This is a genomic window from Paenibacillus sp. ALE2 (genome assembly GCF_054113385.1).
In genome coordinates this window covers 4712672-4770342 of the sequence record NZ_CM134213.1, presented here as the reverse complement: position 1 = coordinate 4770342, position 57671 = coordinate 4712672, and the positions used below count along the sequence as shown (strand labels likewise).

General features: G+C 44.2%; 56 protein-coding genes (2 of these 56 running past the window's edge). 38 read left to right on the top strand and 18 right to left on the bottom strand.

The genetic code is table 11. From position 1 onward, the window contains the following. Positions 1-2858 carry the end of an amino acid adenylation domain-containing protein gene (locus tag ACXHJ1_RS20570; RefSeq protein WP_457905147.1) on the top strand. 8323 nt of this gene lie to the left of the window's left edge, so the window shows 2858 of its 11181 coding nt (coding positions 8324-11181); the start codon falls outside the window, past its left edge; the stop codon is at positions 2856-2858. Between the two features lie 22 nt (positions 2859-2880). On the opposite strand, the gene ACXHJ1_RS20565 is transcribed toward ACXHJ1_RS20570, so the two are convergent. Continuing rightward, the gene (locus tag ACXHJ1_RS20565) at positions 2881-3021 is read right to left on the bottom strand and encodes a hypothetical protein (protein ID WP_016818937.1); all 141 of its coding nucleotides are present in this window, start codon (positions 3019-3021) and stop codon (positions 2881-2883) included. A gap of 102 nt (positions 3022-3123) precedes the next feature. Between ACXHJ1_RS20565 and ACXHJ1_RS20560 the strand changes: the two genes are divergently transcribed. After that, positions 3124-5025, top strand: coding sequence for a serine hydrolase domain-containing protein (locus ACXHJ1_RS20560; protein ID WP_457905146.1), 1902 nt, complete (start codon positions 3124-3126; stop codon positions 5023-5025). 101 nt (positions 5026-5126) lie between these two features. Continuing rightward, a complete protein-coding gene (locus ACXHJ1_RS20555; protein ID WP_457905145.1) occupies positions 5127-8162 on the top strand; it encodes a chitinase N-terminal domain-containing protein in 3036 nt (1011 codons plus the stop codon). Between the two features lie 231 nt (positions 8163-8393). On the opposite strand, the gene ACXHJ1_RS20550 is transcribed toward ACXHJ1_RS20555, so the two are convergent. After that, the gene (locus tag ACXHJ1_RS20550) at positions 8394-8741 is read right to left on the bottom strand and encodes a hypothetical protein (RefSeq protein WP_016818941.1); all 348 of its coding nucleotides are present in this window, start codon (positions 8739-8741) and stop codon (positions 8394-8396) included. Between the two features lie 370 nt (positions 8742-9111). Here ACXHJ1_RS20550 and greA point away from each other — a divergent pair, with 370 nt between their 5' ends. Continuing rightward, positions 9112-9591: a transcription elongation factor GreA gene (gene greA, locus ACXHJ1_RS20545; protein WP_016818942.1), complete on the top strand. Its 480-nt coding sequence runs from the start codon at positions 9112-9114 to the stop codon at positions 9589-9591. A 130-nt stretch (positions 9592-9721) separates the two neighbouring features. On the opposite strand, the gene ACXHJ1_RS20540 is transcribed toward greA, so the two are convergent. Next, a complete protein-coding gene (locus ACXHJ1_RS20540; protein WP_016818943.1) occupies positions 9722-10261 on the bottom strand; it encodes a transcription repressor NadR in 540 nt (179 codons plus the stop codon). Then, complete coding sequence (locus ACXHJ1_RS20535) at positions 10258-11412, bottom strand: IscS subfamily cysteine desulfurase (protein WP_107735017.1); 1155 nt, start codon at positions 11410-11412, stop codon at positions 10258-10260. The genes ACXHJ1_RS20540 and ACXHJ1_RS20535 overlap by 4 nt, the downstream gene beginning before the upstream one ends. 167 nt (positions 11413-11579) lie before the next feature. Between ACXHJ1_RS20535 and nadA the strand changes: the two genes are divergently transcribed. From nadA to ACXHJ1_RS20510, 5 genes are all read left to right on the top strand, one after another. Continuing rightward, entirely contained in the window at positions 11580-12686 is a 1107-nt protein-coding gene (gene nadA, locus ACXHJ1_RS20530; protein WP_107735018.1) for a quinolinate synthase NadA, read from the top strand. A gap of 121 nt (positions 12687-12807) precedes the next feature. Next, positions 12808-13128 (top strand): hypothetical protein, encoded by a 321-nt coding sequence (locus tag ACXHJ1_RS20525; protein ID WP_017428493.1) that lies wholly within the window; start codon positions 12808-12810, stop codon positions 13126-13128. Next, a complete protein-coding gene (yidC, locus tag ACXHJ1_RS20520) occupies positions 13094-13927 on the top strand; it encodes a membrane protein insertase YidC (RefSeq protein WP_016818947.1) in 834 nt (277 codons plus the stop codon). The genes ACXHJ1_RS20525 and yidC overlap by 35 nt, the downstream gene beginning before the upstream one ends. 190 nt (positions 13928-14117) lie before the next feature. Further along, positions 14118-14894 (top strand): GNAT family N-acetyltransferase, encoded by a 777-nt coding sequence (locus tag ACXHJ1_RS20515; RefSeq protein ID WP_457905144.1) that lies wholly within the window; start codon positions 14118-14120, stop codon positions 14892-14894. A 108-nt stretch (positions 14895-15002) separates the two neighbouring features. Next, the gene (locus tag ACXHJ1_RS20510; RefSeq protein ID WP_016818950.1) at positions 15003-15674 is read left to right on the top strand and encodes a phosphatase PAP2 family protein; all 672 of its coding nucleotides are present in this window, start codon (positions 15003-15005) and stop codon (positions 15672-15674) included. A 38-nt stretch (positions 15675-15712) separates the two neighbouring features. Here ACXHJ1_RS20510 and ACXHJ1_RS20505 read toward each other — a convergent pair whose 3' ends face one another. Next, a complete protein-coding gene (locus ACXHJ1_RS20505; RefSeq protein ID WP_016818951.1) occupies positions 15713-16363 on the bottom strand; it encodes an undecaprenyl-diphosphatase in 651 nt (216 codons plus the stop codon). Between the two features lie 147 nt (positions 16364-16510). On the opposite strand from ACXHJ1_RS20505, the gene ACXHJ1_RS20500 reads away from it, so the two are divergent. Together ACXHJ1_RS20500 and ACXHJ1_RS20495 are read left to right on the top strand one after the other, a co-directional pair. Continuing rightward, positions 16511-17224 (top strand): response regulator transcription factor, encoded by a 714-nt coding sequence (locus ACXHJ1_RS20500; protein ID WP_017428496.1) that lies wholly within the window; start codon positions 16511-16513, stop codon positions 17222-17224. Beyond that, entirely contained in the window at positions 17221-18597 is a 1377-nt protein-coding gene (locus ACXHJ1_RS20495; protein ID WP_457905143.1) for a sensor histidine kinase, read from the top strand. Before ACXHJ1_RS20500 ends, ACXHJ1_RS20495 begins: the two co-directional genes overlap by 4 nt. 82 nt (positions 18598-18679) lie before the next feature. Here ACXHJ1_RS20495 and ACXHJ1_RS20490 read toward each other — a convergent pair whose 3' ends face one another. Next, complete coding sequence (locus ACXHJ1_RS20490) at positions 18680-19153, bottom strand: C40 family peptidase (RefSeq protein ID WP_457905142.1); 474 nt, start codon at positions 19151-19153, stop codon at positions 18680-18682. A gap of 353 nt (positions 19154-19506) precedes the next feature. Here ACXHJ1_RS20490 and ACXHJ1_RS20485 point away from each other — a divergent pair, with 353 nt between their 5' ends. Next, complete coding sequence (locus tag ACXHJ1_RS20485; RefSeq protein WP_017428498.1) at positions 19507-20541, top strand: glycosyltransferase; 1035 nt, start codon at positions 19507-19509, stop codon at positions 20539-20541. 5 nt (positions 20542-20546) lie between these two features. After that, positions 20547-21272 carry a succinylglutamate desuccinylase/aspartoacylase family protein gene (locus tag ACXHJ1_RS20480; RefSeq protein ID WP_457905141.1) on the top strand — a complete coding sequence of 242 codons (726 nt, stop codon included), beginning with the start codon at positions 20547-20549 and terminating at the stop codon, positions 21270-21272. A gap of 111 nt (positions 21273-21383) precedes the next feature. Here ACXHJ1_RS20480 and ACXHJ1_RS20475 read toward each other — a convergent pair whose 3' ends face one another. Together ACXHJ1_RS20475 and ACXHJ1_RS20470 are read right to left on the bottom strand one after the other, a co-directional pair. After that, on the bottom strand, positions 21384-22742 hold the full coding sequence (locus ACXHJ1_RS20475; protein WP_025364784.1) for a sugar phosphate nucleotidyltransferase: 1359 nt from the start codon (positions 22740-22742) through the stop codon (positions 21384-21386). 69 nt (positions 22743-22811) lie between these two features. Further along, complete coding sequence (locus ACXHJ1_RS20470) at positions 22812-23648, bottom strand: DUF6492 family protein (protein WP_031463458.1); 837 nt, start codon at positions 23646-23648, stop codon at positions 22812-22814. A gap of 209 nt (positions 23649-23857) precedes the next feature. Here ACXHJ1_RS20470 and ACXHJ1_RS20465 point away from each other — a divergent pair, with 209 nt between their 5' ends. From ACXHJ1_RS20465 to ACXHJ1_RS20455, 3 genes are all read left to right on the top strand, one after another. Beyond that, the gene (locus ACXHJ1_RS20465) at positions 23858-24721 is read left to right on the top strand and encodes a YheC/YheD family protein (protein ID WP_457905140.1); all 864 of its coding nucleotides are present in this window, start codon (positions 23858-23860) and stop codon (positions 24719-24721) included. Positions 24722-24914: 193 nt separating this feature from the next. After that, on the top strand, positions 24915-25940 hold the full coding sequence (locus tag ACXHJ1_RS20460; protein ID WP_457905139.1) for a cupin domain-containing protein: 1026 nt from the start codon (positions 24915-24917) through the stop codon (positions 25938-25940). A gap of 244 nt (positions 25941-26184) precedes the next feature. Then, complete coding sequence (locus ACXHJ1_RS20455) at positions 26185-26964, top strand: ABC transporter ATP-binding protein (RefSeq protein ID WP_457905138.1); 780 nt, start codon at positions 26185-26187, stop codon at positions 26962-26964. A 16-nt stretch (positions 26965-26980) separates the two neighbouring features. Here ACXHJ1_RS20455 and ACXHJ1_RS20450 read toward each other — a convergent pair whose 3' ends face one another. Then, on the bottom strand, positions 26981-27907 hold the full coding sequence (locus ACXHJ1_RS20450; RefSeq protein ID WP_025364789.1) for an AEC family transporter: 927 nt from the start codon (positions 27905-27907) through the stop codon (positions 26981-26983). A gap of 207 nt (positions 27908-28114) precedes the next feature. Further along, entirely contained in the window at positions 28115-29008 is an 894-nt protein-coding gene (trhO, locus tag ACXHJ1_RS20445; protein WP_017428505.1) for an oxygen-dependent tRNA uridine(34) hydroxylase TrhO, read from the bottom strand. 210 nt (positions 29009-29218) lie between these two features. Between trhO and ACXHJ1_RS20440 the strand changes: the two genes are divergently transcribed. From ACXHJ1_RS20440 to ACXHJ1_RS20425, 4 genes are all read left to right on the top strand, one after another. Then, positions 29219-30508: a glycoside hydrolase family 27 protein gene (locus tag ACXHJ1_RS20440; protein WP_090891209.1), complete on the top strand. Its 1290-nt coding sequence runs from the start codon at positions 29219-29221 to the stop codon at positions 30506-30508. A gap of 238 nt (positions 30509-30746) precedes the next feature. After that, positions 30747-31790: a carbohydrate kinase family protein gene (locus ACXHJ1_RS20435; protein WP_031463462.1), complete on the top strand. Its 1044-nt coding sequence runs from the start codon at positions 30747-30749 to the stop codon at positions 31788-31790. A gap of 98 nt (positions 31791-31888) precedes the next feature. After that, the gene (locus ACXHJ1_RS20430; RefSeq protein WP_017428508.1) at positions 31889-32584 is read left to right on the top strand and encodes a P-loop NTPase family protein; all 696 of its coding nucleotides are present in this window, start codon (positions 31889-31891) and stop codon (positions 32582-32584) included. A 323-nt stretch (positions 32585-32907) separates the two neighbouring features. Next, complete coding sequence (locus tag ACXHJ1_RS20425) at positions 32908-34653, top strand: proline--tRNA ligase (RefSeq protein WP_457905137.1); 1746 nt, start codon at positions 32908-32910, stop codon at positions 34651-34653. Here ACXHJ1_RS20425 and ACXHJ1_RS20420 read toward each other — a convergent pair. Continuing rightward, complete coding sequence (locus ACXHJ1_RS20420) at positions 34650-35414, bottom strand: spermidine synthase (RefSeq protein WP_031463465.1); 765 nt, start codon at positions 35412-35414, stop codon at positions 34650-34652. The two genes, ACXHJ1_RS20425 and ACXHJ1_RS20420, sit on opposite strands and share 4 nt — an antisense overlap. Positions 35415-35603: 189 nt before the next feature. Between ACXHJ1_RS20420 and ACXHJ1_RS20415 the strand changes: the two genes are divergently transcribed. From ACXHJ1_RS20415 to ACXHJ1_RS20400, 4 genes are all read left to right on the top strand, one after another. Then, positions 35604-36323, top strand: a complete 720-nt coding sequence (locus tag ACXHJ1_RS20415; RefSeq protein WP_457905136.1) for a YebC/PmpR family DNA-binding transcriptional regulator — start codon at positions 35604-35606, stop codon at positions 36321-36323. Between the two features lie 169 nt (positions 36324-36492). Next, positions 36493-37077, top strand: coding sequence for a TetR/AcrR family transcriptional regulator (locus ACXHJ1_RS20410; protein ID WP_025364796.1), 585 nt, complete (start codon positions 36493-36495; stop codon positions 37075-37077). 163 nt (positions 37078-37240) lie between these two features. Beyond that, positions 37241-37669: a nuclear transport factor 2 family protein gene (locus ACXHJ1_RS20405; RefSeq protein WP_025364797.1), complete on the top strand. Its 429-nt coding sequence runs from the start codon at positions 37241-37243 to the stop codon at positions 37667-37669. A gap of 74 nt (positions 37670-37743) precedes the next feature. Further along, positions 37744-38604 (top strand): NmrA family NAD(P)-binding protein, encoded by an 861-nt coding sequence (locus ACXHJ1_RS20400; protein WP_457905135.1) that lies wholly within the window; start codon positions 37744-37746, stop codon positions 38602-38604. A gap of 13 nt (positions 38605-38617) precedes the next feature. Here the strand turns inward: ACXHJ1_RS20400 and ACXHJ1_RS20395 are convergent, their stop codons facing one another. The 3 genes from ACXHJ1_RS20395 to ACXHJ1_RS20385 all read right to left on the bottom strand — a co-directional run bounded on the left by ACXHJ1_RS20395 (position 38618) and on the right by ACXHJ1_RS20385 (position 40729). Next, positions 38618-39808 (bottom strand): oxalate decarboxylase family bicupin, encoded by a 1191-nt coding sequence (locus ACXHJ1_RS20395; protein WP_029514310.1) that lies wholly within the window; start codon positions 39806-39808, stop codon positions 38618-38620. 89 nt (positions 39809-39897) lie between these two features. Further along, on the bottom strand, positions 39898-40377 hold the full coding sequence (ybaK, locus tag ACXHJ1_RS20390) for a Cys-tRNA(Pro) deacylase (RefSeq protein ID WP_016818974.1): 480 nt from the start codon (positions 40375-40377) through the stop codon (positions 39898-39900). 16 nt (positions 40378-40393) lie between these two features. Beyond that, on the bottom strand, positions 40394-40729 hold the full coding sequence (locus tag ACXHJ1_RS20385) for a ribosomal protein L7/L12 (RefSeq protein ID WP_090891228.1): 336 nt from the start codon (positions 40727-40729) through the stop codon (positions 40394-40396). Between the two features lie 319 nt (positions 40730-41048). Between ACXHJ1_RS20385 and ACXHJ1_RS20380 the strand changes: the two genes are divergently transcribed. The 9 genes from ACXHJ1_RS20380 (at position 41049) to ACXHJ1_RS20340 (ending at position 51266) form a co-directional block, all read left to right on the top strand. After that, the gene (locus ACXHJ1_RS20380) at positions 41049-41957 is read left to right on the top strand and encodes an ROK family protein (protein WP_031463469.1); all 909 of its coding nucleotides are present in this window, start codon (positions 41049-41051) and stop codon (positions 41955-41957) included. A 259-nt stretch (positions 41958-42216) separates the two neighbouring features. Further along, complete coding sequence (locus ACXHJ1_RS20375; protein ID WP_016818977.1) at positions 42217-43632, top strand: glycoside hydrolase family 1 protein; 1416 nt, start codon at positions 42217-42219, stop codon at positions 43630-43632. A 156-nt stretch (positions 43633-43788) separates the two neighbouring features. Then, the gene (locus ACXHJ1_RS20370; protein WP_019687167.1) at positions 43789-44376 is read left to right on the top strand and encodes a sugar O-acetyltransferase; all 588 of its coding nucleotides are present in this window, start codon (positions 43789-43791) and stop codon (positions 44374-44376) included. A 166-nt stretch (positions 44377-44542) separates the two neighbouring features. After that, a complete protein-coding gene (yfcE, locus tag ACXHJ1_RS20365) occupies positions 44543-45094 on the top strand; it encodes a phosphodiesterase (protein WP_107735026.1) in 552 nt (183 codons plus the stop codon). 116 nt (positions 45095-45210) lie between these two features. Beyond that, positions 45211-46242, top strand: coding sequence for an agmatine deiminase family protein (locus ACXHJ1_RS20360; RefSeq protein WP_025364805.1), 1032 nt, complete (start codon positions 45211-45213; stop codon positions 46240-46242). Positions 46243-46271: 29 nt separating this feature from the next. Beyond that, positions 46272-47147 (top strand): N-carbamoylputrescine amidase, encoded by an 876-nt coding sequence (gene aguB, locus ACXHJ1_RS20355; RefSeq protein WP_025364806.1) that lies wholly within the window; start codon positions 46272-46274, stop codon positions 47145-47147. 141 nt (positions 47148-47288) lie between these two features. After that, positions 47289-47819: a hypothetical protein gene (locus ACXHJ1_RS20350; protein ID WP_019687171.1), complete on the top strand. Its 531-nt coding sequence runs from the start codon at positions 47289-47291 to the stop codon at positions 47817-47819. A gap of 288 nt (positions 47820-48107) precedes the next feature. After that, positions 48108-50129 (top strand): oxidoreductase, encoded by a 2022-nt coding sequence (locus ACXHJ1_RS20345; RefSeq protein WP_031463474.1) that lies wholly within the window; start codon positions 48108-48110, stop codon positions 50127-50129. Positions 50130-50345: 216 nt separating this feature from the next. Continuing rightward, positions 50346-51266: an aminoglycoside phosphotransferase family protein gene (locus ACXHJ1_RS20340; RefSeq protein ID WP_457905134.1), complete on the top strand. Its 921-nt coding sequence runs from the start codon at positions 50346-50348 to the stop codon at positions 51264-51266. 47 nt (positions 51267-51313) lie between these two features. Here the strand turns inward: ACXHJ1_RS20340 and ACXHJ1_RS20335 are convergent, their stop codons facing one another. Further along, positions 51314-51748 (bottom strand): hypothetical protein, encoded by a 435-nt coding sequence (locus tag ACXHJ1_RS20335; protein ID WP_340864668.1) that lies wholly within the window; start codon positions 51746-51748, stop codon positions 51314-51316. A 175-nt stretch (positions 51749-51923) separates the two neighbouring features. On the opposite strand from ACXHJ1_RS20335, the gene ACXHJ1_RS20330 reads away from it, so the two are divergent. From ACXHJ1_RS20330 to ACXHJ1_RS20315, 4 genes are all read left to right on the top strand, one after another. Then, positions 51924-52373, top strand: a complete 450-nt coding sequence (locus tag ACXHJ1_RS20330) for an immunity 63 family protein (RefSeq protein ID WP_016818990.1) — start codon at positions 51924-51926, stop codon at positions 52371-52373. Positions 52374-52504: 131 nt separating this feature from the next. Beyond that, on the top strand, positions 52505-53488 hold the full coding sequence (locus ACXHJ1_RS20325; RefSeq protein WP_457905133.1) for an ABC transporter substrate-binding protein: 984 nt from the start codon (positions 52505-52507) through the stop codon (positions 53486-53488). A gap of 33 nt (positions 53489-53521) precedes the next feature. Beyond that, positions 53522-54547, top strand: a complete 1026-nt coding sequence (locus tag ACXHJ1_RS20320) for a FecCD family ABC transporter permease (RefSeq protein ID WP_102997305.1) — start codon at positions 53522-53524, stop codon at positions 54545-54547. Next, entirely contained in the window at positions 54544-55551 is a 1008-nt protein-coding gene (locus ACXHJ1_RS20315; protein WP_457905132.1) for a FecCD family ABC transporter permease, read from the top strand. Before ACXHJ1_RS20320 ends, ACXHJ1_RS20315 begins: the two co-directional genes overlap by 4 nt. 74 nt (positions 55552-55625) lie before the next feature. Here ACXHJ1_RS20315 and ACXHJ1_RS20310 read toward each other — a convergent pair whose 3' ends face one another. Continuing rightward, complete coding sequence (locus ACXHJ1_RS20310) at positions 55626-56201, bottom strand: NAD(P)H oxidoreductase (protein ID WP_044786541.1); 576 nt, start codon at positions 56199-56201, stop codon at positions 55626-55628. Positions 56202-56432: 231 nt separating this feature from the next. On the opposite strand from ACXHJ1_RS20310, the gene ACXHJ1_RS20305 reads away from it, so the two are divergent. Continuing rightward, a complete protein-coding gene (locus ACXHJ1_RS20305; protein WP_016818995.1) occupies positions 56433-56816 on the top strand; it encodes a winged helix-turn-helix transcriptional regulator in 384 nt (127 codons plus the stop codon). 73 nt (positions 56817-56889) lie between these two features. Here the strand turns inward: ACXHJ1_RS20305 and ACXHJ1_RS20300 are convergent, their stop codons facing one another. Then, complete coding sequence (locus ACXHJ1_RS20300; RefSeq protein ID WP_090891185.1) at positions 56890-57318, bottom strand: VOC family protein; 429 nt, start codon at positions 57316-57318, stop codon at positions 56890-56892. Positions 57319-57516: 198 nt separating this feature from the next. Continuing rightward, a protein-coding gene (locus ACXHJ1_RS20295; RefSeq protein ID WP_457905131.1) for a hypothetical protein crosses the window boundary here: on the bottom strand, positions 57517-57671 show its final stretch. 1258 nt of this gene lie beyond the right edge of the window; only the last 155 of its 1413 coding nucleotides appear in the window; its start codon lies beyond the right edge, outside the window; it ends in the stop codon at positions 57517-57519.

Below are 57671 nucleotides of genomic sequence, written 5' to 3'. Positions count from 1 at the left end.
CTGACCAGAAACAGGATTTAATTAACCATATTATGGTGTTTGAAAATTATCCGGTGGATGAGCAGGTCGAGGAGATGGAAATTGATGGGCAGGAACTTTCCCCGATTTCCAACGTGGTAGCTCTTGAGCAGACCAACTATGATCTGAATGTAGTTGTAATGCCGGGAGAATGCGTGAAGATTCGTTTTATGTATAATGCGTTAAATTATGATCAAACAGACATTGAGCGTCTGCATGGACATTTTGTGAATCTGTTGGAGCAAACTTTGCTTAACCCAAATGTACGCGTAGAAGAGCTAGAACTGGTTACAGCGGCGGAAAAACAGCAAATTACTAGAGAGTTTAATGACACTGCCTCTGCCTATCCAGACAATGAGACGATTCATAAATTGTTTGAGGAGCAGGCAGAGCGCACACCGGATCATATTGCCGTAGCTTTGGGTCATCAAACATTGACCTATCGGGAGCTCAATGAGACAGCCAATCGATTAGCGCGTACACTGCGGGATGCAGGGGTCAAACCTGATGAACCTGTTGGCATTTTGACGGAGCGCTCGTTGGATATGATTACGGGAACACTTGCCATTTTGAAGGCTGGAGGCGCGTATGTGCCGATAGATTCTCAATATCCAGAGGATCGTATCCGTTATATGCTAGAGGACTCGGGAGCCAAGCTACTGTTGGCTCAGCAGGATTTATTGGATCGGTGCTATTTTGACGGACAGATTGTCAATCTGAATGATGATAAGTCGTACAGTGCAGATGCTTCCAATCCGGGTATAGATGGAGCGAGTAATCATGCCGCTTATGTCATTTATACCTCAGGCTCAACAGGTAAGCCTAAGGGTGTCGTAGTTGAGCACCGAAGTGTTGTGCGTCTCGTCCGCAATACGGATTATGTCCCATTTGATGAATCAACTCGAATGCTGCAGACATGTGCGTTTGTATTTGATGTATCTACATTTGAAATTTGGGGTGCACTGCTGAACGGCGGTCAGCTTGTTCTCTTGCATAAGGATGATCTTTTGGACGCAGCCAAGATGAAAGAGACGATACAGGATCATCACGTCAACATGATGTGGCTGACCACACCATTATTTAATCAGCTTTCGCAGCAGGATAGTAAACTTTTTGGTGATGTGAAGTATTTGTTGGTTGGTGGTGATGTTTTGTCTGCACCCCATATTAACCGGGTCCTGCGCGATAATCCGCATATGAACATCATTAATGGCTATGGACCAACGGAAAATACAACCTTTTCGACGACATATCACATTACGGAAGAACAGCTGGATTCTGTGCCAATCGGACGTCCCATTTGCAATTCGACGGCGTATGTTGTGGACTCATCATTTAACTTGCAACCGGTCGGAGCCTGGGGTGAGCTGGTTGTTGGTGGAGACGGAGTTGCGCGTGGTTATTTGAATCGTCCTGAACTGACGGCTGAGAGATTTCTTGCTAATCCGTGGGTGGACGGAGATCGCCTGTACTGTACTGGGGACCTTGTTCGCTGGCGTGAAGACGGCATACTGGAATACGCTGGACGGATTGATCAACAGGTTAAAATTCGCGGTTACCGGATTGAGCTGGGCGAGGTGGAGACGAGACTGGCAAGTGTACCTTCTGTACGGGATAGCGTTGTTATCGCTTTGCGGGATGGAGCAGGTCAGCAGCAATTATGTGCTTACTTCACTGCCGATGAACAGCTGACCATCCGTGAGCTTCGAACTGTGATGTCGGCCAGTCTGCCGAGCTATATGATTCCGTCCGCTTTTGTACAGCTGGATCGGTTTCCGCTAACGACTAACGGCAAAATTGACCGTAAAGCTTTACCTGTGCCGGACAAAGCATTGCACACGGGGATAGAATATGTCGCACCACGAACCGATGTGGAGCAGTTGCTGGCAGCTATTTGGCAGGAGGTGCTTGAAATCCCGCAAGTGGGAATCCACGATGACTTTTTCACGTTGGGTGGACATTCCTTGAAAGTACTAGAGCTTATACGCAAAGTTCGTCTTGCTACAGATATTGAGCTGCCCATCCGTAGTGTTCTGGAGTTCCCAACCATAGAAGAGCAGGCGCTCACATTATTGAAAGCCGATCTGAACTACAAGGTCGATAGTCCAATCATTCGGTTGAATGAACACGGTCCGGTTTCCATCTTCTGCTTTCCTCCTATGCTTGGATACGGACTGTCGTTCGCAGAGCTTGCAAAACAACTGGACCAAGATGCAGTTGTGTATGGATTAGAGTTCGTAGATGATGTTACGGATGAGCAGGCAATGTTGGCACGATATGTTGATTTAATCATCAGCACGCAGGCGCAAGGTCCGTATGTGCTGCTTGGTTATTCTATAGGTGGGAATCTGGCGCATAAGGTTGCCGGCACACTGGAGCACCAAGGTCATACTGTATCCGATATTTTAATGCTCGATTCGGTCAAAAGGGCAGAAGCTCTGCCTTTCACAGATGAAGAAACAGAGCAGGAAATTCATGCCATGCTGGAACAGGTTCCCGAATCCTATCGTGAGCTGTTGAATGAAACGTACCAGCGTAAAATGATCGCTTATGCGGTGTATGGCAACCAGCTTGTGAACACAGAAAATGTTCAGGCGAATATTCATGGCTTTGTTGCCGCTGGATCGGAAACGGTGAAGGGCACAGGAGATAATAAACTTTTATGGAAAGATGCTACACAAGGAAGCTATGAAGAGCATAGCTTGATTGGTAATCATTATGAACTGCTGGAACCCGGATTTATCGAAGAAAATGTAAAATGTATCCGTGCCACAATACACAAGATAACCCGGAACATGGGGAAAGACGTGACACAAGGATTGGCCCATCATAATTCTTGAAAACTTACAGTCGATGATTTAACTAACTGGAATTACTAATTTTATCTGTAATGTATGAATCCTGATCGAACAGGTAAGAAGCCTTCTGCTTACGCGATTCGATCAGGATTCGCTTTATCATGCGCACTCCCGCGAGGGAAGTGCGATGATTCCATAGCGCCATGCTGATGGCTCCCATACGGAGTGTAAATATCTGCTCCGCTATGCAATCACCGCACGGTTTAAATCATGAAATCAACTTCATAGGTAAGGAGGGTACTTCAATATGAAGAATAGAGGTATTGGCTACCTATCCGCATTCTTAACAACGTTGTTTCTTTGGAATCTGCTCATTAATTCAGCATGGGCAGCAGATAGTATAACACCTAATTCAGTGGAAAAAGCAGTGGACGATATCATGAGTACAGAATTGGAAAAATTGCATATTCCGGGAGCGGCCGTCGTTGTGACCCAGGAAGACCAAATTCTTTTTAGTAAAGGATATGGATATGCAGACCTGGAGCGGAAAATGGTATTCGACCCGGCAAAGACCATTGTTCGTGTTGGCTCGCTAACCAAATCATTTAGTGCAAGTGCCACAATGCAACTGGTCGAGCAAAACAAGCTTGATTTGAATGAAGACGTGAACAGCTATCTCCACAGCTATAAAGCTTCGCAATACCAAAATATCCCTTTCAATCTGCATCAGCTTCTGACACATACTGCGGGATTAGATGAAGCGATATACGACATTAACAGCTCAACTCGCGCAGGCGTTTTACCTACAGAGCAGTATCTCAGCACGTATTTTCAAAATCAGCCACCTATCCGCAAACCTGGAATTCAGTATGAATACAGTAATGTCGCCTTCGGTCTGATCGGTAATATCGTGGAGCAAGTAACCGCTCAGGGACTGAATGATTACTTTCGTACACATCTTTTCCAGCCGATGAATATGCCCAGCGCGACACTGGAGTTGCCATTAAATCATCCAGAACTGGCGCAATCGTATCAGTGGAAGCATGGAGCTTATGTGAAACAACCCTTATCGTATATCAATCTGCCGGGAGCAGGAGCGTTGAACGTCACACCCAACGAATTTTCCCACTATCTGATCACTCATTTAAACCAAGGAGAGTATGAGGGCAAAGCGGTACTCCAGCCACAAACGGTAAAAGTGATGCATGCACAGCAATTTGCAGCGGATGCCCGTCTGGATGGCTTGGGCTACGGATTTTTCCGTGGTCAACTGAAGACGGGAGTACCCATGTTGTGGGCTACTGGAGAAATTGATGATTTTATTTCCGAAATGGTACTGATTCCATCCCAAAAGATCGGTATTTTTGTGACCATCAATTCAGCTGACACAGACACCCTGCTTCATGGAAAAGTCATCAATACGATAGCTCAAATGCTGCCCGCAAAGCCACAGGCCGCTTCTCAGTCACTGGCTCGTTCTGTCACGCAAGTGAAGCTTTCGCCAGAGATCGAGGGCGTATATCAGGTGGATACTACTCCTGTTCATGGGTGGGGAAAATGGATTCGGATACTGGGAAGCATTAAATACACCGTTCATATTCAAGATGATCATACGCTAATTGTTAAAGGAAAATACCCGGATCAGAATGAAGCAACAGACAAAGTTTTTCAAGCAGCAGGTGATGGGCTGTTTGTGGAAAAGGGGGGCCAGCTTAAAATTTTGCTGTATCAGGAAAAGGGTACGTGGATGATGATTGCCCCGGATAGTAAGACCATGAAGCAGACGACACTTTGGCACCGTACCTGGACGCTACTCGTCAGCTATGCAGCCGCATCCTTATTTTTCGTCACAACCCTACTGATATGGATCATAAGATATGTGATCAGAGTTATCCGCAAAACGAATAATCACATTTCGTCCAACCTGGCATACATCGCGTTACTAAATACGATTTTTCTCGGGGTACAGGTCGTCTATGGTAACAACCAGATGGTGTATGGCTATTCCGCCTGGTATATCTGGGGAATTTGTACGCTGCCGCTCATTTCAGCACTCATTGCCGTGTGGGTATTGATCGTGAATGGCACCAAGCTGATTACAGGGGAAAAAAGAACCCGGGCTGCCGGGAAAATTGTATTTGCGATACTCACTTTGCTGCATACAGCCTACCTTTTTTATTGGAATTTCCTCCCTTTTCATTATTCCTAAAGATTTACAAAACAACGCATGTCCGCACATAAATGAATGCTAACATTTATATTTAGTGCCCCTCTGAGAGGGGCCTTAAACCAATTAACAGGAGGAATAGAATGGGAATCTTTCGTCGTTTTACATCCCGCAGCTTCAAATACGCAACAGCTATGGTTTTCACTTTATCGTTGTACGCCGGTGTTGTGGGCGGCATGCAACCGGCACGCGCAGAAGGTCCGGCAGACCCGGCCCCTTTCATTGCAGCCAAAGTGGTCAACGAAAACGTTGGTAAAAAAGTGTTGTTCGATAATACACATGGACAGACAGCCGGCGCAGCAGATTGGGTGATTGATGGTGGATTTTCAGATTTTGGCCAAGCCCTTGCAAACAATGGCTACGACGTTCATGAGCTTCGCCAATCTACACCTATTACTTATAATGATTTAAAGAATTATGATGTATTTGTGACAGCGGAGCCGAATATTCCTTTTAAACAAAGCGAACAGGCCGCAATGGAACAGTATGTTAAAGCAGGCAATAGCATTTTTTTCATTGGTGATCATTATAACGCCGACCGCAACAAGAATCGCTGGGACGGATCGGAAAGTATCAATGGGTACCGTCGTGGTGCATGGGAAGACCCTGCAAAGGGAATGAGTGAGGAAGAAAAAAGCTCGGCAGCGATGCAGGGCGTGGTTAGCTCAGATTGGCTGGGTAAGCAGTTTGGTATACGCTTTCGCTACAATGCATTAGGCGATATCACGGCTAATCAGATTGTTGAACCTGCCCAGGCGTTCGGCATTACAGCAGGAGTGAGTAATGTGGCAATGCACGCAGGATCAACATTGGCGATTATTGACCCGACCAAAGCCAAGGGGATCGTATATCTGCCTAAAACCAATCAGGCTTGGGGGAATGCAGTAGATCAGGGCGTTTATAACGGAGGTGGTATAGCGGAAGGACCTTATGCAGCTGTAGCAAAAGTAGGTCTAGGCAAAGCTGCTTTCATTGGGGATTCATCTCCTGTTGAAGATGCAACGCCGAAATATCTGCGTGAAGAGACAGGAACCAAGAAGACAACGTATGATGGTTTTAAGGAGCAGGATGACGCTGTGTTACTGGTCAATATCGTCGATTGGTTGTCCAAGAAGGAGGAGTATACCAGCCTGTCGGATGTAAAAAACTTACAGCTAGATCAGCCGACGGCATTGCTGTCTTTTGAAGCTCCTCAGGCTTCTACGGAACCGCAAGCCGAGCCTTGGTCTGCTCCTGCAGCCGGCTACAAATGGTGGGATCAGCGAACGTTCAAGGCCGGCTCCTATGGCGGACCTACAGCCAGTGCGCAGCCTGTGTACAGCATCGTTCGGCAGGAGCAACTGCCGAATGCACAGCCTTTTCAAATTCGCATAGTTGCCGACCAACTGGCTCCCAATAGTACGATTAGCGGATTCAGCGCAGGTATTTATGTAGCGGGCGGCAACCAAGTAGCCCAGATTCAAAATCCAGATGGAAGCTGGCCGACCTCTTACGGTTATAGCGGAACATTTAGTCTGGAATCCGACAGCAAGGGGCATGCCTATAGGGACCTGACGGTGCGGATCAAGCCGGGTACCAGTGGTGCAGCTAATCTTAGGCTGAGACAAAACGGCAGCAACCTGCTGACCCAATCCGTCGTGCTGGCAGATGTCCCAGCCCAGCCGTTGCCTGAGGATGGCAATACAATTCCGGCTCGAATCAGTGTCGCAGAAGCACGGAATCTTTCGGCTGGCAAAGTTGTGACCTTAGAGGGTGTTGTGACGACAGAACCTGGGGCTTTTGGCGGTCAAGCCTTTTACATGCAGGATGAAAGTGGCGGCATTTATGTATATCAAAACCAAAGCGGCTTTCACCAAGGTGATCGAGTAAAGATTACAGCAAGTTTGGCACTGTACAATGGTGAAGTCGAGTTGACTGATGCAGTGGCTATTGAAAAAACGGGAGAAGGACAACTTCCGCAAGCTGTGCAAGTCACCGAGCTCAGCGATGCGAATCAAGGACAGCTGGTTGAGCTTCCTACTGCCATTATTCGTAATATAATAGATGCAACTCCTGTAGGTTCGTTTGAATTTGATGCAGTAGCGGGTGAGGTTAGCCATCATGTGCGAGTTGATGCACGTACAGGCTTAACACGGACATCTTTTCCGTATCAAGAAGGACAGCAAGTGAAGCTGAAGGGAATTTCGGCGGTTTTCAAAGGAAATTATCAGTTAAAGCCGCGCGGGCTAGATGATTTTTCAGCTCAGACAGGCGCAGCTTTGCAGGAAGTAGAGCTTTCACTGGATCAAACAACATTTAACGTTGGGGATACAGCAGCCACACATCTCAAGGGTACGCTCACAGATGGCAGCCAAGCTGATTTAAGTAATGCCTCTGTTCAGTATATCAGCAGCCATGAATCCGTTGCACTGGATACGTATGGAGAGCTTCGGGCCCTAAAAGAGGGGAGCGCCGAGATTACAGCGAGCGTCACCTTGGACGGTAAAACGGTCGTATCCAATCCAGTAACCGTTAGAGTCGAGAAAAACACTGTAGGTGAAGTGCCGGGTAAACCGGTGCTGTCTCATGATAACGGTCAGGACACCGGACTGAAGGATGGAGACTACAACATCACCATGAATCTGTGGTGGGGCACGAATGGTGATGAACTCAAGTTGTATGAAAATGACAAGCTGATTGCAACCCAATCGTTGCAAGCGGCTTCCCCTGAAGCACAGCATGCAGTCATTTCTGTTACAGGCAAGAGCAATGGAACCTACACGTATACTGCTGAGCTGATCAACGCTTCCGGTAAAACGGTCAGCGACCCGTTAACTGTCGAAGTGATCGATGCTACTCCTGGCATACCGGTGTTGTCTCATAACAATTGGGATGGTGACGGTAACTATACCCTGACAATGAACATGTGGTGGGGTACGAATGCAACCCAATACAACCTGTATGAAAATGGAGAGCTGATCGACACGCAGGATCTGTCGAGCCAAAGTCCGCAGGCCCAAAGTGCTGTGACCAACATCCAAAATCAAAAGCCGGGTACATATGAGTATCGGGCCGAGTTAGTCAATGCTGCAGGAGAGGTTTCCAGTCAAACCATAAGTGTAGAAGTGAAGGAACGTTAATTCGAAATAATGAGCCGTTAAAAAGGAAGAGCATCTATTGACCTCGCGAGAGTCTATAGATGCTCTTTTTTGCGGGAATTAGCATTTTAGGATTGGGTTGGCGAAGCGGAAAGTCCCTCTATATCTGAGGAGCCATAGAAGATCATGGCAACTAGAATCACAATAATGATAAACTCTGCAAAAGATTCTCCATCAAACTCACTCACCACAACTATCTCCTTTCGCCACCTGTTAATTATTTATTTTCTGCGAAAAGGCTTGTATCACCTGATCCAACGTCATATTGCCGTTATCATTTAAAAATTTCACCATATTATCGACATTAGTAGGGGCAGATGCTAATGTTTTGTATTTTCCTGTGAGACCTAAAAATAATGTTGCTTGTCTGTATAAAGTCACGGAATCGACGTTTAGTTTTCCTGTTAGTAGGAGGGCTGCGACTAGGACCTCTACATTTTTTCCTTGAAGTGCTGAAAAGATAGCCGAATTACTGTTTAATCCATTTTTCTTTTGACCGTTAGGGGGGGATTTGGATTTGCGATTCCCGTTCCCATTGCCATTCTTTCCTAAGGAAGCCATTGAATCCTTCCTCCCGCCATACACTGCTCCTGCCTGATTTGCATGAAATTTGGGACAAGGGCAGTGGCACTGCACGTGCTCATTAAAATACGTTATGATCATACGATATGCGAACAAGAAAGCTTTGGTTACCATATGGATCACAGTGGTCGAAGGTAGCTGATTGCTATTTCCTGAATTTCTTTTCGCATGTTGGTCCAATTTAGAGTAAACTACAATAAAGCAAGCTAAATGAGCATTTTGCATCAATTCCAGGAGCTTTATCCAATTAGCAATAGATGGACCCTAACGGTTTAGCTCGTATATATTGTACCTTCGAGTATTGAACTTGAATTATGCAAAGTGCTGAAATAGGAGTTGAAATAAGACCATGTCGAATGAAGAAGTATTGTTAACTAAAGAGGGATTAGCCAAGCTGGAGGAAGAGCTCAAGGAACTGAAGACAGTAAAACGCAAGGAGCTAGCCGAACGCCTCAAGTTGGCCATCAGCTATGGAGATCTGAAGGAAAATAGTGAATATCACTCAGCCAAGGACGATCAGGCGTTTATGGAAACACGAATCATGGTCTTGGAAAAAATGTTGACCAAAGCTCGGATAGTGGATGAAAGTAATCTGGATCTTAAAACGGTCAGTATCGGTTCTACTGTTATTCTGAATGACATCGAATTCTCGGAGAAGGTGGAATACAAAGTTGTAAGTCCTGCGGAGGCAGATGTTCTGGACAACAAAATTTCCTATGAGAGTCCTTTAGGTAAGGCACTTTTGGGGAAAGAAGTGGGCAGTATCATTCATGTCGATGCACCTATGGCTGTAATCAAATATGAGTTACTAGAAATTAAGCTCGCTTAGTCCATTCCCGATTCCCTTTATAAGGGGGCCGGGATTTTTCATTTCTTGCTATTTACATACCATCCCTGCGGAGTGCATTTGCACTCCACAAACTGGAAAGGATTTTTATTGCTTTGCTATCGTATTAAGATTAATCTGTCATTAGGAAGCCGGCTTGCTCCAATGCAGCACAGGCATCATTAATTTTATCTTCATCCGACGCATGCAAGGTATGCAGGTGGATGCCTCCGGTCAGCTGGGACAAATAAGTGGCTTGGGTGGAGCTGATCTTACGTATAAAATCGTCCACTTCTTTGCGAGTTCCGACCCGTATTGGAGCAGTCAGATCTCCATATACTGGATGTTCAACTATAACATCCTGCACACTGACACCGTAGTCTACAATTAGCTTTAATTCTTCTTCTGTTTGTTCAGGTCGGTGATTACACACAATAATACGAGAGGCTAAGGGAGCGGCTTGAGCCGCAGGTTCCATATAAATGTATCCTTGACTCGTTGCAAGTATAGGCTCTTGGCTTGCTTTTAACAGGGAAATATCTTGTACAATTACTTGTCTGGAAACGGAGGACCTGCGTGCCAGCTCGCTCCCGGTCAGCGGTGACTCGCTTTTGAGCCACAATAGCAGCTGTTCGCGGCGATCCGTACCTGACCGTTTTAAAGATTCAGTCAACGGGATAAGCTCCTTTCTTGTCGATGCGTCAGGTCTGTCAAAATATCTACCAGTACATTCAATTCCTCGATGGTGGTTGTCCTGCCGAAAGAAATACGGATAAATTGTAAGGCTTCACGTTCAGATGCTCCAAGTGCCTGTAAGGCAGGTGAAGGATCGTGATGTCCGGCGGCACATGCGCTTCCGGTAGATATACAGACACCGCTGCGATTACATTCCAGCATAACATATTGTCCCTCGTAACCGTGAAAAAAACATCCTACAATATGATGAAGCACTGCTTTTTTTTCGCTTTCCTCTACCACCCAACGTAATGGAATGGATCTTTCCTGAATTTTCGTAATAAAGTATCTTCGCAGGGTAGCATATCGCTCCTGATGCATCTCCATCTGTTCCGTCATCATTTCTGCCGCTGCGACAAAGGCTGCAATCCCAGGAACATTAACTGTACCAGGACGAAATCCGTTTTCATGCAGTGTATCAGGATACACCGGACGCCATGGGGTTCCGGGTTTAAGATATGCAGCACCGACACCTTTGGGGCCATATACTTTATGGCTTGATATAGAGAGTGCATCCACTCCCATGGCTTCTACATCTATGTGAACATTCCCAAATGTTTGTACCGCATCACTGTGCAACATAATACCACGTTCGTGGAGCAGGGGAGACAAGGCAGCAAGATCCTGAATCAGCCCTGTCTCTGAATTGGCGTGTTGTATTGATACAAGCCCGGTGTTGTCTCTAAGATGGGGTACAAGAACTTCACGGGTTATTCGTCCTTCCTGATCCGGTTGTATAATAGTTAGCTCATAGCCCTGATGTTCTAGCAAAGTAGCAAGATTGTACATCGAGTGATGTTCCAAAGCGCTCATAATCCAATGCTTTTTGTCTGGCGGCAGCCCGTTCAGGATTGATTGCACGACCACCATATTGGATTCTGTGCCCCCTGATGTAAAATAGATGCCTTCCTTTTGCCCGCCAATCATTTTTGCCATTCGTTGCCTGCTGTAATCTAGTGTGTAGGCTGCTTGACCGCCCGCATCATGGAGGCTGCTGGCATTTCCGAACATTTCCTTATTCATTACGCTATATATATGCAAAGCTTCGTCACACATGGGTGTGGAAGCGGCATAGTCCAGGTAAATCACAGCAAATCCTCCCCGCTTAAAAATAATTCCATTCCAAAAACTCTTGAGATTATTGTAGGCATGTGTAAATATAGGTGTCAAGACACATGTAAATATGTTTTGTACACATAGCGGTTATCTATTCGTGAGCGAGGGACAGTCAGCCGCAACGATATGGAGGGAATCTAATGTCTATGCTAGACGTTTTACAAGGAAATCGTGGACTTATGCCAGAGCATTATAAAACACTGACGGTTGCTGACATGGAGCAACGCGTAGCCGAGCTGAAACAAAAATGGGGCTCAAAGCTGCTCATTCCGGGCCATCACTATCAGAAAGACGAGGTTATCCAATTTGCTGATATAACAGGAGATTCTCTACAGCTTGCTCAAATGGCGGCACAAAATCAGGAAGCGGAGTTTATTGTGTTTTGCGGGGTTCATTTTATGGCGGAGACAGCGGATATGCTGACTACCGACCGGCAAACCGTTGTTCTGCCGGATATGCGCGCAGGCTGCTCAATGGCAGATATGGCGAATATGGAGCAGACGGAACGAGCGTGGAAGCATTTGCAGGAGTTGGTTGGTGATACGATCATTCCGTTAACATATGTAAATTCCACAGCAGAGATTAAAGCCTTTGTAGGACGGCATGGCGGGGCTACCGTGACTTCTTCGAATGCCAAGCAGGTGCTAGACTGGGCACTGAAACAAAAGGAACGTATTTTATTTTTGCCGGATCAACATTTGGGACGCAATACCGCCCATGATCTTGGAATTCCGCTAGATGAAATGGCCGTATGGAATCCTATGACCGATCAGTTGGAGACTGAACGAAACCCGGCAACCATAAAAATCATTTTATGGAAAGGGCATTGTTCAGTTCATGAAAAATTTACGGTAGATCATATTCGCAACGTCCGTGAACGCGATAAGAATATCCGAGTCATCGTTCATCCCGAATGCTCTTATGAGGTTGTACAACTCGCAGATTGTGCTGGCTCCACCAAATTCATCATCGATACGATCCGTGCGGCAGAGCCGGGAACCCGTTGGGCCGTTGGCACAGAGATGAATCTCGTGCAACGAATTAGACAACAGCACCCTGAACAGCAGATTGAATCGCTCAATCCCGATATGTGTCCTTGTCTGACCATGAACCGGATCGATCTTCCGCATTTGCTGTGGGCAATGGAACAGATTGATCGGGGAGAGCCTGTAGGTGTAATTCGGGTGGATGCTCAGATCAGACAGGACGCTGTACAGGCACTGAATCGTATGCTTGCTATACGTTAAGTTTTACCGTTACGTAGAGCGTACTTTCTTGTGTAATCCGATCTCTATCTCTATTTAAAGATTAGTCGATTGTCCGGTTTCGTGCTATAATTGTAGCAACATACCGAAGGAGGTGAATCCCTTGTTTGAGCTTCAGGACCTACTCCCCTATTTGCTTACGATCGGCTTGCTGTGCACAGTGACATATACGTATCTTGCTCATTTGCATGGCAGCGTAGCTGAATGCTGGGTCGAAGGCGGCCCCGTTCGCTCGCATGCTTCTCCGCTGATGCCGATGTCTGCCCGCGGACAGGACATGCCTGTCCGGCTAGCACGTCACATTCGGCGGAAGGAAGCGCCAGATGAAGATGCTTCCGATTGTTCCCCCTTGTTGAAAAATGGCACAGCCAATCAACGAGGAGGAACATATGAAACGATTCAAGGGATTCACTTTTTGGGGTAAACAAGAACGGATATTGGGTTTAATCGTAGCGTTGGCGGTGGTCATGCTGCTGTCTGGTTGTGGTGCGAATGCTGCGGAGATTAATGCACAGACACCTGGTTTTTTTAATCATTACGTGGTATTCCCACTTTCTTGGCTCATTCAGCATTTGGCGGAATGGTTCGGTGGAAGTTTTGGGCTGGCGATCATGACTTTGACATTCATTGTCCGTCTGGCCTTATTGCCGCTAATGATGCGTCAAACGCGTGCCCAGCAGGGTATGAAGCGCAAGATGAGCGCTATGCAGCCCGACTTGGACCGAATTAAAAAGAAGTATGAGAATAAAAAAGATACCACCAGCCAGCAGAGTATGCAGCAGGAAATGATGGCGCTGTACAAAGAGCATCAATTCAATCCGCTCAATATCGGTTGTCTGCCTATTCTCATTCAGCTCCCGATTTTAAGCGGTATGTATACTGCCATCCGACTCACGCCGGAGTTGGCGTCACATTCCTTCTTATGGTTCCGGCTCGGACAGCCGGATTGGATTCTGGCAATTGTCGTCGCAGTTGTATACTTGGCACAGGCTAAGCTTTCTCAGCAACAGATGACGGCTGACCAGCGCAAGCAATTTGCTATTATGGGTTATCTTTCACCGATTATGATGGCGGTCTTTTCCTTCAACGCTCCTGCGGCCATGCCTTTATATTGGACCGTAAGCGGCACCTTTTTGCTGCTTCAATCGCTGTGGTTCCGCAAACGCTATCCAATTGAAGAAGCAGAGAATAAGATTAAACTTGGTGAAGTCACGCCAACCTAATAAGAAGATGCTATTTGTTTGACATAGAATTGTGTTAGCAGTGTCTCACATGCAATGACAGATGCCATTCGAGCCAATAAGGCTTGAGTGGTGTCTTTTTTTGTGCTGTTTTTTTCACTATATTTCGCTTGCGGTTTTGTAATCATTATGAAATCCTTATATCAATATTCATAAAGTTAGGAGAGACTAAATGGAAAATTCAACAACAACCATTGAATGGTATGAAAATCAAATAAGGGAAGACGGCTGTTTTTGCATGAGAAGCATGCAAAAAGCACCGGGATATGTACAAAAACTAAATTGGACAGAAAAAGAATTCACTCAAAGTTTGACTTACATACAATTGAGAAAAGACAATAAACCAGCGGGATTTATAGAGTATGCATCGGGTGAACAAGCATGGAGAGCTGTTCATGCGGATGGATATCTAGTAATTCATTGTATCTGGATTGCTGTAACCGGCTTGGGATTAGGCTCACAGCTTATTCAACGCTGCATTCAAGATGCTATTACGTTGGGGAAGAAGGGAGTGGCAGTCGTTACAAATATAGATACCTCCTGGGCGCCAGGTCCCGAAATTTTTCTGAAAAACGGATTTCGGCATGTGGAGGATGCTCCATATTCTTTTCAGTTGTATGTTTATAAGTTTAATCAAGAGCATTCAGATCCTTATTTTCCTAATAATTGGGTTCAACGTCTGGATCGTTTTAGTGAAGGCTTAACCATTTTACGAACTCATCAATGCCCTTATCTGGAAATAGCCACGCACAATGCGATTGAAGTAGCTGAGACTGTGGGGATACAACCCGAGATTATTGATATACGAGATCGTTCACAACTCATGGAACTGTCTCCGACACCGTATGGCGTATTTCACGTGATCTGTAATGGGGAATTGATTTCATATCACAGGATGACTCCTCGTTCTTTTGCCAAAAAGCTAACCATGCTTTATTCTAAAAGCTAATCTTTTTATGAAATGATACAAGAAAAGTGGGTAAAGTAAATACATGGAGGATGCGAAAGCTACATTTTGTTTGATCACGGGATGAATTTCATGGAGGACCTCTAAAAAATGAAGCAAATATATACAAAGCTACCGATTTCCGTGGCTCTACTTACATGTATAGTATGTGCCCTTGGTTTTGGCTTAATCGCATTATGGGTTAGCGACCAGCAAGTACGGCATTTTGACCACAAGATCATTACGGCTATTGGACAACTGGAATCGCCTTTCATGACACGTCTTATGAAATGTTTCACTATTATCGGCAGCGGGCTTCCAGTGGTAATCATCATTTTAATTGCCATGTTCGTGCTCTATAGTGTATTGGGACACCGACGAGAATTGCTTTTTTTAGCGGTTGCTGTGCTGGGATCAGTGCTGTTGAATACGGTACTAAAAATGCTATTTCGGCGTGCGAGGCCTGAAATCAACCGTATTATCGAAGCGAATGGATATAGCTTTCCAAGCGGACATTCCATGACCGCTTTCAGTATGTATGCGGCGCTGACGTTTTTATTGTGGAAGCACGTTCCTTCCAGGATAGGTCGTATCCTTCTTGTTGTGCTCAGTAGCCTACTAATTGTAACGATCGGGACAAGCCGCATTTATTTGGGTGTTCATTATCCGAGTGACGTTGTGGGTGGCTATTTCATGAGTGGTTGCTGGATGGCGGCTTGCATTTGGTTCTACCAGCGGTATGAAGAACGAATGCTACCACTTCGTACCAAATCGACTGCATAATGAGTGCATAAATCATGAGGCTAAAAAAAGCAGACGCATTAACGTCTGCTTTTTATTTGCACAGAGGAAGTAGATTGGGTCATCTTTGTTCTCGTCTGTTCTACATGCTTTATTCCTAGCTTCTGCTCCCATTTTTCATAAAAAATAATAGCTGCTTGGATGAAGATGCCTGGAAGCTTCCGACTGCGAATGAATTTGTGAACACCAACTGCGCAACCTGCCCCAATGAGCACCCCTGCCAAAATATCTGAAGGATAATGCACACCGGTCCATACGCGGGATATCGCAATAAGCACAGCCAAGACAATCCAGAGGACACGATATTTTTGATGATGAAGCCATAGAATTGCTGCCAAAGCAAAAGCTCCAAGTGCATGGTTACTCGGAAATGAAGCATTGGGATCATGATGAATCAGCTGAATGACAGAGTGTCCGACAAAAGGCCGATCTCTGTAAAACAAATGTCCAAGACACCAGCTAATTGTAAAACCGATACAAACCGTTATAACGGCTTCTAAAACCATCATCCGATGCGGCATTTTAAAGGTGAACCAGTATAGCAGTAAAGCCACTCCAAATAAATACGGTGCATATTGCGCCAAGAAACGCATAGTTCCATTCAAAAAGGCGAGGTGATTAGCCAATTCATTGATCCAGTGAAACAAAGCAAAGTCTACATTAATTAACATGAATAAATTACTCCTTAACCTCAAAAAATTAAATTACAAAGTTATATTATAGAGCGACTATACGGATAAAAGCTTAAAATCAAATAAAAAATGAATGGTATGTGCATTGCTTATTAGTTTTCTCTATAAAAAATAGGTGGTTTTGCAATGGAAAAGTCGGTGCTGGTCATTGATGATGAAGCGAAGATATCCAGATTGCTTCAACTGGAGTTATCCCACGAAGGATATGCGGTTGAAATTGCACAGACGGGAAAAGAAGGATTGGAAAAAGCACTATCCCTTACATGGGATATTATCATACTGGATGTGATGCTGCCCGAGATGAACGGTGTCGAGGTGCTGAAGCAGATTCGAAAAGTGGACAATCATACCCCGGTAATTATGGTCACTGCACGTAACACGACTCCTGAAAAAGTTTCAGGTCTGGATGAAGGAGCTAATGATTACATTACAAAGCCCTTTGAAATTGAGGAATTATTAGCGCGGATGCGGGCCAGTATGAGGAATCAGTTGGAGCCGGCAGCTACTACTTCGCAAAAAGAGGAAAAGCAGCAGTCCAAACTTCAAGTCGATAGCCTGGTGTTGGAACCCAAGACGCGGTCCGTGGTGAGGGAAGGAAAACGTATCGAACTTACGCCCAAAGAATTTGATCTGCTTCTCTATCTGATGGAGCACAAAAATCAGGTATTGCATCGGGATCAAATGATTCAGGATGTGTGGGGGTTTGATTTTGTCGGTGATACGAATGTGGTAGATGTATATATCCGGTATGTTCGCAAAAAAATTGATCATGGATACAAAAAGAAACTGATTAAAACCGTTCGCGGTGTTGGGTACTGTATCCGGGAGGAAGACCATTGAAGCTGCGGACCAAAATTACCCTGCTTAGTTCTATTTTAGTGATGACGATTCTCCTGTTTGTGGACGTCACGGTTCATCTATTATTTGTCAAAATTGCTACTCGTAATGAAAGAGAAGTGCTACAAAATAAATGGACCGAAATCATTGCCGAAACAGGAGCCACGATGATTCTGAAAAATGCTTGGGGGTCCAAGCTGAAAGATGAACTTTCTGCGGATACCATTCTGAGGGTATTTGATCAGCAATCTCGTCTTTTGTATGAAGTAAGCCGTCAGTCCCGCTTTAAGCTGAACGATATACATTTTAACCTTTCTCAAAGCTCTCAACTAACGGATCTACAGGATCATAAAATCCTGATTATCCATCTTCCGGTGCTTTCACCAGAAGGTAATCAAAAGGGGACACTGGAGATCGTAGAAAAATGGGATGCGCTCGAAAACAATCTCGATATCTTAAATACAATTCTTATCACATCGACTGTTGGAGCTATGTTGCTCAGTCTGGTGGGCAGCACGATTTTGGCAAATGCGATATTGCTGCCCATTGCCAGTAGTATTCAAACGATGCAGGAGATCGAAAGAAGCTTGAAATTCAAAAAAATTCCTGCTGGCAGTCCTAATCAAGATGAATTATCCCAAATGACCGCTACCTTTAATCGAATGATGGAGAGATTGGAAGAAAGCTTTCAGAGCCAGCAGCAATTTGTTTCCGACGCCTCACATGAACTGAATACGACATTGATGATTATTGAGGGCTATGCCAACATGCTGCGGCGGTGGGGTACGCGTGACGAGGACATACGTAAGGAATCGATTGAATCGATCTATGAAGAAACTCAGCGAATGCGTACGATGACGCAGCAATTGCTGACATTGGCCTCCTCACAGCAGCAAGATTCCGAACCGTATGAGCGGGTAGAGCTGGTCGGTTGTTGTCAACAGGTGGTAGCACATCTCAGGCCTGTACATGACCGCCAAATTTTTATTTCTACAGAAGAGAAGGAAATTTGGCTGGATGCTAATCTTGCAAAAATCAAGCAGTTACTAGTCATCTTGCTGGATAATGCGTTAAAGTATAGCTCGGAAGAAATCGAAATATGGTTATCTACTGATGAAAAAGATGTCCACCTCCGCGTTAAGGATTACGGAATTGGCATTCCTGAGAGTGAGATCAAGCGTGTCTTTGAACGATTTTATCGGGTAGACAGCTCCAGACATCGTAAAACCGGAGGAACCGGGCTTGGGTTACCGATTGCCAAGGCAATAACAGATGCTCACCAGGGTACGATACGCATGGAAAGCGCAGAAGGCGAAGGGACGGATGTCATCGTTACGCTGCCTCAAAAACAACAGGAAAGGCTGTCCCTCCAGTAGACATCTCTACTCAAAGGAACAGCCTTTTTAATGTTATTTGTAAGTTATGCATTCGGTGGATGGGAGATCATCCAAAATGATCCTAAAGGACACGACGTGCTGTTGTGTAATGGGAGCTCCACCATCCCGAATTTAGATTGGTAACCGTTACGCCGCCTTTACCAAACGTATGCAGAATTTTCCCGTCTCCCATGTAAATGGCTACATGATGAATTGGCGCATAGAAAAAGACTAAATCACCTTTTTTAAGCTGACTACGCGGTACATAAGTGCCCACAGTTGACTGCTGTTTGGACGAACGTGGAAGCTTGATTCCATTTTGTGCAAAAACATACTGAGTGAACGAAGAGCAATCAAAAGAGCTTGTACTGCCAGCTGGAGCTCCATGTTCATAACGGACGCCCATATACTGGGAGCCTTTTGAGATAATCCGCTCAGCTTTACTTGTCGAAGCGGCATGAGTGGTGTCTGGTCCAACAACGAAGCTTCCAGCGCTCAGTGCCAAAGTCATCGTAAAGCAAATACCCATCCACAATTTTTTAGAAGTACGTTTCATATATAATTTCCTCCGTTATTCGTATTGTGTTGATGTCCTGAAATGACAATAACACAAATAAAATATCCGGAATTTACCACTCATGGTTACAATCCTGTTACCCCAACGTTTTGCACTGCTTTATTAGAAAACGATGAGAATTTTCTCCTTAACTTTAGCTTGACAAATTAAATAACTCCCCCTTATGACTAGGCTCGTATGACAAAAAGCGACTTGCAGACGATTGGCACAAGCAATCATGCAAAACATACATACCTATATACTACAATTTATAACCTGCACGGGAGTATACTCAGATTCCCGTTGACATCGTAAAGATCACACCGTATTTCCGGTCAGGAAGGGGAATTCGTATGGCTTCAAAGCAGAGCAAAGCATTCAAAAACCGACCTTTAACCATTGTGCAGGTCATATCCAACTATCCCGATGCACAGCCTGTTCCCTCCATCAAGGGCGGAACAGAAAAGGTCGTGCATGAATTAACAGAGGAATTAGTGAGACGAGGGCATCATGTATCTCTTTTTGCCGCCCGTGGGAGCAGGAGCAGCGCGCGGTTGATTACTTATCCCAAGGGTTTGAAACATAGTCAGATCCCCCAATATGTACTTCGGCATATGCCTTCCGGCACACATATCATTCATGACCATACCTTTCGTTCTGCTGTAGCGCGTAGGAAGCTGCCCTGCTCATCATTGTGTACCGTTCATCTTCCAGTGAGAAGACACGGTAAAAACCCGGTATATGTCAGTAAACGAGCACGTCAGCTGATGGGCGGGGGCAAAGGATTTTATATCTATAACGGCATCAACACGCATGAATACGAGTTCAGCAGTGAGAAGCGCAGCTACTTGCTGTTCATGGGCAGAATTATACCGGATAAAGGTGTATTGCAGGCCATTCAGGTTGCAGAGCGAACAGGAAAAAGACTGCTTATTGCGGGTCCCATCAAAGCCCCTGTATTTTTTCGCCGAGAGATTCAGACACGAATTCAGCGCAATCCGAATATACGCTATGTGGGACCAGTTGGGGGTGATCGGAAACAGAAGCTTCTGAAACATGCAGAGTGTCTGTTGTTTCCATCACTGTGGGAAGAACCGTTCGGACTTGTAATGGTAGAGGCTATGGCTTGTGGAACACCGGTGCTGGCACTAAAAAATGGCTCTGTTCCCGAGGTGCTATCAGGCTTTCCGCAGTTGATTTGCAAATCAGTTGGACAAATGGCACGAAAGGCACAGCAAAAGAATTACCCGTCACCCGCGCAGCTTCGATTGTATGTTAGCCAAAGATTTACCAACAAACAGATGACCAGCAACTACTTGAGACTATACCGTGAAATCATTCGTCGGCGAGAACAGAAGAGAGGACACCGAAAGCCTATACGGAGGTGAAGGGGATGCAGGTCAAACGATATATGCTTGGAAAGGGCTCTTCTTGGGCGACTCCTTATTATGTAGCCATAGAGGGACAACAAGGCCCGTGTGCGGTGGTGGTTGCAGGCATACATGGTAATGAAATAGCAAGTATACGTGCGGCTGAGAAACTGGTAAAGCTTTTGAATGAGCAAAAGCTGAGATTCAGCCATGGCAAGCTTATTATTGTGCCAATTGTGAATCAAAAGGCTTACCGCAAGCAGATTAGAGGAAAACCGGATCTGAATCGAACCTTTCCGCGCCGGAAAAAGCAGGCGGCAACACAACCGCTTTCCACTGCTCTATTCAAATTATTACAAAAGCATCACCCTGAATGGTATCTTGACTTGCATGAGGCGAATGGATTATCACAAAAGGATGCCAAGGTGCTTGGCCAAACGCTGATCTCCAATAAGGGCAACCCGATAATTCCCACGACGCGCCGGATTATTAAGCGAATGAATCGCTCGATCAAGGTGAAAGACCGCCATTTCAACATGCGGTTGCATGAGCTCCCAGGTTCCTCTCGTACCGCTGCAGCCCGTATTTTAGGGGCACGTGCGGTAACCGTAGAAACAGGGTGGAGCCTGCCCCAGAAAGAACGCATACACTATCAGATGAAGATCGTGCAGCACTTTTTAAGAGAGGCCGGGATGATTAAGGCCAACAAGGTTTATTTATCTGGCAAGGTTAGAACGGTTTCCTTATGAGATGTAATATTACAAAAAAAATCGCTTCATGAGCAAAGGATGTTACTCACCTTGCTCAAGAGCGATTTTTTTGATGTGTGATCTTCGTGCAGAAATCGATCTGTTTAGATGTTATAACTCCGTGTTGCAGGAATCGGATTTATAGAAGGCGCTCACCAAACTGTTACCTAGGCGAACCTCGATTAGTTCCAGTTTTGAATCCAGATCGGCGCGGATCGTGTGATACGTATCGACCGGAATGCTAAATACAGAGCCGCTTGCCGCAGCAAAGCGTTCTCCGTTCAGCATAACCTCTCCCCGACCGGATACGATCGTCCATACTTTAAGTCCGCTGCCGTGAATACGTCCATTCAAGCGATGATCCGGCAACACCGTCAGTCGTATAGCTAATATGTCATTTGGGCTTCGGTGCTCAAATTCGTCCAGCACCCGGTAACTGCCCCAAGAGGTTTCACCATGCATGGGGTGAAGTTGGAGTTTGCCTAGCTGTTCCTTGATCGCGTGGGCATGGCTTTTGGATGCAATGAGAATACCGTCAAGGCTTGCAGCAGCAATAATATCCTCCACACCAATGACATGAAGTGGATAGGGCAGCTCATTGACGATGTGTGTGCCGTGAGTTTGACCACTGATTTGTCCACGCCCGATCACTCGGCTTCCTAGCTGCTCTGTTAAGGTCTGCCAGTTGCCGATGTCGTGCCATTCGCCCTCGTAAGGCAGGACAACGGCCCGTTCAGAACGCTCCGCAATCTCCTCATCGAAACTGCGAACCGGGAGGCTATCATACATTGCGCACAGTTCTTTATCGTTCAGCGGCAATTGACTTTGCTCCATACAGGACAGCATATATCGTAACGTAAAAGCATAAATACCGCAGTTCCATAGTGCGCCTTGGTTAATAAGCTGCTGCGCCCCAGAGAGATCCGGCTTTTCAGTGAAGCGAGCAACTTGTGCATAAGCCGATTTCCCTTCCTGCCTCATTTGCAGACCCGGAACGACATAGCCATATTGGTCTGAGGCATGGGTAGGCCTTGTCCCAAGCATAGCTAGATCGGCTCCGCTCTCGAGCAATAGACCGGAGAGCGCTGCTATGCTGTGGAAGAAGTCGTCGCCTGCAAACATATCTGCTGGAGCAATACAGAGAACTTCATCCAGCCCCATGCCTCTTGTGTGAAAATAAGCAGCAGCGAGTGCAGCAGCTGTGAAGGTTCCCCGTTTAGCCGGCTCGCCAAGAACAGGCAGACGACCTTCTGTATGTCGAAAGGCTAGATTTACCTGACTCTGATGAGCCAGAAGCAGGGCAGAGGAATCTAGTCCGGCTAAGGTAAGCTGACGATACACCCGGCCGAGCATAGATTCCTGCTGCCCGTCAGGAGCGGGCAACAACCGGAGAAACAGCTTTGACCGAATATCATTGGATAATGGCCACAGCCGTTTTCCGGCACCACCGCATAACAATACGATGCGCACAGACGTTTCCTCCTTTAATGCAAATCCATTAGATTGCATCAACAATTGCGGGATTTTCTATTTTAGGAACTATTTCAATGAAGATTGAATCCTTGTTTTTGGAGCTAGCTGGTACACTTTGCGTTGATGAAAAGATAAGGAGCGGTAGCTTTGGGCATAGATATCCAATTGTTTTTGTGACAGCGAAGAAGCACGACTATGAAGCGCTTTATTTAATGACTTGCGCAAAATCATCCGAGAGGGCTGATTGCTGTATAGATAGTTGGCATACGTTTCATATTCGGAAAATCCAAACTGTTTTGTCCGGTCTATACTTTGAATAATGGCGTTGTACCAAGGTTTCCCATGCTTGGCCTCAATAACTTGCTTGAGCTGGGCGAGCCGTGTTTTTTCAAAAAGCATATAGTGAGTGACAAAGGACTTTGGTGAGGGAGCTTTAGCACCCATCAGCTTACGGTAAGTTCGAAAATACTCAGGTTGACTCCAGCTGCGATAGTAAAAAATTGTTTTTCCGTCTTTACGGAACGTGTGTGGACGAATCAAAATGGTGTCCGCATCTATGACGAGAAAAAAAGACGATTTACTGATTTTGTCGCCATTCATTTTGAGCAATTGCTGATACAGCCAGCCTGAGCGATCCCAGCGCGTTGTTCCGTAATGAATATGCTTTTTAGTGATGGGCAACACCGTTTTTTCGTCTATAAATGTACACTTTTTGTTTGCACATAGACGGCGAAGTTTGGTGCTTTGCGGTGAAACGATATAGATGGTTGCAATTCGGTGCTGCACGTGACGGCGCAGACTGTCAATTACTAGTGGTAGTGTAGCCAGATCTTTTTCAATTGCGGGGATTAGAACATCGATTGAGAGGGAACCCTTCTGTAGCCCATCGGATTGCGCAGACATGTTATTCACTCCCTATATGTGTAAATATACGCTACCGGTATCTCATATTATTGTATGCCTGGACAGGCGCTTTCGACCGGGCAAGGCCAACTGTCTAATTCTGTGTAGAAGAGGGCGAATGGAGCTTCGAATGGGGTTTTGGCGCATACGATAGATTGATCTTTTTTAACAGGAGCGTTCTACCCTGAGAGTAGAGAGGAGAGGGGCAAGTGAATTCTTCACAAGCGCAGGCGTTGCGTAGCAAATGGCATAAAACCCAATTGTTGCTCCAGCATGGCAGTATCAAGCCTTTTGTACCTGAAACCCGTAAATACAGCAAAATAACTGTGAAATCCATGTTGGAGAAGTATGGGATGGTCTATGTAAAGCCTGATCGAGGTACCTTTGGCAAAGGTGTGATGAAAATCGAACAGGAGGCAGGTCAGCGCTTCGCCTACCAATATGAGGAAAAACGTCTGGAATTCAAACAGTTAGATGCACTGATTACCAGCCTATCGAAACACATGGGTAAAAAAAGTTATCTCATTCAAAAGGGAATTCATTTACTGCGCCATCAAAATCGTTATTTTGATATCCGGGTCATGGTGCAGCGTAATGCAAAAGGGACATGGGAATCTACCGGAATTATTGGACGCTTGGGCCATCCCCGTAAAATCGTGACCAATTATCATAGTGGTGGTAAGCCGATGGCCTTGGAACAGCTACTGAAATCCCATTTATCGCAAAGTAAGCAGGCTGAGCTGGTTAAGAAGCTCAATGAACTGGGGATTACCATTGCCACACAACTACAAAAAACATATCCGAATTTCCGGCAAATTGGTGTGGACATTGGATTGGATCATCGCTTTATCCCGTGGATCATTGAGGTGAACACGAAGCCAGACCCATACATTTTTAACCAATTGTCAGATAAGTCTATGTACCGAAAAGTATTAAGCTATTGGCGACTGGCTAATGAAAAAAAGAAAGTTATAGTCCCAAGCAAGGATAAGAAGAATAACGACAAGAATAAAGATAAAAATGCAAATAAAGTTGATCATACAAATAAAGAAACTAAATCAAAAAAAGGATGAATTGTTTATGATTCATCCTTTTTCTCTTGCCTATTTACCCTAATCCTAACCGCGAGGGGGCGATTCGGACATAATTTGATGAAAAAAATGGACAAATTTGATCTCTTTAACATTAAAAGTATATAATAGACCTGCACAGCATCAATAAGTGAATAAAGACATATGGGAAGAATGATTTTAAGGAGGAATCGCGATGAAATCATTTAAGTATGCTTTGGAGAAAAAGGAACCCAGAATCGGGCCAGGGGGTATCACACGTGGGGCTTCAGTCCATGATTTCCCTGTATCAGAAGGAATAGCAGGGGTTTCGATGCGTCTGGAGCCGGGTGGAATGCGCGAGCTTCACTGGCATGCCAATGCAGCTGAATGGGCCTATGTGATTAGCGGTTCCTGTCGGACAACTGTTATCCATCCAGACGGTACTTCCTATGTCGATATTTTTAACCCCGGTGATGTATGGTATTTCCCGCGTGGTTATGGTCACTCCATTCAAGGTCTTGGTCCTGGAGAGTGTCATTTTATCCTGATTTTCGATAATGGTGATTTTTCGGAGGACCATACGTTCAGCATTACTGATTTTATCGCTCAGACTCCCGCAGATGTTGTCATGCAGAATCTCGGATTTGCAGCCGACGAGCTCGCTCTTTTGCCAAAGAAGGAAGCTTATTTTGCAAAAGGGCCTGTCCCATCTACCGCATCTCATGATGCATATCCGCGCATTTCTTCTGATCTGATTACTAAACACCGCTATCCTTTAATGGCCAAACAGCCCAGATTGGCACCGGGTGGAGGGACTCAGCGGACCGTTACAGTAGAAGATTTTCCTATTTCTTCGACGATGGCCGGATCTGTAATTGAACTGGAGCCGGGCGGATTGCGAGAAATGCACTGGCATCCCAATGCGGATGAATGGCAGTACTATTTGGACGGCAAAGCAGAAATGACTGTATTTCTGGCAGAAGGGAATGCAGTGACAGAGCAGTTTGAGGCCGGAGATGTAGGGTATGTACCTATGGGAGCCGGGCATTATATTAAAAATACCGGATCGGACGTATGCCGTATTTTGATTGGTTTTAACAGTGGTCATTACGAGGCCATTGATTTGAGTGAGTGGATGGCTGGCAACCCTGTTGATGTATTGGCAACGAATCTGAGCCTTCCTCAAGAAATAGCGCATAAACTACCTCATAAATCGGTCTTCATCGCTCCGAAATCTTAAATCTTAAATCTTAAAACAACTAAAATGCCCGCTTAGACTACCTTATTCCAAGTTAGCCTAAGCGGGCTATTGAACTTGATTCTATTTCTATTGTTTTGTAGAAAGCAATATAGTGAATTTAAAATTGAACAACCTGCAACCCTGTGCTATTCTTATACGAAAGTGAAGATTAACGTAGCAAACGTGATATATTATTACGCCTAAAAACATCTGATGATACGATGTATAGAAGGGATGTACAGCCATGAATTCTGTCATTGAGCTTAACAATGTAAGCTGGAAGAGAGATAACCGTACCATACTGGATCAAATCAATTGGCAGGTATCTGAGGGAGAGCATTGGGCTGTGCTCGGCTTGAATGGATCAGGCAAAACAACGATGCTCAATATGATTAATGGCTACATATGGCCAACCACAGGTAGTGTCGGTGTATTGGGTCATACTTTTGGGGATGTAGATCTGAGGGAATTGCGCAAATCTATTGGTTGGGTCAGTTCCTCTTTACAAGAAAGGATTAATGGAAGCCAGCGTACACAGGATGTCGTCATCAGTGGTAAATTTGCCTCCATTGGACTGTATGACCAGACGACGGATACAGATTATGAACAGGCCGTTCAGCTTATGAGCCGACTGGGCTGTGCTCATCTCGTCGATCGGTTGTATCAGGGATGCTCACAGGGAGAAAAGCAAAAAGTGCTTATTGCTCGCGCGTTAATGGCCTCGCCCAAGCTGTTGATTTTGGACGAGGCGTGCAACGGGTTGGATTTTTTCTCTAGAGAAGCATTATTGGATAGCGTTCGTCAACTGTCCGAGACGCCGGGTTCTCCCAATTTATTGTATGTTACACACCATATTGAAGAAATTTTACCGATGTACACACATACGATTCTGATTCGCCGGGGTACGGTGTTTGCCAAAGGTAAAACGACTGATATCCTGAGCAGTGAAACGCTTAGTACTTTTTTTGAAACACCTGTGCAAGTAGACTGGAGACAGGATCGTGCATGGCTCTCTATGGTGTAGAGAGCCTTTTGTCCGTCTAACCTGCTACCAGCATAATCAGAATGGGCAGAACCAGGAATGAGGCAAGCGTGCTCCACAAGATGCAGGTGGAGACCAGTTTTGGCGATGCATTAAATTTTTCGGCTAAAATGACTGCATTCACTGCCACTGGCATCGAGGCCAGAATGAAGAGAACGGAGAACAAAAGACCTGAAATTCCCAGTATCAGCATGGCAAGACAAGCCGCGAGCGGGGAAAGCAGAAGTCGGATTGTTAGTCCTGCGTAGCTGGCTTTTTTAATAGATGGCTCCAGCTTGAGTATTTTCACATAAGCCATTTGGGTACCCAGAATCGCCAGCACAACCGGAGAATAAGCAGCTGCAATCATTGAGACACTCGATTGAATGCCGGAGGGCAGATGCCAATCCAGTGCTCGAAGTCCCAGTGCGAGAAGAGCCGCATAAATTGCAGGGAGAGAAAATACCGACTTCACGGCACTTTGAACAGAAAATTCAGAGCGGGCTGCAAAATAAACGCCAATAGTATTGACCATAATCATTTGGATGACGACATATACAGAGGCTTTATCCAGACCAAGCTGCCCAAAGGCAAGTAAAATGAGTGGCAACCCATAATTTGCACTATTGGTCAGTGTGGAAATTAAGGTGAGCCCAGCCGTTTCCGGGGCGCTCAGCCTAAAGATTTTCCCTGCTAATTGTGCAATTCCCCACAATAGCAGCAGGTTGAGTAATGAAAAAGCGGCTGTCTGTGTCACATCATGCCAGGAAAGCTGCGCTTTGAGCAGTGTGTCCAGAATCATGGCAGGACTTAAAAAATATAAGTACAAAGTCGAGAGCGGTTTTGTTTCCAGCTTCATGAATTTGCCGAGTAAAAATCCGGCAATCACCGGAATGGACAGCGGAACGATAACGGATAAAAGAGTTGAAAGTACGATTTGAATCATGAATTCCACCCATCCTTTCTGTAATGACATTTTCCATTATAAGGCGCTACTTTTGGGCCCGTCCAAGATGGATAAACAATTAAGGTTATAGGTATATACTATGAAGCTTAGCGCACTTATTCTGAGAACAACAAAAGGGATGTCCACAGCCATGTTGAACGGCTAGTAGGAACATCCCTTTTATGTGAAACCGAGTATTCTAATGGTTTAAGCAGAAGCCATAGTTTTTGCTTTGGTTCGGCATTCGTCAGAGCAATAGTGTTGATGCTGTTCTTCGCAGTCTGGGCACACGATATGTTGGAGATTGCAGACCGGGCAGTTAATATAATGATCGTTTGGCGTTTCACAGTGGTAGCATTGACCGACAATAACGTCTTCATCCGTATGGTTGATCCGAACCGAAATCCGTTCGTCAAACACATAGCATTTACCGTCAAACAAACGCCCTTGTACTTCAGGGTCCTTGCTGTAAGTCACAATGCCGCCATCCAACTGGCCTACATCGTCAAAGCCTTCTTTAATCAGCAGACCGGACAGCTTTTCGCAACGAATACCTCCAGTACAGTATGTCAGGATTTTCTTGTCCTTGAACTGAGTCATATTATCGCGAATCCATTGTGGAAATTCACGGAACGATTCAACTTCGGGGCGAATGGCTCCGCGGAAATGACCGATGTCATATTCGTAGTCGTTACGACCGTCCAGAACCACGACATCTTCATCTTGAAGCTGTTCATAAAACTCCTTTGGTGACAGACGCTTGCCGCTAATTACATTAGGGTCCAGCTCGTCCTCATGACGTAGCGTAACCAGTTCCTGGCGATGACGTACAAATATTTTCTTGAACGCATGACCGTCAGACTCATCTATTTTAATAACGATATCGTGGAATTTCGGATTGGCGCGCAAATCACGGATATACTGCTCCGTTTGCTCTACTGTACCGGACAGTGTTCCGTTGATTCCTTCCTCAGCAATCAAGATTCTTCCCTTGACGCCCAGCTCTTTGCAGTAAGCCAGATGCTCTGCCGTAAAGGTGGCAGGATCTTCAATATTGACATATTTGTAAAACAACAAAATTCGATAAGCATGTTCACACATGTAAAATCACCCTCTGATTCAAGTCAAAGTTTTTTAACAAGCAAGTTTAAATGTACCACATTCTTTAAGTTAGTCAACATAAATGTATAAAAAGTGGAAATGGAAAAGATGACGAGCGACAAAAGTAAGGGGTTACATTATAATGGTATTGTGGGGTTGATGAGATTTGCGGTAACAGGTTAAGGTCTAACAGATGAAAGGATGAATTCAATGGAACATCTTTTGACAGCGCATACACCACCTATGGGATGGAATAGCTGGGATTGCTATGGCGCAGCAGTAAGGGAAGAGGAAGTACGGGGAAATGCTCAATATATAGCGGAGCACCTGAAGGAGTATGGATGGGAATATGTAGTGGTGGATATTCAATGGTATGAGTCGGGAGCAGTATCTTCACAGTACCGACCATTTGTTTCATTGGAAATGGATTCATTTTCACGTCTGATTCCAGCGGTGAATCGGTTCCCTTCGGCAGCAGACGGTCGTGGGTTCCATGCTCTTGCAGAATATGTGCATAGTTTGGGATTGAAATTCGGGATACATATTATGAGGGGCATCTCTAGACAGGCGGTTCATCAGGATACCCCGATTTTGGGAACTACAGCTACGGCCAGACAAATTGCACATCCTAACTCTATTTGTCCTTGGAACACAGATATGTATGGGGTAGATGCATCCAAGGAAGGCGCACAGGAGTATTATAATTCTTTGTTTGACCTGTATGCGGAATGGGGTGTCGATTTTGTCAAAGTAGATGACATTGCTGCATCACGTCTCTATGGTATTCATTTGGCGGAAATCGAAATGATTAAGCGGGCTATCGCCCAATGCGGACGTCCGATGGTGTTAAGTCTATCGCCTGGTCCCGCACCGCTGGAACATGCATCTGATTTAATCGCAAATGCGAATATGTGGCGTATGACTGATGATTTCTGGGATGTATGGCCTTTACTGTATGGTATGTTCGAACGCTGCGAGAAATGGGCGGAACATGTAGGTCCAGGTCACTGGCCGGATTGCGACATGTTGCCGCTCGGACATTTAGGTATTCGTTCGGTAGATTCAGTAGATTCTGGCAGTCATGATCGTTGGACACGCTTTACGAAGGATGAGCAGCTGACGATGATGACCTTATGGAGCATTTTCCGGTCTCCACTGATGTTCGGAGGAGAACTGCGTGATAATGACGCATGGACACTTTCATTGCTGACGAACAAAGAAGTGCTCGATGTTCATCACAACGGTGTGAATGCGCGACAGGTCTACAGAAAGGATGAACATATCGTTTGGACTTCTCACAATGAGGAAGGTCACGTATATGCGGCTTTATTTAATGTTGGAGATGAAGCTTCAACAGTCCGTGTATCCCTACAGGAGCTTGGAATTGAAGGGCAGGCAAGTGCCAGAGACTTGTGGAACCATGTGGATTTAGGTGTTATAGTGCAGGAACTGTCCGCAGATTTACCCCCTCATGGAGCTGCTCTATTCTCTATAAAATAACAGGATGCTAGGAAGAAGGATCTAAGCTGCAAGTTCAGTTCTAGTCATCTTATCGTAATGTGGAGGGTATCTTTACGATGAGGTGACTTTTTTAGCATGTGTAACTTTTTGATATTTTAACGGACTCGACATGATTCTTGGGAATTTGACATTTAGAACATGTTAGGTTTATAGAGTGCCTATTTCTGCACAAATTTAAATCATTCTAGCCGAATAGAGTCGAGAAAGGAGTCAAATGATGAAATTAAAAAAAATTCACAAAAATGAACAGGACGAGCCTTGGCCCTCTAGCGAACAAATACTGTGTATAGGAGGGGCAAATCTGGATCGTAAAATCATGGTTAAGGGTACATTTCAGCTTCACACCTCCAATCCGAGCAGCACTAGGCTGCAATCTTGCGGTGGGGTAGCACGGAATGTAGCTGAAAATTTAGGGAGGTTGAGCCGACGGGTCAGCCTGCTAACCGCAGTTGGAGATGATGCGGAAGGCGAATTTATCATCGAACAGTCTAGCCGTTACATGCATGTGATTCCTCTTCAAGTCAAAGGTGAGTCGTCAACTGGCGTTTATACTGCCTTGCTAAACGAGCATGGTGAGATGATTGTAGCGACAGCAGAAATGGAGATTTATGATCAGATTCGTCCTTCAGTAATTTTTGAAAATATTCCTTTAATCGCCTCGTCCCGACTTGTTCTGCTGGACACTAATTTCTCTATGAACGTAATAGCGGCCACCATACATGTCTGTCAGGAACATCAGGTTCCGCTTGTCGTTTCATCGGTGTCAGCTTCCAAGATGAGAAAGCTTCCCCGAAATTTGCATGGGGTGGAATGGCTGGTATGCCAACCGGAAGAGGCTGAAGCTTATTTGGGACTGGAACTTAAAGATGACCAGCAGATATTGGACGCAGCTCGAGTTTTTCACAAACTAGGGGTTCAAAATGTCATTATTATCTGCGGTGCTGAGCATGTGTTGTTTGCTTCTCAGGATGGAACTCATGGACAAATCCCTATCCCTCCAGTTCAACAGGTCATTGATGTCACAGGCGCAGATGACGCGTTTATTGCCGGGATGATTTATGGAATTACCCAAGGTTATCCTATGGAGCAAGTGTGCCAGTTTGGAATCAGTTGTGTCGACTTAACCATACAAACGGATCGGACAGTCTCAGACACCATTTCTGTGAATAAACTCCATTCTAGGTTCCAGGAGCTGTATGGCACACATTCGCAAAATTTTGTATTTTTTAAGGGTGTGTATTTTAAAAAGAAAAATACATAAGTAAAGAAGAGAACACTTAACCTACAACAGCGTGTATTTAGAGCTTCACAGATGTAATGATCTCAAATATTGAATGTATAAAAGGGGCAGGTTGTCTGATGGACAGTGTGAAATACGCTATTGTTTTTCTGCCGCTGTTTCTTCTTTATTTGCTTTTAAAGGGAGGGGCTTTGGCAGTAGGATTTCTATATCGACTGATCTATTCAACGCTAACCTTACGTGGGGAAGTGAGTGACGAGCTTCTAGCTGTGCAGCATGCTAAACGTATTATCGTAATCGGCTCACCGGGGAGCGGCAAGACTTTTTTGGCCAAACGACTGTCGATGTGGACTCATTTGCCGTATATTTCGTTGGATGATTTGTATTGGGGACCGGAGTGGAAGCGGAGTACAGACAAACAATTTCATAAACAGCTGGGTGAAGTCCTGCAAGGGGAAGAGTGGATTATCGAAGGCAATTATCATGAACGTTATTTTACCGAGCGACTCCAGCGTTCCGACACAATCATCGTAATGGATGTCAGCACGATTGAGGCGATATCAGGTGTTATCACGCGTTCGCTTAACCGTTTTTTATTTTCCAAGGAGCTACCCAAAGGAGTAGAGCAAGAAGCCGTTCGTATTTGGGATATTTCACCTCGGTTTGTCCGATTTGTTCTGGGTTTTCGCAGGCGTATCCGTCCTAAAATATGGCCGCTCATTTTGCAATATGGTAATGAAAGGAATTTGATTATCTTAAAATCTAAATATCGTTCATGTCCTTGGCTGAGCCCAGATAGACAATTATCTCCTTGACTTGAATCTGCGTTTCGTGTAAAGTGGTGAAAATTGTAATATATAGGAATAGTGTAGACCAAGGATCAAAGGTTCAATTACCCGCTGTACAGAGAAGAAACCCATGGGCTGAAAGGTTTCTCGCCGCGAATGAACGTTTTCCTGCCTTGCGAGCTGTAACGGTGCGTAAGATAAACCGTTACCGGCCAGATACCGTTATCTGAAGAAGGACCGTACCGAATATGGTTACGGTCAAATGAAGGGTGGTACCACGACACATTCGTCCCTGACGGATGTGTCTTTTTTGCGTACATTTTATCGTTCTTACAAGGAGGAAGCCACACATGCGCCAAAGCCAATTATTACTGACAACCTTGCGTGAAGCACCTGCAGAGGCCGAAGTGATTAGTCATCAGCTTATGCTGCGGGCAGGATTTATCCGCCAATTGGCGGCTGGAATGTATACCTATATGCCACTGGGCAGACGGGTACTCAGAAAAGTGGAACAAATTGTACGAGATGAGATGGATCGTGCAGGAGCTGGAGAATTGCTGATGCCTGTATTAAAGCCAACGGAACTGTGGCAAGAATCGGGGAGATACGATGTGTACGGTTCAGAGCTGATGCGTCTGCAAGATCGACATGATCGGGAGTTTGCATTAGGGCCTACACATGAAGAGGTCATTACGTCTTTAATACGAAATGAAGTGAATTCCTATCGGAAATTGCCTGTAACACTGTATCAAATTCAAACCAAGTTTCGGGATGAACGACGTCCTCGGTTTGGGTTGCTTCGCAGCAGAGAATTTTTGATGAAGGATGCCTATTCGTTTGATGCCAATTGGGAGGGACTAGATCACACTTATTGGGCCATGTTCCAGGCATATCAACGTATTTTCACCCGCTGCAGTCTGAATTTTCGCGCCGTCGAAGCAGATGCTGGTGCTATTGGTGGTGAAGGTGAAACCCACGAATTTATGGCGCTGGCTGATATAGGAGAGGATACCATAGTGGCGTGTACCTGCTGTGATTATGCTGCCAATCTTGAAAAGGCAGAGCCACGTTCTACGGGGAGCATAGGAATATCTTCTGTCTTCGATGAAAATGAACATGACAGCCATCCTTCTATCGATACAGATGAAATGGAAAAACTGTATACTCCAGGTCTGCGCACCATAGATCAACTGGTTGATACCCTTCACATAGAGCCCCAAGAAATCATCAAAACATTGATTTATATGGCTGACGATCAGCCGATTGCGGTAGTTGTCAGAGGAGATCATGAGGTCAACGAAGTAAAAGTTAAACAAATTTTAGGTAGTGAAAAATTCGAAATAGCAAGTGCAAATGCCGTCACAAAGGTGACTGGAACCCCACCTGCGTCCATAGGCCCATGCGGCTTGACAATCCCTGTGTGGGTGGATTACGCCGTTGTCCAAATGTCCAGCGGTCTTGCAGGCGCGAACGAGCAGGACTACCATTATCGGCATGTGAATCCAAGGCGTGATATGGATCTTCGGCATGTGGCAGACTTGCGCAATGTTATAGAAGGGGATAGATGTCCTCGATGTGACGAAGGGAAATTGGAACTCCACCGTGGAATTGAGATTGGACACGTATTCAAACTGGGCACCAAGTACAGTGAGAAGCTAGGGGCGACCTTTCTAGATGCGTCCGGAACCGATCAAGCGATGATTATGGGCTGCTATGGTATTGGCATTTCCCGAATCCTGTCCGCCATTGTAGAGCAGAATCATGACCAGAACGGAATGATATGGCCCCACGCACTGGCTCCGTTTCAGGTTCATATCATTCCGATTTCAGTGAAAGACAGGCTTCAGATGCAAATAGCCGAGGAGCTATACAGCCAACTACAGGATCGCGGTATAGAGGTTCTGCTAGATGATCGTGACGAACGTCCAGGAGTTAAATTTAAAGATTCAGATTTAGTAGGTATTCCCGTGCGCATCGTCGTTGGTAAAGATGCTGAACACGGAAAAGTAGAATTCGTAGAGCGAAGAAACAGCAACAAAGAGTCGATTCATATCCATGATGTAGAGAGAAGAATATTGAGTCTCATACAACACTAAGCATCTGTATCCCGCAGAATATGACCTTCTCCAAGTGTAATCTCATGAAAGTCCGCCATCTGACGTGCCTGAAAACGAATGGGCTTGTCTCGACCTATCATAATGATATTTTGAATGTCGGCAACGCCTTCCGATGGTAGAGAGAACGTTGTGACATAGGCGAATTCTTCACGCAACGTTGTGTGAATGGCATGGACTAGATGATCGTGTTCACTTTTGCCCATTACATTCATAATTAGCGATCCTTCGGAATCCAGCTTTTCTTTAGCCATCTTGAAAAATTCCCAGGATACTAAATGCAAGGGTGTACCCTGCTCCGTGAAGGCGTCCAATATAATATAGTCATAAGCATCCGGGGCCTCCTTCTCCAGGATGCGACGTCCATCGCCAATAGTCACATTGTTCTGGTCGTACCCAAAGAATGTTCGGCTGAATTCTACCACTTGCGAATCCAGCTCGGCAATCTTAAAGCGTTTATCTGTAAAGTGACCCGCAATCGTGCCTATACCATGCCCGATAACAAACACGTCTTCAAATGACGGATCGTTCAGCTCCATAAGATGGATGATTGCTCTGGGATATTCGAACAGAATGCGTTGCGGATGATTCAAATCTAGCGCACCTTGGACAGCCGCATTTGAAAATTCCATCACACGAAATAACCCCTTTTCACCATACAGCTCCGTGGTTTCATATACCGTGATTTCATGGTTATTGCTCAACTTTTTATATAAGACATCCAAGTGAATAATCTCCTTCAAGTCAGACTTCCTCCTCATCTTAGACATTCATAGGATTGTTGTCCATAGATGAGGAGGATTGTAGGCAGAATTGTTTATTTTTCCATAACGGAGTGTTTGAACTTGTTCGTATGTCCTTTAGGAGATATAATATACAAGGATATAATGAAGTTCGTTGTGTATATTCATACAGGAAGAGAGCGGGATATTATGGGACGTAAGTGGAATAACATTAAAGAAAAGAAGGCATCCAAGGATGCTAATACGAGTCGTATATATGCTAAATTTGGCGTGGAAATTTATGTGGCAGCCAAACAGGGCGAGCCTGATCCTGAATCCAATCGGGTCCTAAGAGTCGTGTTAGAACGTGCAAAAACGTACAATGTACCGAAAGCGATCATTGACCGTGCTATTGAAAAAGCAAAAGGTGCTGGAGATGAAAACTACGTAGAGCTTCGTTATGAAGGTTTCGGACCGAACGGTTCCATGGTCATTGTAGATGCACTGACGAATAACGTGAACCGTACAGCATCGGATGTGCGTTCTGCTTTTACTAAAAATGGCGGTAGCCTGGGCGTGAGCGGATCTGTAGCCTATATGTTTGATTCAACAGCAGTTATTGGTCTGGTAGGTAAAACTCCAGATGAAGTGCTGGAGCTGCTGATGGAGGCAGATGTCGAAGTTCGTGACATCATTGAAGAAGATGAAGCCGTCATCGTATATGCAGAGCCTGATCAATTCCATGCTGTTCAGGAAGCTTTCAAGCGGGCAGGAGTAACGGAGTTTACCGTTGCCGAGCTCACCATGCTTGCCCAAAATGATATTACTCTTCCAGAAGATGCACAGGCTCAATTTGATAAATTGATTGATGCATTAGAAGATTTGGAGGATGTTCAGCAGGTTTACCATAACGTAGACTCTGAGGAATAGTCGGATTGCATCATTTACACCTGAGCGTTTGGATAAAATAAACATTCCTAAACCATCGTATTTCGGTACGATGGTTTTTTTGTAAATAAAATTATATAAAATCAATTTTATTTTCTTGACTGATCAGTCTGTAAAAATTATAATCATAAGCAAGGAGGTGACATGAGGTTTGGGAAGAGCTAAAGAATTTGATACTGAAAGTGTTCTGCGAAAAGCTATGGCTGTATTTGGAGAGCATGGGTATGAGGGAACTTCTCTGACCATTTTACTGGATCAGCTGGGTATAGCGCGGCAGAGTCTTTATGATACCTACGGCACGAAATATGATTTGTTTTTTTCGGCTATTCAGCTTTACATACGTGACAAAACCGAAGCCGTAGTACATCTGCTCAGTCAACCTGGGAGCATTAAGGATGCAATAGCGATGATTTTTAATGAATCTGTTAGAGTCTTGATGGATAAGAGGCTGTCGAAGGAATGCTTTATTATGAACAGTGCTATTGAACAGGCTCCGCATCATCATGAGATCAAAGCTTTTATTACTGAAAACACTGAAAAGCTTGAACTTGCTTTTTACAACGCCCTAGTCCGCGCCCAAAGTGAGGGGGAGATTCATGCTACGGAATCTGAACTGTTGTCAATCGCCAGATTTCTAAATCATGCCCGATTATCGCTGACATTTACCGCCAAGACAGGCGCAAGCCCTGAGGTGCTTAGAGATATTGTGCGTACGACGCTGTCGATTTTGGAGTGATCTTTATAAACGCTTAATAGCGTTTATTTTTTGAATATTCTAGACCGATTAGTCAAATTTTTTTTGAATATTCTAGACTGATCAATCTAGAATTCTTATGTTTAATTTCTGTCTTGAATTAGTTTTAAGCAGGAACTAAAAATAATTATGCGAGGTGTCTACTATGACAATCAATCCGAATACCGACAAAGCAAAACAGCAAGCGCAAACAGTCATGCATAAATTTATGAGCAACATGTTAGAAGAAAATATGGAGCAATGGATTTCATTATTTGATGATCACGCTGTTTTCGAGTTCCCTTATGCGCCTAAGCATTTTGCACAAATGCTTCAAGGCAAAGCAGCGATTTACGAGTATATTAAGGAATTTCCTAATATGCTTCGGATTCAGGATTTCTCTTCACCAATTATCCATACGACAACGGACCCGGATTTATTCGTGGCCGAATTTGCCTGTGAGGCGCAGGCTGTGAGCACAGGTAAACCGTATAATCAAACCTACATTTCTGTTATTAAGTTGAAGAACGGAAAAATTACTCACTACAAAGATTACTGGAACCCTTTGGTCGCTCTTGAAGCCTTGGAATCATGAATGAAAGAGTTCAAGCCTCATGGAGATATGAAAATCTAGACTAAGATAAAAAATTTAAATAGGAGTTGAATTTTATGAAAGACAGAAATATAACGTTGATTACAGGGGCAAACGGCAAAACAGGCAGCCGTGTAGCTGCCAAACTTACGCAACTTCAGTATCCAGTACGTTTGGCTGGGCGTACTAAACCTGGCAATTGGGAAGAAGAAGATTATGTATATTTTGATTGGTATGATGAATCAACACATACACAGGCGCTGATGAATGTAGATAAAATTTATTTGGTAGTACCTGTGTTGGACGTCAATCCCGCCAAAGTGATGATTCCTTTTATTGAGAGGGCCTTGAGAGAAGGAGTGCAAAGATTCGTGCTTTTAGGCAGCGCATCTGTGCCTGAGGACGGGCCAGTATTTGGACCTGTGCATCAAGCACTTCGTAGATTAGCTCCAGAGTGGGCTGTATTACAGCCATCCTACTTTATGGAGAATTTCACAGAAGGCCAGCATGTGGAAACGATCAAAAACAACAAGGCCATTTATAGTGCAACCCAAAACGGGAGAATAGGCTTCGTAAGTGCAGATGACATTGCAGAAGTGGGAGTGAGGGCTCTTATTGACGATAAACCACACAACACAGCTCATGTCATCACTGGACCTCAAACACTAACATATAACGAAGTGGCTGAAATTATTGGGAAATCAACAGTCCAACCGATCCAGCATATCTCTTTGTCTGATGAAGAGTTGAAAGCGGGCATGGTTCGCGCTGGAATGCCTGAAGAATATGCAGATATGCTGGCAGGATTGGATAGAAGGATACGTGAAAACGGAAGTGAAGACCAAGTGACTGATACCGTTAAGCTTGTCACTGGGCGCTGTCCGGTCTCATTTGAGCAGTTTGTCCTGAGCCACGGAAACAGCTGGAAGACATCATGACGAAGTGATTCCTTTATTTATTTTTAGGGTCATAAGAGTAACCAGGATACTTGACGACGGGCCATTTGACCTTTCGTAAATTAGAGATTACATCAGAACCAACATGTAAATTACTTTGAATCAGTTCTGTAGGCGTAAGAGCCATCCATTGATTTAAGGACACATCTGCAAAACGGTCACTTTTAAACATTTCAAGAAACCATAGTGTGCTGGAGCCAGTATTTTGAATGTAATGACCATAAGCAAAAGGCACATATCCAACATCCCCGGCCCTAAAATCAAATGTACGTGCTGCACCATTACCGCCAAAGACAGTCATCCGTCCTTGCCCTGCAAGGTAGTATTGCCATTCATCATTATTGGGGTGCCAGTGCATCTCTCGCATGGCTCCGGGTTCAATCTCAACCAGGGCAGCTGCGATAGTTTTGGAAATCGGAAAATTGGAGGAGTCGACAATCCGTACGCTTCCGCCCGGTGTTTTGATCGGGGGCTGAGCTAGTAATTCATGCTTAAAGGATAGGGGCAACGTCCCATAGGGAGAGGGAACCGCTTGACTTTGGATTGAACCGGGAACGGAATCCTGATAGATGTAGACTTGGTCTTGAGGAATGGCTGCAAAATCGGTTTCTGGAATCCCGAAATTTGCAGAAATCACCTCTTTGGGAGTATGGGCGAACCAATCTGAGATGGATAAGGTGTTCAGATCGGAAAAACTGCCATCATCGAAAACCAGCAAAAACTCACAGCCTTCTTCAAGGCCCTGTATAGAATGCGGGATGCCTGGTGGAAAGTACCAGAGATCGCCTGGGCCCACATCAGCAATAAAATTACGTCCATCTTGGTCAACTGCCGTAATACGTGCACTTCCTAACAGCATATAAGACCATTCTGCCTGCTGATGCCAGTGAAGCTCACGGACACCGCCCGGTGTCAAACTCATGTTCACTCCGGCAAGAGTTGTGGCAATGGGTAACTCCCTTACTGTAACTTCTCTTGACCACCCACCATGATTAAGCTGCATATGAGCATCTGAAAAAGAAAACCGCATATTCGGTATGAGACCATTGTCCGTTACGGGAGGAACCAGCATATCCGGATTTTGTAAATCCCTCATCACATCACGTGGACCCTTGTCGATGCCCCCTGCACCATCACTTCTGATGGGTTGGGGGATTCCGACTTTCTTTGAGCAATCATTATGCATCATTTGATCTTCCTCTCTAGGTTGAAGCATGATGAAGCATAGGATTAAGAGAAAATACGCATAAAGATTTTATGATGACATGATGAGTTTTATACCGTGTGCGATAGATCTGTAAACTGTGCTTGAATGATTTGAGCCAAATCGTGCGGACTCAGTTCCAGCTGAGTTCCAATTTTCCCGCCGCTTACAACGATCGTTTCCAGTTCAACTGCGGGCTGGTCGATATAAGTGGGGTAGAGCTTTTTCATTCCTATGGGAGAGCAGCCACCGCGAATATATCCTGTATGCTTTTGCAACTCCTTAACAGGAAGCATTTCAATTTTTTTCTCTCCCGCAGATTTGGCAGCCTTTTTGAGATCAAGCTCTTTATGTACAGGAATCACAAAAACAAACAGATTTTGTTTGCTATGTGCAACCAAGGTTTTGAAAACGGATTCCGGTGCTCTTTGGATCTTTTCGGCTACGTTCATACCGTCTATTTTTCCATCTTGATGGTCATAACTCAAAATATTGTAGTGGATGTGTTGCCCGTCTAATATGCGCATGGCGTTTGTTTTGCTGACACTCATTTTAATTCTTCCTTTCTTAAAGCTTTTCCAAATGATCTACATAATCTTTTGCATCCTTAAGAGACAGATCCTTAGCGATTCTTAATTCTTTTATGGCTTGAATCTTATTTCCTTCCCTGATCAGTAGAAGCAGCCTTTGATTGATTTCTTTTGAAGCTTCTGCGTCTAGGAAATGTGGAGGAGGGGGAGTAATTGTACTTGACATCGATGTTTCCGTTGGTCCTGAACGGTTCTCAAGACGCTCCACATCGGATTTCAAATCATTAAGTCGAGATTGAAGACGGTAGACCTTGAACAAAAGTATGACGGAGAGGATCAACGCAATGATTGCTACATATTCGCTAGTTGCCAATAGAATCTCCCTTTTCTTGTTAGTTTTATCACTAAATTTTTGTCTCTTATCCATAGTATATCATGATGATCGACTAATCGAATGGAGAATCATATTCTTGCGTACGGGTTGTGCAAATTGACTTATTGCAGACCGGGCGTTATATTACAGCTTATTATTAACCTTTTAATAATCACTTCAAAAGGGGTGTATTCAAATACAACCAGTCTCCAATAATACCATTCGGGTCAAACGAATTAATGTAGAGCTAGTTAAAAACACACTGAAATCCAAGGAATTTGCAACCAAGTCGTCTATAGCCAGTATTACAGGACTTAGTGTGGCAACCTGTGGGAATATTCTGAATGAGCTTCTTCAAACCGGAGAAGTATTAGAGATGGAATTGGAAGAGTCGAGTGGCGGTCGCCCGGCTAGACGGTACAAATATAACGCTGATTATTCCTATATTATTTGTTTAACTGTGAAAACAGAAGGAGGAGTACATTCTCTTACTTATGCTGTGGCCAATATGCTTGGCGATATTATCGCAGAGAATACATCCGTTGTGCCGCATATTGATTATGAAGTCATAGATGACCAAGTCGGAGAGCTAATTCATACCTATGGAAACGTCAAAGCCGTTGGTATTGGCATTCCGGGGGTTGTTCATCAAGGGGTTATTGATGTCTGTGACCTTGATCTGCTGATAGGAGTCCCTGTAGGACCACGCCTTCAAGATAAATACGGGTTAGAAGTCACCATTGAAAATGATATGCATCTGACCGTCTATGGATTTTATAACATGCAAAATTATGATGAGGACAAAACCTTTGCTATTGTTACGTTTCCCAAGGATAATTTTCCGGGAGCGGGTTTTATTGTCGATGGACATTTGTTAAAAGGAAATACCAAATTTGCTGGGGAAGTTTCCTTTTTACCCTTTGGCATAACGAGAGAGGAACAGCTTAAACAGTTAAATAGCACACAGGAATTTGTTCCTTTGGCGATCAAAACGATAACATCCATTATTGCGATTATAGACCCTGTATCGATCGCTTTGACTGGAGAGTTATCTAAGCCAGCACTGTTGGATGATATTTATAACGGCTGTCTTAAAGATGTACCCAAAGAACATATGCCTGAGATTTTTGTAAAAAACGATACGCACGATGAATACATGTATGGGTTGATTTCAGTTACCCTTGAAAGCCTGACCTACAATTTACAATTGGTGGAAAAAAGAAAATAGAAGCCTTCCGCTTTGAAGAATAGCTCACCCAGTTACAATTGGTAATTAACGGATAGATGGGTCGGGACGTTGTTATAAATATGGAAGTAAGTATTGGAGATAATACGATTATAGACTCTGCAAGTTTTTAAAATAATACTTGACATGAAACGCGTTACAAACCTTAAGATTCAATTAGAAGTACTTTATAAACATTAGCGTAGAGGTAACGTGTTTATGTCCTAGTTAATGAAAAAACATCAGCAAAGGCGGAGAAAATATGAGTACACAGTTTCCAAAAGATTTCCTGTGGGGTGGAGCAGTTGCTGCTAATCAACTCGAAGGTGCTTATCAAGAAGACGGAAAAGGCTGGTCCATTCAGGATGTAACTCCTCGTGGTGGTTGGGGGCCGGTTACGGATGTACCAACAGAAGATAATATGAAGTTGATTGGTATTGATTTTTACCATCATTATAAAGAAGATATCAAACTTTTTGCGGAAATGGGCTTTAAAGTGTTCCGTACTTCCATAGCTTGGTCACGTATCTTCCCTAAAGGGGACGAGTTGGAACCTAATGAACAAGGCTTGCAATTTTATGATGATTTGTTTGATGAACTTCATAAATATGGCATTGAGCCACTCGTTACATTATCTCACTATGAAACACCTTTACATTTGTCCAGAGAATACGATGGTTGGGTAAACCGTAAGCTTGTTGATTTCTATGAGCGCTATGCAACAACTGTATTTAATCGCTACAAAGATAAAGTAAAATACTGGTTGACATTCAATGAAATCAACTCCATTCTTGAAGCACCCTTCATGAGTGGCGGGATTAGCACACCAAAAGATCAACTTAGTGAACAAGATCTTTATCAAGCTATTCACCATGAGCTGGTAGCGAGTGCAAGAGCGGTAAAAATCGGTCATCAGATTAATCCTGATTTCAAAATTGGTTGTATGGTACTGAGTATGCCTACTTATCCGCTGACACCTAATCCAGACGATGTAATTGCAGCAATGGAATTTGATCACAGAAACATGGCATTTGCCGATATTCATGCAAGAGGTCAATATCCAGGTTACATGAAACGTTTCTTCAAAGAAAACGGAATCTCTATTCATTTTGAGCCAGGTGATGCTGAAGATCTGAAGCATACGGTTGATTTTATCTCGTTCAGCTATTACATGAGTACTTGTGAGACTGCAGACGAAGCTAAAAAAGTCAAAGGTGAAGGTAACATCCTCGGTGGGGTGAGCAATCCGCATCTCGAGGCAAGTGAGTGGGGCTGGCAAATTGATCCGCAAGGTCTGCGCTATGTGCTGAATACATTCTATGATCGTTTCCAAAAACCACTGTTCATCGTTGAAAATGGTCTGGGCGCTGTGGACGAGCTTATCACCAATGAAAAAGGTGAAAAAACGGTTGAAGATGACTACCGGATCAACTATCTGAATGATCATTTGGTTCAAGTTGGGGAAGCGATTGAAGATGGAGTAGAGGTTCTGGGCTATACATCTTGGGGCTGTATCGACCTTGTCAGCGCGTCGACTGCTCAGCTTAAAAAACGTTATGGTTACATTTATGTTGACCGTCATGATGATGGCAGCGGTACACTTGAAAGATACCGGAAAAAATCGTTCCACTGGTACAAAGAGGTTATTTCCACAAACGGTGGAAGCTTGAAACGCTAATTTATTAATAAACCAGTAACTAAATTATAAAAAACATAATGATGTTTTTTACGTGGCGACCGCCTCTGCTTTATTATGGGGGAAGCGGTCGCCAATTTTTTTATGAGCGTCATTTACCACGAGAATCTAACTACATAAACGGAGTGTGGACAAGCGATGACAGAAAAAGAAAAATCACAATTAGGACTCCTATACAATGCTAATTATGATGAAGAATTGATTGAGGAACGTCTATACGCCAAAGGTCTCTGCTACGAATATAATCAGCTCCATCCTAGAAATATGGAAGAACGAGAAACACTCATCAAAACTTTACTAGGAAAGACAACGGATAGATTCTTGATTGAGCAGCCTTTTGTGTGTGACTATGGGTATAATATCGAAATCGGTGAAAACTTTTATAGTAACCACAATACGATCATGCTTGATGGGGCAAAAATAGTGTTCGGTGATAATGTATTTGTTGCTCCTAACTGCGGATTTTATACTGCGGGTCATCCTCTTGATGTGGAACAACGTAATGAAGGGTTGGAAATTGTATTTCCAATTACTGTGGGTAATAATGTTTGGATCGGTGGTAATGTTTGCGTTCTGGCGGGCGTCACGATAGGGGATGATTCAATTATTGGTGCAGGAAGCGTTGTTACCAAAGATATTCCCTCTGGTGTGATTGCCGCAGGGAACCCTTGCAAGGTCATCCGTAAAATTACCGAAGATGACAAGCACAAGTATAAAAGAAATTAACCATAAAACTACAGTTCATTTGGAACTGTAGTTTTGCGTCTTTACAGAGAACTACCAAACGTAAAGAAACATTTTTGCACAGATTTGTTCAGGGAATAATGTAATAATGAACGTAAGAGGAATATTTCCAAATTACTATGGCCTATTCAGAAAGGAAGGAAAAACTATGAAATTAATGTTTATATCAGATATTCACGGTTCACTGTATTGGTTGCAATTGGCACTGGAAAAGTTTAGGCAGGAGAAAGCTGACCGCCTTGTCTTGCTTGGAGATTATATGTACCATGGACCGCGTAATCCGTTACCGGAAGGATATAACCCGGCGGAAGTGGCTGCTATGCTGAACCAATATAAATCCCACATTGCGGTGTCGGTACGCGGGAATTGCGATGCAGAAGTGGATCAGATGTTGCTGGATTTCCCGATGATGGGTGATTATGCTTTACTGTACCATGAAGGACGGCGAATATATATCACGCATGGACATGGTTTTAGTATCGGAAATTTACCGCCACTAGAAGCGGGTGATGTATTCATTCAAGGACACACTCATATTCCGGTAGCAGATGTGGAAAATGGGGTCTTTGTACTGAACCCTGGTTCAATCGCATTGCCAAAAGAAAACTATCCATCCTCTTATGGTGTGCTGGAGGGAGCACAATTTACCGTGAAGGATTTTGATGGCAGTACGGTGAAAGCAATCACCTTTTCAAAGTAATTTCTCAAATTTCAATGTAAATTATTAAAACTTTTCCGCTTCGATTGAGACAAAGATCATATTATTGTATGATAGGAGCGGAGTCTACATTCTGAAAAGAAAGAGAGTTTCAATACATGCAAATTAAGGATTCACATTATAAGATGCCGCCTGAATGGGCGCCACATGAACGTACGTATATTTCCTGGCCTGTAAAATCTTCAATGGTTTACCCCGATATGCATGCCGAGGTATGTAAGGGTTATGCCGAAATCGTAAGTGCTATGGCGGAATTTGAACCAGTTACCGTAGTCGTAAATCCAGATGATCTGGAGAGCGTTAAAGCGCTTGAGCTCGGGGAACAGGTAGAACTGTTACCGATAGAGCACAGCGATGCGTGGCTACGTGATAACGGTCCAACTTTTCTGACGGATGAGCAGGGTCAGTTGGCAGGTATTAACTGGAAGTTTAATGCTTGGGGCGGCAAATATGCTCCATGGGATCTGGATGACCAGGTTGCGCCGCAAATACTGGACAAACTTGGAGTTCCGCGGTTAGATGCACCGCTAGTAATGGAAGGCGGCTCACTGCATGTAGATGGCGAAGGTACTCTAATTACAACCGAAGAGTGCTTGCTCAATCCCAACCGCAATCCGGAATTAAGCCGAGAAGAAATAGAACGGTACGTATGCGAATATACAGGTGCCGAGAAAATTATCTGGCTAAAACGTGGACTCAGTGGCGACGAAACGGATGGTCATGTGGACAATATTGCTTGCTTTGCTGCTCCTGGCAAGGTCATTATGCAAGTATGTGATGATCCTGAGGATGAAAATTATGAAATCACGCAGGAAAATCTGCGTATTCTAGAGCAAGCAACGGATGCCAAAGGTCGTAAGCTGGAAGTGATTCAGATCGGCCAACCGCCGCGTGTGGATTATGAAGACAGCCGACTGACACTGAGCTATATTAACTTCTACTTTGTGAATGGCGGCATTATTTTGCCTGTGTTTGGCGGAACTGCTGCTGAGAGTGATCTTGCAGCCCAGCAAGTGCTGTCAAAATTATTCCCGAATCGCAAGATCCGCACTGTAGATGGTATGGCAGTTATCCGTGAAGGCGGTAACGTACACTGTACAACCCAGCAGATGCCTGCTGTAAAGCGTTGAACGATACAACATTTATAAGGAGGACTAAGGTGAGAAAAGTAAAAGTGGCAGCAACTCAAATGAGCTGTTCTACCAATATCGAAGAAAATATCAGCAAAGCAGAGAAGTTGGTACGTGAAGCGGCGGCCCAAGGCGCGCAAATAATTTTGCTGCAGGAATTGTTCGAAACTCCATACTTCTGCCAGAAGGAAAAGTCTGATTATTATGTATATGCAACTGAGTTGGAGCACAACAAAGCGGTTAACCATTTCAAGAAGATTGCCAAGGAATTGCAGGTTGTGCTGCCAATCAGCTTCTACGAGAAGAAGAACTATGCTCGTTACAACAGTCTTGCTGTTATTGATGCAGATGGTGAAGTGTTAGGTAAATACCGCAAAAGCCACATCCCGGACGGCCCTGGGTATGAGGAAAAGTTTTATTTTAATCCGGGCGACACCGGTTTTAAAGTGTGGAATACACGTTATGCCAAAATCGGAGTAGGCGTGTGCTGGGATCAATGGTATCCTGAGGCGGCCCGCTGTATGGCGCTTATGGGCGCAGAAATTTTATTTTACCCGACAGCGATTGGTTCAGAACCACAAGATTCCTCCATTGACTCTAAGGATCACTGGCAGACTTGCATGCTAGGTCATGCAGCTTCCAATCTGATTCCAGTCATTGCTTCCAACCGTATCGGAAAGGAAACCGATGAAGAATCCAGCATCAATTTCTACGGCTCATCCTTTATCGCTGGCCCTCAAGGGAATAAGTTGGCAGAGGCTGGTCGTACCGATGAGGAAGTGCTTACCGCTGAATTTGATCTGGACGAGCTGGAAGTAGGACGGATCGAATGGGGCATTTTCCGTGATCGTCGTCCCGAACTATACAAAATGATTGCCACCTATGATGGTGATCTAAAAGTATAATCTGTATACAGATAGATATATTTCCCTTGCCGTTAAGCCGTGATGTTTCTTTTTTTGAACTCACACGGCTTTTCGAGCGGGGGATTTTTGGTTTCTAAATGGGAGTACATCTTGTGATAGATCGGAGGAAGGAGAACAGCAATGAGGCATAAGAGGATAGACCAATCGTTAGCACAGTTCAAAACTTCGACAGAAGAAAATCAAGAATGGGGATACTCGCGCGCAAGAGATATGGCTATTTTGGGCTTTTGGGACGAGTACACGCTATCTGCGCAGCGTTTATGTGAACGAATGGCTACCGAAACCCATCAAATGAGACCTTCTGAGTACGTTCCGTTCCCAACTCAGTTTGAATGGCTGGAACAAGGAGAAACAGACTTGATTATAGATGGAATATGGTCAGCTGATTTACATGGTGATCATTGTCTGTTTGTGAATATTGGGGAGCATCACCCAGAACGGCATACATCGATTGAAGCTTATATTTACGATACGCAGGTGATAGATGAGGGATTCTTCCTTCAATATCTGAACACCTCTCCTAAAGCCAAAGCCTACACACCTTCATTTAGCAAAAATGGATATGCTACAATGTGTGAACTGTTGGACAGATATGTTAGGGAAGGTATATTGGAGCGTAGGCCCTACGGTTTCAAAAGAACGGATACATAGGTGAATAACGAATAAAGTATGATTTGGGTTTGAGCTGAAAGGAACATTTCTTAAAGGATGGTTCCTTTTTTTATGTAGGACTACATTTTATCTATAGACTGAAACTATGATTCAGTACATAAAATAGCATTAGAATTTATAGATCGAATAATATAAAATCAAGTCATAAGGAATAATCGTACTCAATAAAACTTCGATATTCTTTAAAGTGAAAAAAATCACATGTAAGAGTTATGTAATGAAACTTGAAAATGAATGAAATTTGCAAAACTGCAAGGAGGAAGAACTATGAACCACTATCCTGCGATATTTGAACCTCTGACCATACGGCGTATGACCTTGAAGAATCGGATTGTAATGCCCCCGATGGGAACCAACTTTGCTGCCATGGATGGAAGCTTTGTTCAGGATCATATTGACTATTACGTACAACGGGCCAAAGGGGGGACCGGCCTGATCACAGTAGAAAATGTTTGTTTGGATTTCCCAATGGGTACGAACGGAACAACCCAGCTGCGGATGGATAATGATCAGTTTATTCCTGGACTGTTTAGATTAACAGAAGCTCTGCACTCTTACGGAGCATGTGTTTCTGTACAAATTAACCATGCGGGTGCTTCGGCTTATGCTGGACGACTGAACGGAGTCCAACCCGTTTCTTCTTCGAATATTCCTTCTAAAAAGGGTGGAGCGATTCCAAGACCTTTGCAAAAAGAAGAAATTTATGCCATTGTGCGTAAATACGGAGAAGCAGCGGGAAGAGCACAGCGAGCAGGATTTGACTGTGTTGAAATTCACGCGGGACATTCCTACTTGCTGAGTCAGTTTCTTTCGCCGGTGTACAATAAACGTACGGATGAATTTGGCGGCAGCGCAGAAAACCGTACTCGTTTTGCCAGATTAGTCATTGATGAAATTCGTTCAGTGGTGGGTCCATTCTTTCCCATTTGCTTACGTTTTAGTGCGGAGGAGTTTACAGAAGGTGGGAATACCTTGGAAGATACACTGGAGTTACTGGAGTATCTCAATGATGAGGTAGATATTTTGAACGTTTCTGCAGCTCTAAATGATTCCATTCAGTACCAGATTGACGGGATGAACCTGCCAGATGGTTGGCGCTCTTATATGGCTAAAGCAGTAAAAGATAAATTCGGAAAGGTCACGATGACCTCAGGTAATATACGGAGCCCACAGGCTGCGCAGGACATATTGGAAAGAGGTGACGCTGATCTTCTGGCAATGGGCAGAGGCTTGATCGCAGAACCGAACTGGGTACTCAAAGTGCAAAACGGCTACGAGCATTTGCTTAGAAAATGCATCTCCTGCAACATTGGTTGTGCCGATCACCGTATCTCCAAAAGTAAACCAATTTGCTGTACGGTAAATCCAGATTTGTTCAAGGAAGCTGAATACCGGAAACAACGAGTTAGAAACAATGTCCAAGTCGTTGTGATCGGTGGGGGTACCGCGGGAATGGAAGCGGCCTGTACAGCGGCTGAGGTAGGCTGCCAAGTAACCCTCTTTGAAGAAAAGGCAGAACTGGGTGGCCTTGCGCGTGATATTGCACGCTTACCAGACAAAACGCGTATCAATGACTTCCCAGATTATCTGATTCAGCGCACCAAGCAATTAACCAATCTGAATATTGTCACAGGCACACGAGCAGATCTGACGATGATTAGTGCTCTGAACCCTGATATTATTGTTAATGCAACGGGGGCCAAACCGCTGCTTCCACCGATTGCAGGTCTGCACGATCAACTAGGAAAACCGGGTACAAAAGTATTTTCTATCTTTGATCTGTTGAACAATATGGAGAACTTTCAAGAGTTTGAAGGCAAACGTATTGCTGTAGTGGGTGGCGGAGCCGTGGGACTGGATGTTGTAGAATATTATGCAGAGCGCGGGGCTCAAGAAGTTTCCATTATTGAAATGATGCCTTTATTGGGTAAGGACCTGGATATGATTACCCGCATTTCAATGATGAAAATGGTGGAGGAACGAGAAGTGAACGTCCATACAGAGACAGCTTTGACGGAAGTGTGCAGCGACCGTTTCAAAGTAAAGCGTGGAGAACAGGAGTTTGAGATTCCTTTTGATCTCGGATTCGTATGTTTGGGTATGCGTTCATACACTCCGCTGATGGATAGCTTGCTTCAATATGGAAAAGAGCATCAAGTGGAAGTTGTAAACATCGGAGACAGCAAACAAGCGCGTCGTATTATTGATGGTACACGTGAAGGTCGGAATATTCTGAAAACCATTCAACGAGTAGACGAATTTAAAAATGAGTTTTCCTATGCTTACTAAATTGAGGGTATAAGTGATAGGTACTTATGATAGGTAATTATAATGGGTATTTATGATAACAACTCATTTTATAGTCAGGTTGAAGAGACAATTTGTCTTTTCAGCCTTTTTTATTTGGGTTTATGCTGGCAAGAAGATTGATTCCTCCCTCATTTTGAAGGTAAACTATGGAAGGCATAGCAAGCAAGGCTATTATTAGCGTGGGGGGATGCGAGCGTGAGTCAACTCTTTAGTGAAATACCGGGTGCCAGCGCATGGAGCAACGTGCAAGAAATACATAAGGGCTGGTCCAGTGACAACAAGTATCATATTCAAACCGCTGACGGTAGGGAGTTACTATTGAGAATTTCCGATTTCACCCAATATGACAAGAAACAGCGAGAATTTGAATCCGTAAAAAAGCTGCATCATATAGATAATATTCTAATGTCCCGTCCGCTTGATTTTGGGATATGCAACAGCGGACAGTCGGTATACTCTTTATTTACCTGGGTCAACGGGGAAGATGCTGAAGGTGTTATCCCATCGTTAAACGCCGAACAACAGTATCAACTCGGGGTTCAGGCGGGAGAGGTATTGGCTAAATTGCATGAGATTCATGCAGAGCAGGACCTGGTCCCATGGGCTGAACATTATAATACCAAAATCAACAGATATATTAGAAACTTTAAGTCATGCGGTATTGTTTTAAAAGGAGCAGATCAAACGATAAGCTTTATTGAACAAAACCGTCATCTATTAGAAAATCGCCCCCAAACATTTCAGCATGGGGATTATCATGTCGGTAATATGGTGGTTACCCCATCTGGTGAATTGGGGATCATTGATTTTAATAGGCTGGATTATGGTGATCCCTGGGAAGAATTCAACCGTATTACCTGGTGTGCAGGATTAAGCCCATTATTTGCTTCAGGTCGTATTCACGGTTATTTCCATAATGATGTACCGGATTTATTTTTTAGATTAATGGCACTGTATATTGCAAGCAATCAGCTTTCATCGATTCCCTGGGCCATTCCATTTGGCAAAGAAGAGGTAGACGATATGGTACAACGAGCTGAAGAGGTTTTGGAGGCATATGATTACTTTCAAAACTATATCCCGAAATGGTATCTACCTAGTTGTCCTGACTTGTAAAATATGAAGACCGCCGCTCCTGAGAGTGACGGTCTATTTATAGTGCTTTATGATTGTTTCTTAATCTTATAGGTGAATTCCCAAACGGCTTGATGACCTGAGTATCGTCCACGATTTTCAGTAACAGTGACTCTTAACTTAACAGTAGAACCTTTGGAAGAAACCGAAGAGACCTTTACATTTTTCGTGGTTTCGCCTACATCAGGAATTTTGTCTTGTTCCTCAGCGTACGCATACAGCTTAATGCTACTACCCGACTTGGCTTTTACTTTTACACTGTTACCTTCACTAATGGACTGACCAGCCACCTGGGCAGCGATGGCCCAATCGTTGCCTACATGGTCATTCGAGACCAAGGTTGCTTGCTGAAACGTAACGATATACGTGGATGTTGCTGAAGCTGCGAGCGCGTACGTTCCATTGAAGATCAGGGATACCACTACCAATAAAATAGCCGATGCTTTCGCCCATACTTTATTCATTTGCCTCTCCCCCTTCAATTTGAAATATCGAGGAAAATCCCTCTATTCTAATTATCGTTTGCAGTAAAAAGAATTGTTAATGGTTGGTAAAAAAAGTTTGGTATTTTATTGCATTACTTATAACCTAATATGATGATGACTTAAATTTTAGTATAGAAAAGGAAGATGAAATAGGATGAGAAAAATATACAATGAACAAGAAATCATAGAAATGACCGTTAAGCTGCTCGAACAAACTTCGATGTACGAAGAACAGTATGAGCAATATGTAAGCCGACCTTTCCGTACAGGTTTTTATGATGATCTGAGTCCGCATGTGAAAGTTGGCAAACAGGGGTACACGCTCCAAATGTATGAAAGAGGCGTACAGATGCTAAATAAGCTTACGAAAGATGTAGAGGATGTGATGTATTGGATCATCGAAGATACGATTCATATCATTGCTCACCTAAATCTGCTTCGTAAATATAAAGTAGATAACCGAAATACTCATCTAAAATATACCAAGGAGATCATGAAGGAGCTGACAACTGCAATAAATAAAGCATTTTATGAAATTGGAGGAATCTATCAGGAATGGCATGAAGCGAATAGAAGGGCAACGTTGGAAAATCCATTAAAGTAACTAAAACGTAAAGAAACAGTTGACAATCTTGGAGGTGAAATTTACAATTTTATATTAGTGATAATGATTATCAATATCATTAATTTGAAGTATGCTCTACAATTACAATATGTTAAAGGAGAATTTACAACATGCATTATATGATGAGCAAGAAATTTCACATGATTTTATGTGCACTATTCGTAATGATCTTCGTTATTCCAGGATGTGGCAATGCTGGCAGTTCCTCAGATTCATCTGCTCAACCTGCATCTTCGGCGAAGGAAGAGGCAAGCAGTGAGTCTGGTACACGTACAGTATCTACGATAAAAGGAGATGTAAAGGTGCCCGCTAACCCCCAACGGGTAGTGGTGAACTGGTATATTGGCGATGTATTCACGCTGGGAATCAAGCCAGCTGCGGTATTTGGTTGGAAACAAGAAACCATGCCTTATTACGATAAGTTTAGCGGGATTCCTGTTATTGAAAAGTGGGAGACCGAGGAAATTATGAAGTACGATCCGGATCTCATTATTACATATGATACAAAGGATTATGATAAGCTGTCCAAAATTGCACCTGTTCTTGTAATACCTGAGGGTAAAATGACATCTGTGGAACGGATGAAATTCCTTGGTCAGGCCACAGGACATGAAGCAGAAGCGGATAAAGTGATTTCACAGTTTGAAAGCAAGTTGAGTGAGGCCAAAGAAAAACTAAATTCCGACATATTCAAAGACAAAACGTTTAGCATTTTTGAGGACTGGGGCAGTGGCTCCTACGGAATATATTATGAAACAGGCTCACGTGGAGGAACGTTGCTTTACGATTATCTAGGACTTCACAAACCGGAAAAGCTCAACACATTGGTTAAAAATTCTGGAGAGGGGAGAGGTTCTTTATCCTATGAGGTAGCTGCTGAATACTTTGGCGATTATGTCCTGTGGTTTAAGCAGGAAGGCAAAGAATCCGAATATGCGAAAACCAAAATCTGGAGCAGTATTCCAGCCGTCAAAAATGGGCACATCATCGAAATTCCAGCGAAATATGCAGGACTGTTCTACTATTCGGACGTTGCTAGTATGACAGGACAGCTAGATTATATTATTGGCAAATTACTGGAACAAACGAAGTAATGATGCATAATTGACCAACTAAGGGTGTAATCAATGTCTACTCACAAAGAACGAAATAAAAAAGGAATATTTCATTTTGTAAGCTACATGATTGTGGGCGTGTTTCTGCTCATGATAGTTTCCGCAGCATCCATCACCTTTGGTGCTGCGGAAATGAGCTTGAAGCTGGCATGGGGGGCTGTATTTCAATTTGATCCCAATATTACGGAACACCAAATTATTCATACATTGCGTTTTCCACGCACTGTGGCGGACATCATTGTTGGGTGTAGCCTAGCTGTGTGCGGGGCGATCATGCAGGGAACGACTCGCAATCCATTGGCCGACTCGGGACTCATTGGTATAAGCTCAGGCTCGACATTTGCTATTGCGCTATGTATGGCCTTTTTGCCAGGGCGCACCTATGGTGAAACCATGCTGTATTCTTGCTTGGGCGCAGCAATCACCACAGGAATTACGTACTACATCGCGTCTATAGGCAAACGGGGGATGACGCCTCAGCGCTTAGTGCTAGCGGGAATGTCCATCTCTATGCTCTTTGGTGCGTTCAGCACTTTTCTCGCAATTAAGTATGAGATTGGTCAAGCACTTGATTATTGGTCTGCTGGTGGTACAGCCAGTGCCAAGTGGAGTGAACTGGCTTTCATTTCACCACTATTTGTAGTGGGCTTGGTCTGTGCTATCGCCCTGTCTCCCTCCATTACGATCTTGAGCTTTGGAGAGGAGGTGGCATCAGGCCTAGGAATTCGAGCGAATAGAATCAAGCTATTTTCAACCTTAATCGTATTAATTTTAACGGGGTTATCGGTTATTGTAGTCGGTCCTGTTGGGTTTGTAGGTTTGATCGTGCCACATATTATACGCTATCTGGTCGGTACAGATTATCGATATATTATTCCCGCCTCAGCGTTGTATGGAGCAGTGTTTCTACTGGCAGCAGATTTGCTGGGTCGAATGATTAATCGCCCTCATGAAACGCCGCTAGGCATTATTTTTGCTTTGGTGGGCGTACCCTATTTTCTCTACCTTGTGCGCAAGCAAAGGAGGGAGTTTAGTTGAAGCTGTCCCGTAATAGCAGGGGTATAAGCATTATTTTACTGTTAAGCGTGTTGACACTGCTGGTTGCCATACTCAGTATGAATGTTGGAAAAATGAACCTGTCTCCACTTGAAGTATTGAAGGTCATCACCGGCGAAGGAACGAGCAAGCAGAACTTGATCGTATTTGAATTTCGACTGCCACGTATTGTGCTTTCCGTATTAGTGGGTATTGGCATGGGGATCTCGGGGTGTATTATGCAAAGCTTGCTCAAAAACGACATGGCCAGTCCGGGCACATTAGGCATCAGCTCGGGCTCGGGGTTATTCGTGCTTTTATATATTACGCTGTTCGCTAGTGAGGGATTACTATCGCCTATTATTCTTCCAGGGCTGGCTTTTGCAGGCGGCCTTATGGCAGCCTTCTTGATTTTTATGTTTGCTTTCAGGCGGGGAAGAGACATTTCACCTACAGGCCTAATTTTAACGGGTGTTGCTATGGGGAGTGGCTACAGCGCATTATCGCTGCTATTGACGCTCCGACTAGACAAGCAACAGTATGATTTTGCTCTGCGTTGGCAGGCTGGAGACCTGTGGGGGGACGACTGGAACTATATTATGGTGCTGCTTCCCTGGGTGCTGGCCATCTGCTTTTATGTTTTTTACAGGTCTAACACACTCAATACGCTGAACTTGGGCAATCAGACAGCATCGGGGCTTGGCGTAGCCATTAAAAGGGAATTTATCGGCTTGACGATCGCAGCAGTGGCTCTGGCTTCTGGTAGCGTGGCACTTGGCGGAAATTTCTTTTTTGTGGGGATGGTTAGTCCTCATCTGGCTCGCAGACTGGTAGGTCCCAATCATAAGCTGCTGTTACCTACTACTGCATTGGTTGGCTCGCTCGTTATATTGATTGCTGATACCCTTACACGCACGATCAGTTTTGGTGCTGATATTCCAACCGGAATCATAATCACTATCTTGGTTACCCCTTATTTTCTCTATTTGTTGTCGAAGGCCAGTTAATGTTTAATGAATGAAAAAAACGCTAACCCACTTCCACAGAAATTATGGATGGGTTAGCGGCTTGTAAATAAAGCCTAATCCTTGGCATAATTCAGACCCAAGCGATAAGCTTGGTCCAGCAATATTTCATAATGAGCAGAATTTGAACCCAGAGTCTCATCTAAGAATTCAACCTTGGAGTTGGAAACACCGCAATAATCTGCAATACCCACATTCAGCAAATGAGTAATCATTTCATCATAGTTACGCTTTTTCAGCTGTTCTTTCGAAACGCCAGCCAAGCCAATCCACAAGATATGCTGATGATGAAGGTAATTCGAACCGTACGCAAACCCATTGTTCCATACACGGTCAATATAACCCTTCAGCATAGCTGGCAAATGCCACCACCAAAGTGGAAAAATAAATGCCAACGCATCATGCTCCTTCAACCGCCTTATTTCCATTTCTACTTCAGGGGAAAAAGACTGCTCCGCAACGGACCAATCCGGTTCATCTACTCCTTTTAAAACAGGATCAAAACCAATCCCATGCAAATCTAATATCTCATAATCGTGGCCCGCATCGACAAGACCTTGTACGAAACGACCGGCAACCTTAAAGGTCAGGGAATCTTTTCTTGGGTGTGAAACAACGACTAGTACTTTCATGTTTTCACTACCTTTCTCAATAGGCTAACTTCTAGGCATGCTCCATGCTTGCTGCTATTATAAACATTAGGAAAATAATCTGGAAGTACGCACTTTTACGTTCTATAGGATAATACAGGTGCCATAGGAACATGGAAGTGCCCTAGGTAGATTACCTAAATTGACCTGAGTCACGAATTGAAGTGATGGGTTGTTTTTAGCAAACGTAGCCTTCTAAAGGAGGATTAAGGAATGAATGAACCGACCAAAAATAGGGTTCAAAAGAAGTATCAAGTTGGAGTGGAAGCAGCTTTAGAGGTAATGGGAGGAAAATGGAAGCCTTTAATTATCTACCATCTGATGACAGGACGGAAACGATCGTCTGAGTTTCGTCGGTTAATGCCCGGCATTACTCAAAAAATGCTGACCACTCAGCTCAGAAGCCTGGAAAAGGATGAGATTGTTACACGAGAGGTTTATAATGAAATCCCACCTAAAGTGGAGTATGAGTTAACGCAGTACGGCTGGGGATTAAAACCCGCACTAGACCATTTATGCTATTGGGGAGAGAATCACCTGGATAAGATCCATGGAGACAAATCCAAGGTTTTGGAAGAATTTCAAGGCTGCGATTGATATGAAGCCCTCACAAAGCATTCAATCAGAAAAGCTTGCGAAGGCTCCACTGTCGTATGACAATATAAAAGGCCTATCTGCCGGTCATTTCGTTATCATAGCTTAATTGCCATTCAATTCCAAACTTATCTTTAAGGCTACCGTAGCATTTGCTCCAGAATGTTTCTTGAAGCTCCATGTTTACGGTCGCGCCTTCTTTTAACTTATGAAAGTACGAACGAATTCTCTCCTCGTCCTTATTGACGATGGCGAGGCTAATGTTGTTTCCCGCAACAAAAGGCATACCAGGAAAAACGTCTGAAAACATCACATTACTTCCATCAATTTGAAGCCGCGTATGCATGACCAGATTTTTGGCTTCTTCTGGTAGAGGATAATCGGGGTTGGGCGGTGCTTCCCCGAACGTCATGATCTTTGGTTTCTCAGTCCCAAAAGCATGTGCGTAAAATTCTGCTGCCTCGCGACAGTTTCCATTAAAGTTAAGATAAACATCAACTGACATCTGCGTCATTCCCTTTTGGCTGATTTTTTACAGGCTAATTTCTTATTTTCATTATTAACCTGTGCACAAGCAAAAATACACTCTTGCTGACATGCTAACACGTAGCCGTTAAGGGGGAGCGTCTTTTAAAGGAAAGTAACCCGCAAAAAGGATGCTTGCCCTTAAACAAACTTTTTGCGGGTTATGATTATGGATTGGCTAGATGGAAATCAAGTTTGGAGAGGCTGGATGATAGAGCAGATGACGTGAAATGTCGCCGGGATGCTGTACGAAAAGTGGTCCCCAAGCAGGATTGGTGTCGTGCATCAGCTTTAACAGCGATATCATCCGATTAAATATAACTTGCAGATCCG

What these genes read in the sequence shown, in the direction of transcription:
- ACXHJ1_RS20300 (WP_090891185.1), bottom strand. Translation starts at nt 57,318, where the DNA reads ATGTCAGTTGATGTTTATCTTAACTTTAATGGAAACTGTCGCGAGGCA.
- ACXHJ1_RS20460 (WP_457905139.1), top strand. Translation starts at nt 24,915, where the DNA reads ATGAAATCATTTAAGTATGCTTTGGAGAAAAAGGAACCCAGAATCGGG.
- ACXHJ1_RS20455 (WP_457905138.1), top strand. Translation starts at nt 26,185, where the DNA reads ATGAATTCTGTCATTGAGCTTAACAATGTAAGCTGGAAGAGAGATAAC.
- ACXHJ1_RS20550 (WP_016818941.1), bottom strand. Translation starts at nt 8,741, where the DNA reads ATGGCTTCCTTAGGAAAGAATGGCAATGGGAACGGGAATCGCAAATCC.
- ACXHJ1_RS20430 (WP_017428508.1), top strand. Translation starts at nt 31,889, where the DNA reads ATGGACAGTGTGAAATACGCTATTGTTTTTCTGCCGCTGTTTCTTCTT.
- ACXHJ1_RS20560 (WP_457905146.1), top strand. Translation starts at nt 3,124, where the DNA reads ATGAAGAATAGAGGTATTGGCTACCTATCCGCATTCTTAACAACGTTG.
- yfcE (WP_107735026.1), top strand. Translation starts at nt 44,543, where the DNA reads ATGAAATTAATGTTTATATCAGATATTCACGGTTCACTGTATTGGTTG.
- ACXHJ1_RS20485 (WP_017428498.1), top strand. Translation starts at nt 19,507, where the DNA reads ATGGCTTCAAAGCAGAGCAAAGCATTCAAAAACCGACCTTTAACCATT.
- ACXHJ1_RS20510 (WP_016818950.1), top strand. Translation starts at nt 15,003, where the DNA reads ATGAAGCAAATATATACAAAGCTACCGATTTCCGTGGCTCTACTTACA.
- ACXHJ1_RS20415 (WP_457905136.1), top strand. Translation starts at nt 35,604, where the DNA reads ATGGGACGTAAGTGGAATAACATTAAAGAAAAGAAGGCATCCAAGGAT.
- ACXHJ1_RS20375 (WP_016818977.1), top strand. Translation starts at nt 42,217, where the DNA reads ATGAGTACACAGTTTCCAAAAGATTTCCTGTGGGGTGGAGCAGTTGCT.
- ACXHJ1_RS20400 (WP_457905135.1), top strand. Translation starts at nt 37,744, where the DNA reads ATGAAAGACAGAAATATAACGTTGATTACAGGGGCAAACGGCAAAACA.
- yidC (WP_016818947.1), top strand. Translation starts at nt 13,094, where the DNA reads ATGAAACGATTCAAGGGATTCACTTTTTGGGGTAAACAAGAACGGATA.
- ACXHJ1_RS20425 (WP_457905137.1), top strand. Translation starts at nt 32,908, where the DNA reads ATGCGCCAAAGCCAATTATTACTGACAACCTTGCGTGAAGCACCTGCA.
- ACXHJ1_RS20395 (WP_029514310.1), bottom strand. Translation starts at nt 39,808, where the DNA reads ATGCATAATGATTGCTCAAAGAAAGTCGGAATCCCCCAACCCATCAGA.
- ACXHJ1_RS20515 (WP_457905144.1), top strand. Translation starts at nt 14,118, where the DNA reads ATGGAAAATTCAACAACAACCATTGAATGGTATGAAAATCAAATAAGG.
- ACXHJ1_RS20330 (WP_016818990.1), top strand. Translation starts at nt 51,924, where the DNA reads ATGAGAAAAATATACAATGAACAAGAAATCATAGAAATGACCGTTAAG.
- ACXHJ1_RS20505 (WP_016818951.1), bottom strand. Translation starts at nt 16,363, where the DNA reads ATGTTAATTAATGTAGACTTTGCTTTGTTTCACTGGATCAATGAATTG.
- ACXHJ1_RS20405 (WP_025364797.1), top strand. Translation starts at nt 37,241, where the DNA reads ATGACAATCAATCCGAATACCGACAAAGCAAAACAGCAAGCGCAAACA.
- ACXHJ1_RS20440 (WP_090891209.1), top strand. Translation starts at nt 29,219, where the DNA reads ATGGAACATCTTTTGACAGCGCATACACCACCTATGGGATGGAATAGC.
- ACXHJ1_RS20435 (WP_031463462.1), top strand. Translation starts at nt 30,747, where the DNA reads ATGAAATTAAAAAAAATTCACAAAAATGAACAGGACGAGCCTTGGCCC.
- ACXHJ1_RS20490 (WP_457905142.1), bottom strand. Translation starts at nt 19,153, where the DNA reads ATGAAACGTACTTCTAAAAAATTGTGGATGGGTATTTGCTTTACGATG.
- trhO (WP_017428505.1), bottom strand. Translation starts at nt 29,008, where the DNA reads ATGTGTGAACATGCTTATCGAATTTTGTTGTTTTACAAATATGTCAAT.
- greA (WP_016818942.1), top strand. Translation starts at nt 9,112, where the DNA reads ATGTCGAATGAAGAAGTATTGTTAACTAAAGAGGGATTAGCCAAGCTG.
- ACXHJ1_RS20450 (WP_025364789.1), bottom strand. Translation starts at nt 27,907, where the DNA reads ATGATTCAAATCGTACTTTCAACTCTTTTATCCGTTATCGTTCCGCTG.
- ACXHJ1_RS20305 (WP_016818995.1), top strand. Translation starts at nt 56,433, where the DNA reads ATGAATGAACCGACCAAAAATAGGGTTCAAAAGAAGTATCAAGTTGGA.
- ACXHJ1_RS20320 (WP_102997305.1), top strand. Translation starts at nt 53,522, where the DNA reads ATGTCTACTCACAAAGAACGAAATAAAAAAGGAATATTTCATTTTGTA.
- ACXHJ1_RS20350 (WP_019687171.1), top strand. Translation starts at nt 47,289, where the DNA reads ATGAGGCATAAGAGGATAGACCAATCGTTAGCACAGTTCAAAACTTCG.
- ACXHJ1_RS20310 (WP_044786541.1), bottom strand. Translation starts at nt 56,201, where the DNA reads ATGAAAGTACTAGTCGTTGTTTCACACCCAAGAAAAGATTCCCTGACC.
- ACXHJ1_RS20470 (WP_031463458.1), bottom strand. Translation starts at nt 23,648, where the DNA reads ATGTCTGCGCAATCCGATGGGCTACAGAAGGGTTCCCTCTCAATCGAT.
- ACXHJ1_RS20565 (WP_016818937.1), bottom strand. Translation starts at nt 3,021, where the DNA reads ATGGCGCTATGGAATCATCGCACTTCCCTCGCGGGAGTGCGCATGATA.
- nadA (WP_107735018.1), top strand. Translation starts at nt 11,580, where the DNA reads ATGTCTATGCTAGACGTTTTACAAGGAAATCGTGGACTTATGCCAGAG.
- ACXHJ1_RS20360 (WP_025364805.1), top strand. Translation starts at nt 45,211, where the DNA reads ATGCAAATTAAGGATTCACATTATAAGATGCCGCCTGAATGGGCGCCA.
- ACXHJ1_RS20345 (WP_031463474.1), top strand. Translation starts at nt 48,108, where the DNA reads ATGAACCACTATCCTGCGATATTTGAACCTCTGACCATACGGCGTATG.
- ACXHJ1_RS20335 (WP_340864668.1), bottom strand. Translation starts at nt 51,748, where the DNA reads ATGAATAAAGTATGGGCGAAAGCATCGGCTATTTTATTGGTAGTGGTA.
- ACXHJ1_RS20555 (WP_457905145.1), top strand. Translation starts at nt 5,127, where the DNA reads ATGGGAATCTTTCGTCGTTTTACATCCCGCAGCTTCAAATACGCAACA.
- ACXHJ1_RS20325 (WP_457905133.1), top strand. Translation starts at nt 52,505, where the DNA reads ATGCATTATATGATGAGCAAGAAATTTCACATGATTTTATGTGCACTA.
- ACXHJ1_RS20500 (WP_017428496.1), top strand. Translation starts at nt 16,511, where the DNA reads ATGGAAAAGTCGGTGCTGGTCATTGATGATGAAGCGAAGATATCCAGA.
- ACXHJ1_RS20370 (WP_019687167.1), top strand. Translation starts at nt 43,789, where the DNA reads ATGACAGAAAAAGAAAAATCACAATTAGGACTCCTATACAATGCTAAT.
- ACXHJ1_RS20480 (WP_457905141.1), top strand. Translation starts at nt 20,547, where the DNA reads ATGCAGGTCAAACGATATATGCTTGGAAAGGGCTCTTCTTGGGCGACT.
- ybaK (WP_016818974.1), bottom strand. Translation starts at nt 40,377, where the DNA reads ATGAGTGTCAGCAAAACAAACGCCATGCGCATATTAGACGGGCAACAC.